The sequence below is a fragment of the Varibaculum cambriense genome (genome assembly GCF_022133705.1).
Taxonomy (GTDB): domain Bacteria; phylum Actinomycetota; class Actinomycetes; order Actinomycetales; family Actinomycetaceae; genus Varibaculum; species Varibaculum cambriense_A.
This window is the reverse complement of sequence record NZ_JAKNHJ010000011.1, coordinates 1-57,671: the sequence shown is the minus strand read 5'-3', so window position 1 is coordinate 57,671 and position 57,671 is coordinate 1. Positions and strand designations below refer to the sequence as shown.

51 protein-coding genes and 1 tRNA gene (1 of these 52 running past the window's edge) are annotated in these 57,671 nt (G+C 53.7%); 12 read left to right on the top strand and 40 right to left on the bottom strand.

Going from position 1 to position 57,671, the window contains the following annotated elements; translation table 11 throughout:
* Positions 1 to 872 carry the 3' portion of an NAD(P)H-dependent glycerol-3-phosphate dehydrogenase gene (locus L0M99_RS06500; RefSeq protein ID WP_238128130.1) on the top strand. 175 nt of this gene lie to the left of the window's left edge, so the window shows 872 of its 1,047 coding nt (coding positions 176-1,047); the start codon falls outside the window, past its left edge; it ends in the stop codon at positions 870 to 872.
* Positions 865 to 1,644, top strand: a complete 780-nt coding sequence (locus L0M99_RS06495) for a DeoR/GlpR family DNA-binding transcription regulator (RefSeq protein ID WP_238128129.1) — start codon at positions 865 to 867, stop codon at positions 1,642 to 1,644. The genes L0M99_RS06500 and L0M99_RS06495 overlap by 8 nt, the downstream gene beginning before the upstream one ends.
* 96 nt (positions 1,645 to 1,740) lie before the next feature.
* On the opposite strand, the gene ileS is transcribed toward L0M99_RS06495, so the two are convergent.
* Positions 1,741 to 5,010, bottom strand: coding sequence for an isoleucine--tRNA ligase (gene ileS / locus L0M99_RS06490; RefSeq protein ID WP_337954208.1), 3,270 nt, complete (start codon positions 5,008 to 5,010; stop codon positions 1,741 to 1,743).
* Positions 5,011 to 5,288: 278 nt separating this feature from the next.
* On the opposite strand from ileS, the gene proC reads away from it, so the two are divergent.
* The 3 genes from proC (at position 5,289) to L0M99_RS06475 (ending at position 7,602) form a co-directional block, all read left to right on the top strand.
* A complete protein-coding gene (gene proC / locus L0M99_RS06485; protein WP_024058901.1) occupies positions 5,289 to 6,104 on the top strand; it encodes a pyrroline-5-carboxylate reductase in 816 nt (271 codons plus the stop codon).
* Between the two features lie 94 nt (positions 6,105 to 6,198).
* Complete coding sequence (locus tag L0M99_RS06480) at positions 6,199 to 6,525, top strand: YciI family protein (RefSeq protein WP_238128127.1); 327 nt, start codon at positions 6,199 to 6,201, stop codon at positions 6,523 to 6,525.
* 108 nt (positions 6,526 to 6,633) lie between these two features.
* Positions 6,634 to 7,602 carry a bile acid:sodium symporter family protein gene (locus L0M99_RS06475; protein WP_238128126.1) on the top strand — a complete coding sequence of 323 codons (969 nt, stop codon included), beginning with the start codon at positions 6,634 to 6,636 and terminating at the stop codon, positions 7,600 to 7,602.
* Between the two features lie 88 nt (positions 7,603 to 7,690).
* On the opposite strand, the gene aspS is transcribed toward L0M99_RS06475, so the two are convergent.
* Positions 7,691 to 9,475, bottom strand: a complete 1,785-nt coding sequence (gene aspS / locus L0M99_RS06470) for an aspartate--tRNA ligase (protein ID WP_024058904.1) — start codon at positions 9,473 to 9,475, stop codon at positions 7,691 to 7,693.
* Between the two features lie 165 nt (positions 9,476 to 9,640).
* On the opposite strand from aspS, the gene L0M99_RS06465 reads away from it, so the two are divergent.
* A complete protein-coding gene (locus tag L0M99_RS06465; protein WP_024058905.1) occupies positions 9,641 to 11,518 on the top strand; it encodes a DEAD/DEAH box helicase in 1,878 nt (625 codons plus the stop codon).
* 123 nt (positions 11,519 to 11,641) lie between these two features.
* Here the strand turns inward: L0M99_RS06465 and L0M99_RS06460 are convergent, their stop codons facing one another.
* On the bottom strand, positions 11,642 to 13,021 hold the full coding sequence (locus tag L0M99_RS06460; RefSeq protein WP_238128125.1) for a UTP--glucose-1-phosphate uridylyltransferase: 1,380 nt from the start codon (positions 13,019 to 13,021) through the stop codon (positions 11,642 to 11,644).
* 28 nt (positions 13,022 to 13,049) lie between these two features.
* Complete coding sequence (locus tag L0M99_RS06455; protein WP_238128124.1) at positions 13,050 to 14,390, bottom strand: DUF349 domain-containing protein; 1,341 nt, start codon at positions 14,388 to 14,390, stop codon at positions 13,050 to 13,052.
* A 131-nt stretch (positions 14,391 to 14,521) separates the two neighbouring features.
* On the opposite strand from L0M99_RS06455, the gene L0M99_RS06450 reads away from it, so the two are divergent.
* Entirely contained in the window at positions 14,522 to 15,277 is a 756-nt protein-coding gene (locus tag L0M99_RS06450) for an MBL fold metallo-hydrolase (protein WP_238128123.1), read from the top strand.
* 48 nt (positions 15,278 to 15,325) lie between these two features.
* Entirely contained in the window at positions 15,326 to 15,958 is a 633-nt protein-coding gene (locus L0M99_RS06445; protein WP_238128122.1) for a hypothetical protein, read from the top strand.
* Here L0M99_RS06445 and L0M99_RS06440 read toward each other — a convergent pair.
* From L0M99_RS06440 to thrS, 16 genes are all read right to left on the bottom strand, one after another.
* Positions 15,902 to 18,229 (bottom strand): RelA/SpoT family protein, encoded by a 2,328-nt coding sequence (locus tag L0M99_RS06440; RefSeq protein WP_238128121.1) that lies wholly within the window; start codon positions 18,227 to 18,229, stop codon positions 15,902 to 15,904. The two genes, L0M99_RS06445 and L0M99_RS06440, sit on opposite strands and share 57 nt — an antisense overlap.
* A gap of 83 nt (positions 18,230 to 18,312) precedes the next feature.
* Positions 18,313 to 18,852 (bottom strand): adenine phosphoribosyltransferase, encoded by a 540-nt coding sequence (locus tag L0M99_RS06435; RefSeq protein ID WP_024058911.1) that lies wholly within the window; start codon positions 18,850 to 18,852, stop codon positions 18,313 to 18,315.
* On the bottom strand, positions 18,849 to 19,937 hold the full coding sequence (gene secF, locus L0M99_RS06430; protein WP_238128120.1) for a protein translocase subunit SecF: 1,089 nt from the start codon (positions 19,935 to 19,937) through the stop codon (positions 18,849 to 18,851). The genes L0M99_RS06435 and secF overlap by 4 nt, the downstream gene beginning before the upstream one ends.
* Complete coding sequence (gene secD, locus L0M99_RS06425) at positions 19,934 to 21,817, bottom strand: protein translocase subunit SecD (protein ID WP_238128119.1); 1,884 nt, start codon at positions 21,815 to 21,817, stop codon at positions 19,934 to 19,936. Before secD ends, secF begins: the two co-directional genes overlap by 4 nt.
* Before the next feature lie 41 nt (positions 21,818 to 21,858).
* A complete protein-coding gene (locus L0M99_RS06420) occupies positions 21,859 to 22,290 on the bottom strand; it encodes a preprotein translocase subunit YajC (protein WP_238128118.1) in 432 nt (143 codons plus the stop codon).
* 47 nt (positions 22,291 to 22,337) lie between these two features.
* Positions 22,338 to 23,462, bottom strand: coding sequence for a Holliday junction branch migration DNA helicase RuvB (ruvB, locus tag L0M99_RS06415; RefSeq protein ID WP_238128117.1), 1,125 nt, complete (start codon positions 23,460 to 23,462; stop codon positions 22,338 to 22,340).
* Positions 23,463 to 23,471: 9 nt separating this feature from the next.
* Positions 23,472 to 24,071, bottom strand: coding sequence for a Holliday junction branch migration protein RuvA (gene ruvA, locus L0M99_RS06410; RefSeq protein WP_024058916.1), 600 nt, complete (start codon positions 24,069 to 24,071; stop codon positions 23,472 to 23,474).
* A 39-nt stretch (positions 24,072 to 24,110) separates the two neighbouring features.
* The gene (ruvC, locus tag L0M99_RS06405) at positions 24,111 to 24,749 is read right to left on the bottom strand and encodes a crossover junction endodeoxyribonuclease RuvC (RefSeq protein ID WP_238128116.1); all 639 of its coding nucleotides are present in this window, start codon (positions 24,747 to 24,749) and stop codon (positions 24,111 to 24,113) included.
* A gap of 9 nt (positions 24,750 to 24,758) precedes the next feature.
* Entirely contained in the window at positions 24,759 to 25,520 is a 762-nt protein-coding gene (locus L0M99_RS06400) for a YebC/PmpR family DNA-binding transcriptional regulator (protein WP_024058919.1), read from the bottom strand.
* 89 nt (positions 25,521 to 25,609) lie between these two features.
* Positions 25,610 to 26,197, bottom strand: coding sequence for an NUDIX hydrolase (locus L0M99_RS06395; protein ID WP_238128115.1), 588 nt, complete (start codon positions 26,195 to 26,197; stop codon positions 25,610 to 25,612).
* A 1-nt stretch (position 26,198) separates the two neighbouring features.
* Entirely contained in the window at positions 26,199 to 27,539 is a 1,341-nt protein-coding gene (locus L0M99_RS06390; RefSeq protein ID WP_238128114.1) for a PrsW family intramembrane metalloprotease, read from the bottom strand.
* Between the two features lie 77 nt (positions 27,540 to 27,616).
* On the bottom strand, positions 27,617 to 28,747 hold the full coding sequence (locus tag L0M99_RS06385) for a glycosyltransferase family 4 protein (RefSeq protein ID WP_238128113.1): 1,131 nt from the start codon (positions 28,745 to 28,747) through the stop codon (positions 27,617 to 27,619).
* On the bottom strand, positions 28,744 to 29,694 hold the full coding sequence (locus L0M99_RS06380) for a phosphatidylinositol mannoside acyltransferase (protein WP_238128112.1): 951 nt from the start codon (positions 29,692 to 29,694) through the stop codon (positions 28,744 to 28,746). The genes L0M99_RS06385 and L0M99_RS06380 overlap by 4 nt, the downstream gene beginning before the upstream one ends.
* Positions 29,695 to 30,309: a phosphatidylinositol phosphate synthase gene (gene pgsA / locus L0M99_RS06375; protein WP_238128111.1), complete on the bottom strand. Its 615-nt coding sequence runs from the start codon at positions 30,307 to 30,309 to the stop codon at positions 29,695 to 29,697.
* A 13-nt stretch (positions 30,310 to 30,322) separates the two neighbouring features.
* Complete coding sequence (locus L0M99_RS06370) at positions 30,323 to 30,886, bottom strand: HIT family protein (protein ID WP_238128110.1); 564 nt, start codon at positions 30,884 to 30,886, stop codon at positions 30,323 to 30,325.
* 3 nt (positions 30,887 to 30,889) lie between these two features.
* Positions 30,890 to 32,899, bottom strand: a complete 2,010-nt coding sequence (gene thrS / locus L0M99_RS06365) for a threonine--tRNA ligase (protein ID WP_238128109.1) — start codon at positions 32,897 to 32,899, stop codon at positions 30,890 to 30,892.
* Positions 32,900 to 32,976: 77 nt separating this feature from the next.
* Here thrS and gluQRS point away from each other — a divergent pair, with 77 nt between their 5' ends.
* Positions 32,977 to 33,930: a tRNA glutamyl-Q(34) synthetase GluQRS gene (gene gluQRS, locus L0M99_RS06360; protein WP_238128108.1), complete on the top strand. Its 954-nt coding sequence runs from the start codon at positions 32,977 to 32,979 to the stop codon at positions 33,928 to 33,930.
* A gap of 35 nt (positions 33,931 to 33,965) precedes the next feature.
* Here gluQRS and tgt read toward each other — a convergent pair whose 3' ends face one another.
* The 8 genes from tgt to L0M99_RS06320 form a co-directional block, all read right to left on the bottom strand.
* A complete protein-coding gene (tgt, locus tag L0M99_RS06355) occupies positions 33,966 to 35,219 on the bottom strand; it encodes a tRNA guanosine(34) transglycosylase Tgt (protein ID WP_238128107.1) in 1,254 nt (417 codons plus the stop codon).
* Entirely contained in the window at positions 35,191 to 35,808 is a 618-nt protein-coding gene (locus L0M99_RS06350) for a queuosine precursor transporter (protein ID WP_238128142.1), read from the bottom strand. Before L0M99_RS06350 ends, tgt begins: the two co-directional genes overlap by 29 nt.
* 449 nt (positions 35,809 to 36,257) lie before the next feature.
* Positions 36,258 to 36,923, bottom strand: coding sequence for a dephospho-CoA kinase (gene coaE, locus L0M99_RS06345; RefSeq protein WP_238128106.1), 666 nt, complete (start codon positions 36,921 to 36,923; stop codon positions 36,258 to 36,260).
* 111 nt (positions 36,924 to 37,034) lie between these two features.
* On the bottom strand, positions 37,035 to 38,591 hold the full coding sequence (locus L0M99_RS06340) for a hypothetical protein (protein ID WP_238128105.1): 1,557 nt from the start codon (positions 38,589 to 38,591) through the stop codon (positions 37,035 to 37,037).
* A gap of 28 nt (positions 38,592 to 38,619) precedes the next feature.
* Entirely contained in the window at positions 38,620 to 39,111 is a 492-nt protein-coding gene (locus L0M99_RS06335) for a hypothetical protein (protein WP_238128104.1), read from the bottom strand.
* 177 nt (positions 39,112 to 39,288) lie between these two features.
* On the bottom strand, positions 39,289 to 40,746 hold the full coding sequence (gene rpsA, locus L0M99_RS06330) for a 30S ribosomal protein S1 (protein ID WP_022865380.1): 1,458 nt from the start codon (positions 40,744 to 40,746) through the stop codon (positions 39,289 to 39,291).
* A gap of 224 nt (positions 40,747 to 40,970) precedes the next feature.
* Entirely contained in the window at positions 40,971 to 43,634 is a 2,664-nt protein-coding gene (gene polA / locus L0M99_RS06325) for a DNA polymerase I (RefSeq protein WP_238128103.1), read from the bottom strand.
* 78 nt (positions 43,635 to 43,712) lie between these two features.
* On the bottom strand, positions 43,713 to 44,321 hold the full coding sequence (locus L0M99_RS06320) for an ANTAR domain-containing response regulator (RefSeq protein ID WP_238128102.1): 609 nt from the start codon (positions 44,319 to 44,321) through the stop codon (positions 43,713 to 43,715).
* A gap of 49 nt (positions 44,322 to 44,370) precedes the next feature.
* Here L0M99_RS06320 and L0M99_RS06315 point away from each other — a divergent pair.
* Positions 44,371 to 44,456: transfer RNA gene (locus L0M99_RS06315), tRNA-Leu, on the top strand.
* Between the two features lie 235 nt (positions 44,457 to 44,691).
* Here L0M99_RS06315 and der read toward each other — a convergent pair.
* From der to xerD, 8 genes are all read right to left on the bottom strand, one after another.
* A complete protein-coding gene (gene der, locus L0M99_RS06310; protein WP_238128101.1) occupies positions 44,692 to 46,131 on the bottom strand; it encodes a ribosome biogenesis GTPase Der in 1,440 nt (479 codons plus the stop codon).
* A 41-nt stretch (positions 46,132 to 46,172) separates the two neighbouring features.
* Positions 46,173 to 46,883 carry a (d)CMP kinase gene (gene cmk, locus L0M99_RS06305; protein ID WP_238128100.1) on the bottom strand — a complete coding sequence of 237 codons (711 nt, stop codon included), beginning with the start codon at positions 46,881 to 46,883 and terminating at the stop codon, positions 46,173 to 46,175.
* 121 nt (positions 46,884 to 47,004) lie between these two features.
* Positions 47,005 to 48,135 carry a prephenate dehydrogenase gene (locus L0M99_RS06300; protein ID WP_024058938.1) on the bottom strand — a complete coding sequence of 377 codons (1,131 nt, stop codon included), beginning with the start codon at positions 48,133 to 48,135 and terminating at the stop codon, positions 47,005 to 47,007.
* Positions 48,136 to 48,144: 9 nt separating this feature from the next.
* Complete coding sequence (locus L0M99_RS06295) at positions 48,145 to 48,924, bottom strand: pseudouridine synthase (protein ID WP_399337266.1); 780 nt, start codon at positions 48,922 to 48,924, stop codon at positions 48,145 to 48,147.
* 143 nt (positions 48,925 to 49,067) lie between these two features.
* Positions 49,068 to 49,640, bottom strand: a complete 573-nt coding sequence (scpB, locus tag L0M99_RS06290) for an SMC-Scp complex subunit ScpB (protein ID WP_238128098.1) — start codon at positions 49,638 to 49,640, stop codon at positions 49,068 to 49,070.
* Positions 49,633 to 50,517, bottom strand: a complete 885-nt coding sequence (locus tag L0M99_RS06285; protein WP_238128097.1) for a segregation and condensation protein A — start codon at positions 50,515 to 50,517, stop codon at positions 49,633 to 49,635. Before L0M99_RS06285 ends, scpB begins: the two co-directional genes overlap by 8 nt.
* Positions 50,501 to 51,337, bottom strand: a complete 837-nt coding sequence (locus L0M99_RS06280) for a ParA family protein (RefSeq protein ID WP_238128141.1) — start codon at positions 51,335 to 51,337, stop codon at positions 50,501 to 50,503. The genes L0M99_RS06285 and L0M99_RS06280 overlap by 17 nt, the downstream gene beginning before the upstream one ends.
* A gap of 532 nt (positions 51,338 to 51,869) precedes the next feature.
* Entirely contained in the window at positions 51,870 to 52,823 is a 954-nt protein-coding gene (gene xerD / locus L0M99_RS06275; protein WP_024058943.1) for a site-specific tyrosine recombinase XerD, read from the bottom strand.
* Between the two features lie 124 nt (positions 52,824 to 52,947).
* On the opposite strand from xerD, the gene L0M99_RS06270 reads away from it, so the two are divergent.
* On the top strand, positions 52,948 to 53,235 hold the full coding sequence (locus L0M99_RS06270; RefSeq protein ID WP_024058944.1) for a YciI family protein: 288 nt from the start codon (positions 52,948 to 52,950) through the stop codon (positions 53,233 to 53,235).
* Between the two features lie 142 nt (positions 53,236 to 53,377).
* Here L0M99_RS06270 and L0M99_RS06265 read toward each other — a convergent pair whose 3' ends face one another.
* Both L0M99_RS06265 and L0M99_RS06260 read right to left on the bottom strand, forming a co-directional pair.
* On the bottom strand, positions 53,378 to 54,661 hold the full coding sequence (locus L0M99_RS06265) for an ATP-binding protein (protein WP_024058945.1): 1,284 nt from the start codon (positions 54,659 to 54,661) through the stop codon (positions 53,378 to 53,380).
* Between the two features lie 293 nt (positions 54,662 to 54,954).
* Positions 54,955 to 55,257, bottom strand: coding sequence for a HigA family addiction module antitoxin (locus L0M99_RS06260; protein WP_024058946.1), 303 nt, complete (start codon positions 55,255 to 55,257; stop codon positions 54,955 to 54,957).
* Between the two features lie 287 nt (positions 55,258 to 55,544).
* Here L0M99_RS06260 and L0M99_RS06255 point away from each other — a divergent pair, with 287 nt between their 5' ends.
* Positions 55,545 to 56,015, top strand: coding sequence for a type IIL restriction-modification enzyme MmeI (locus L0M99_RS06255; RefSeq protein ID WP_425304311.1), 471 nt, complete (start codon positions 55,545 to 55,547; stop codon positions 56,013 to 56,015).
* A 70-nt stretch (positions 56,016 to 56,085) separates the two neighbouring features.
* Here the strand turns inward: L0M99_RS06255 and erm are convergent, their stop codons facing one another.
* Together erm and L0M99_RS06245 are read right to left on the bottom strand one after the other, a co-directional pair.
* Positions 56,086 to 56,940: a 23S ribosomal RNA methyltransferase Erm gene (erm, locus tag L0M99_RS06250; protein ID WP_016456425.1), complete on the bottom strand. Its 855-nt coding sequence runs from the start codon at positions 56,938 to 56,940 to the stop codon at positions 56,086 to 56,088.
* A 530-nt stretch (positions 56,941 to 57,470) separates the two neighbouring features.
* On the bottom strand, positions 57,471 to 57,671 hold a 201-nt coding region (locus L0M99_RS06245; protein ID WP_238128096.1), incomplete at its 5' end, for a hypothetical protein.

The window sequence follows — 57,671 nt, the reverse complement described above, 5'->3', positions numbered from 1 at the left end:
TCAAAACCTATCGTAGCGACCAGCTCGCAGAAGCCCTGGAAGGCGCGAACGTGGTAGTCATGTCAGTGGCCTCCGTCGGAGTCCCCAAGATTACCGAAATGGCACTGGAGGGAATGTCCAAGGCCGATGCCATCTGGTTGACTTCTAAAGGGTTCTGCCCCGATGAAAATGGGATTATCGAACAGCTACCGACTGCTATTCGCCGGATAGGGAAAGAAAATGGCTACGAAAACTTGCCCCCGATCGTAGCGATTGCCGGGCCGGTTAAAGCCAATGAATGTGCCGGACGCAAGCCCACTGCCACTATCTTTGGTTGTAAGGATCTGGCGGTAGCCAAGAAATATGCCACCGAAGCCTGCACCGAAAACTACGCTATCGAATACAGTGATGATGAAGTCGGAGTCGAGATTTGCGCGCCGATGAAGAACGTGTATGCGATCGCCCTGGGGATAGCCGACGGTCTAGAAGAAGCTACCGGTATCCCCCACCACAACCTGAAAGCCGCCACTTTCACCCAGGCCGTCAAAGAAATGTCGCTGCTGGGACAATCGCAAGGCGCCAAGATGGAAACCGCTTTCGGTTTGCCCGGAGTCGGCGACCTGGAAGTTACCGGCCTGTCGGGGCGTAACAAAGTCTACGGTGTGCGACTAGGACGAGGCGAAAACCCGAAAGAGGCACTCGCGGAAATGGATCGCCTGGAGCAAACCGTCGAAGGGGTACCGGCTGCCGCTTTGGCCGCCAAGTTCGTGGAGCAACACGCTAGAGAAATCAAAGATCAACTGCCGCTACTGGCAGCGGTTAACCAGATTTTGGAATCGGAAGATCTGGCGGTTAAGGACGTAGTAGCTAAAGCGGTGCTACCTCGTGTCTGAGAGTACTAAAGCCACTCCCGCCTCGCGTCAGCAGCTGATTTTACAGCAGGTGGCGCGAGGTGGTTCGGTGCGGGTAGAAGAGCTGGCCGCCAAGCTGGGCGTGTCGGAAATGACGGTCTACCGCGATATTGCAGAGCTAGAAAAAAGCGATTTAGTGCAGCTAAACCGTAAAGAAATAACTGCCGCCGAATCTTCGCTTATCGAGGCCTCGGCACGTCTAAGAATCGCAACCAACGCGGCTACCAAGAACGAGATTTCCCGCTTATCTAGACAGTTTTTGCGCAGCGGGATGTCGGTGGCGCTAGATGATTCCTCAACCAATCTTCCGCTAGTAGAGAATCTGGAGTCCCTAGCTCCGCTGACTGTGATTACTAATGCCGAGTTCCTGGCGCAACGGGTGCGACAGCAAAAGGGGGTACGCCTAATCTTGCTGGGAGGCACCTATGAGGCGTGGGCGGATTCTTATTTCGGGGATTTAACTGAGCTCGCCGTCAGCCAGTTAAACATTGATCTGTGCATCATGTCAGCCACCGCGATTAATCATGGCTATTGTTTCCACCCCGATCAACAGGTAACCAAATTTAAACGCACCCTCCTGGCCGCTTCGCGGCGGAAAATTCTGGTGGCAGATGCTTCAAAGTTCCGCCGGTCTGCCCTATTTAAAGTAGGTCCCCTCAGTGACTTCGATGCTGCGATTGTCGACAGAGATACCCCGGATTGGGCGCACACCGAACTTAAAGATAGCGGACTAGAGGTGTTAGTCGCAGAATAATCCGCATTGCCTATCGAAAAGTTTCCGCCGGCAACTGGTAGTTGCCGGCGGAAACCGATCTAATAAACAAACTCTTTATTTAAGGTTCATATCCATTTATTCCGTTACCGGATGCACCGCGGTGATGTTAATCTTCACCGCATCATCCGCGCCGGCCTGAACCTTAAGCTCCGTGGCCAAGACTTCATGGGCGATCATCTGCACATGAGCCTGGGCGCTTTGGACTTGGTCTGCGGGAACTTCCAGTACTAACTCGATACGGTCAGAAACATGTAAATCCTGAGATTTACGCTCATCTTGAATCGAGCGAACCAAGTCGCGAGCATAGCCTTCGGCTTCCAACTCGGGGGTAATCTCGGTATCGAGTACCACCACTGCCCCATCACCTAGCACCGTAGCCACCTGGCCATCTTCTACCTCTACCGTGGTAGACAGCGAAAACTGGTCTCCGCTTAAGACAACCGACTCACCATCAACTAGCACCTCGGGGAAAACTACTGTTTCTCCCTCTTCGCGCCACTGGCCAGTTTTTTGCGCCTTAAATAGTTGGGAAGTGGCTTTGCGAATCTCGGGGGCGAAGGCTTTCGGATTCAGTTTCAACTGCCGTTGCAATTGCAAACCCGATTCACTAGAAACCTGCAACACCACCTGCTTCACGTTGACTTCCCCGGCGATCAAATCGGAAAAGTCCGCCAGTTGTTGGCTACCATCATCCACAACCGTTAGGGACTGCAACGGTTGACGTACCCGCAAACCATGGGTTTTACGTAGCGAATGCGCCGCCGAAACCACTTCGCGTACCATATCCATAGCCGATACCAAAGCCGCATCATCCACTGTATCCGGGATTACCGGATAGTCGCACAGATGTACCGATTCTCCCCCGGTCAGTCCCCGCCAGATTTCTTCACTCACTAGCGGAGCCAGCGGTGCCATCACTCGCATCAAGACTTCTAGGCAGGTGTAAAGCGTATCGTAAGCGGCGGCCTCCTCATTCCAGAAACGATCACGAGAGGTACGCACATACCAGTTAGTCATCAAATCCAGATGCTCACTAACTGCCTCGCAAGCCCCCGGAATATCGTAGCTGTCCAGCAGCTCTTTAACATTTTGCGCCAGGTTACGGGTACGTGCCAAGAGGTAGCGATCCATTACTCCTAGCTGCTCTAGGGTCTTTTCATCCGTTAGATCCAGCGCTTTCGCCTGGTAACCGGCACCTTTATTACAAGAACCAGCATAGAGGGCGAAGAAATAATAGATATTCCAGAGCGGCAAAATCACGTGGCGAACGGTGTCGCGAATCCCCTCGCTCTTTACCACCAGGTTTCCGCCCCGCACCACCGGGGAGGACATTAGGAACCAACGCATCGCATCCGAACCGTAAGTGTCGAACACTTCGTTCACGTCCGGGTAGTTACGCAGCGACTTCGACATTTTACGGCCATCATCGCCCAGCACAATCCCGTGAGAAACACAGGAAGTGAAAGCCGGACGATCAAACAGCGCCGTGGCCAGCACGTGCAGCAGATAGAACCAGCCGCGGGTCTGCCCGATATATTCCACGATGAAATCACCGGGATAGTGATCCTCGAACCATTGCTGATTCTCGAAGGGGTAATGCACCTGCGCATAGGGCATAGATCCGGAATCAAACCAACAGTCCAACACGTCCGGGATCCGCCGCATCATAGATTTACCGGTGGGATCATCCGGGTTAGGACGCACCAAAGTATCAATGAATGGCCGGTGCAGATCTTTAACTTCTACCCCGAAATCTGCTTCTAGTTCCGCGAGCGAACCATAAACATCTACGCGCGGATAGGTAGGGTCATCAGATTTCCATACCGGAATGGGGCTACCCCAGAAACGGTTACGCGAAATCGACCAGTCGCGGGCGCCCTCGAGCCATTTACCGAACTGCCCATCCTTGATATGTTCAGGTACCCAGTCGATCTGCTGGTTTAGTTCCACCATCCGGTCACGAAAGTCAGTAACTTTTACGAACCACGAGGAAACCGGCTTATAGATTAGGGGTTTGCGGCAACGCCAACAGTGCGGATAAGAGTGGACAAAGGACTGTTGGCGCACCAGCACTGCCCGTTTTTCTTTCGGGGTACGCGCCAAGGGGCCTTGGTCATCCTCGTTACCGAGCCGGAAGTCGCGGATAATCTGTTTATTGGCGTCAAAAATCTGCATGCCCTGATAGTCGCGAACCTCCGCAGTGAACAGCCCGGCGTCATCTACCGGGGTCACGGCGTTAATCCCATTAGCGGTTAGCAGGATCATATCGTCCTCGCCGTAGGGAGCCTGGTGCACCAGACCGGTGCCGTCAGTAGTGGTTACAAAGTCTGCCGCCAGCACGTGATAGGCCTTAGCTCCGGGGGTTTCCCCCTCGCCCAGCTGGTCTTTAAAGTAATCAAAAATCGGTTCATAGGAGCGTCCCACCAGCTCAGATCCGGGGTATTCAGCCACGATTTGGGGATCTTCGCCCAGTTCTTTGACGTAGGCAGGAAGCAGGTCACGCGCGATAATAACTTGTTCTCCGGCAACCGGCGACTCTAAATCTGGGTCTACTTGCACGGTTACATAGGTAATCTCGGGACCGACTGCGATTGCCAAGTTAGAGGGCAGCGTCCAAGGGGTAGTGGTCCAAACCAGCGCCAGCTCTCCGGTTTCTACGCGCAACCCCACAGTCACGGTATTGTCTTGACGATCCTGATAAATATCGTCATCCATTTTGAGTTCGTGGTTCGACAGTGGAGTCTGGTCGTTCCAGCAGTAGGGCAATACCCGGAAACCCTCGTAAGCCAAGCCCTTATCGTAGAGCTGCTTGAACGCCCAGATCACCGACTCCATATAGTTAACATCAAGAGTCTTGTAGTCGTTATCGAAATCTACCCAGCGTGCCTGGCGGGTAACGTATTCTTCCCACTCTTTGGTGTAACGCAGCACCGATTCGCGGCAAGTCTGGTTAAACTTTTCAATCCCGATACCGGCAGGGCCTTCGATCTCAGATTTGTCTTCAATCTCCAAGATGCGTTCTGCTTCTAACTCGGCCGGCAACCCATGAGTGTCCCAACCAAAACGCCGCTCCACCCGGTGCCCTTGCATAGTCTGGTAGCGTCCCACCACGTCTTTTACGTATCCAGTCAGCAAATGCCCATAGTGGGGCAAGCCATTAGCAAAAGGCGGGCCGTCATAGAACACGAACTCGTTAGCTCCCGCGTCTCCGGCCTCTCTTTGGGCAATTGACTTGCGGAAAATGTCGTTCTGCTTCCAATATTTCAGAGTCTGTTCCTCTAGCTGGGGGAAAGACGGATTGGCGGAAACATCGCCATCTTTATGCCGCGGATAGTAGCCCACGATAAACCTCACCTATTTCGAGCCGTTACTGCCAGTGCCGGGACGAAGGCTTTCCAGCCCCGCGGTACCACCCCGCTTCACCCAAAAGTCTGGGCCTCATTAACTGCTATTACGGGCTTACCCGTCTGGTTCTACTGCCTGCACCCAGGGTTCTTCCAGAGGCTCCTCGGTGATAGCCGGATCAACGCCACTTCCCACAGCATAACCCGTTTAGGTATTTCTTTAAATTTTGTCCGCGCTAGGATAAGAACAGTTATTAAAAATCACTTTTTGGAGGACGCATGGCGAAGTTAGGGGTTATCGGGGTTGGCGCTATGGGAGGCGCGATCGTGCGCGGACTGCTCTCCTCCGGGAAGATGCAGGCAGCAGAGATTTTAGCTTTCAACCGTACCCGAGAACGCCTGCGCTCCCTCGAGGAAGAATTTTCCCTCCCCATAGCCCCGGATGCCGCTACCGTAGCTAGGCAGGCAAAATACCTACTGTTGGGGGTAAAGCCCTATATGATCGCCCCTCTGCTTGATGACTTAGGCGACGCCCTCGCGGCAAAACCGGTAGTGATCTCGGTGGCTGCCGGGAAACCGCTAGCTGCCATCGAAGCGCATCTACCGGCACAAACCCCGCTTGTGCGGATAATGCCAAATGTGAATGCCCAAATCAACCAGTCCATGTCTGGGATTGCTGCCAACCAGTACGTTAGCGACGAAGCCCTAGCGGAAGTCCGCGCCATGTTTGATGCTATTGGTAAAACTGCGTTGGTACCGGAAGATCATTTTGCTGCCTTTGCCGCCCTTGCCGGGTGTTCGCCTGCCTGGATCTACCGTTTCATTGATGCCCTCGCACAGGCTGGGGTCGCCCACGGTTTTAAGAAAGAGGAAGCCACCCGGATAGTGGCACAAGCAGTAGCTGGTTCAGCACAAAACGTCCTCGAAAATCTGCCCCAAGGTTTAAACCCCCAGGCGTTAGTGGATCAGGTGTGCTCCCCGGCGGGCACCACCGTAGCTGGCCTATTAGCCATGGAAGATGCCGGTTTTTCGGCAGCTGCCCGAACCGCGGTAAATGCGGCGGTAGCCCGGGATCAAGAACTATCGGCGTCCTAACAATCCGCACTTTCAGGTATAACCTGGGGTAAAATAGAAGCAGTGGGTATTTAAAGGCTACTTTCAGATACCATGGCGCAATAGGGAGGTAACGATGACCACTCCAGGACATGAAGATAATCAGGGAATGAGTCTTTACATAGTCCTCTACGACTATGACCCCAAGCTTGTGGGACTTAAAAACGAGGTTCGCGCCGATCATCGCGCCTTTATGCACCGACTAAATAGCCTGGGTATGGTACTTTCTACCGGCAGAACCACCAGCTCACAGGATCAGGGATCGCTGACCATTATGCTAGCTCGCGACGCAGAAGAAGCTAAACAGATTTTAGAAGACGACCCTTATGTGCAGGCAGGGATGGTACGAAACATCACGGTGCGGGACTGGTTCCCAGCAGTCGGCACTTTCGCCGATTGCTAGCCCCATTCAAGACCGACTGCTCTTGACATTATTGTCTGACTATCAGGCGAAACCCTCAACCTTTGAGGTAGGTTAGACCACCAGCGCTCTCCCCGGTATCTTGGTTTTGTGAGCGCAAGGCAACGGTTCAGCAGGTTCCTAGATCCCTTTATCCTTTCCATCCTGGTTATTTTGGTGCTCGGGATTCTGATTCCCGTACCTGCGGTGGTGGTTAGCGGCCTGGGATATTTGGGAAACGTCTTAATCGTTTTGCTGTTTTTTCTCTACGGAGCGCGCCTTTCTACTAAAGAAATCTGGGAAGGATTAAAGAACTGGCGCCTGCAAGGCGCAGTTGCGATTTCCACCTTCATGCTTTTTCCCTTGCTGGGGATGGTAATGCACCCGCTGGATCTAAAACTCTTGGGACCAGTTTTCGCCCTAGGAACCCTCTACTTAACTCTGCTCCCCTCCACGGTGCAGTCCTCGGTAACCTTTACCTCTATTGCCGGCGGAAATATCGCAGGCGCTATTTGTTCTGCCACCATTTCTAATATCGCCGGCATTATTCTCACCCCCGCCCTAGTGTTCATGGTGATGGGTAGATCCAGTGGAATCGAGGCCGCCCGGGTAGTAAATGTGCTGTTGCAACTATTACTGCCTTTTGTTTTAGGGCAGCTAGTGCACCGCTATATCGGTAAGTGGCTAAATCAGCATCGCGCGCTTACCAAAGCCACGGATAACGGCACCATTTTGGCGATCGTAGCCTCCTCTGTTTGCGGAGCCACTGCCGCCGGCCTTTGGCAAAAAATCTCGGCTCTCCAAGTGGGATTATTGCTAGCGCAATGCCTGGTGGTGCTGACGATTATGCTCACCCTCACCTGGAACCTGGGACGCTGGCTGTCCTTAGAGCGTCGCGACCAGATCGTGCTACTAATGTGCGGATCCAAGAAATCCCTGGCTACCGGCCTGCCCATGGCCGCCATCATTTTCCCGCCCGCTACCGTAGCGGCAGTGACTATCCCGGTGATTGTATTTCACCAATTCCAGTTACTGGTGTGCGCAGTTTTGGCGCGTCGCCTAGCTGCTAAACCCGCCTAATCTAAGCTGCAAGTCCGGGAAGATATAAACTAAACCGTCCCTACCAGGTCGAAACCAGGTAGGGACGGCAATACAATTTTAATCGCGTTTAGTCCTCTTCGTCCTCCGGAACGAAGTCAACCCCACTCTCTTTACGCTGTTCGGGCGTAATTGGTGCCGGAGCATCGGTTAGCGGATCGTAGCCACCCCCGGACTTGGGGAAGGCAATCACGTCGCGAATCGAATCCGCGTGGGTCATCAAAGCGACGATCCGATCCCAACCGAAAGCGATTCCGCCGTGGGGAGGAGCGCCATATTTGAAGGCGTTCAGCAAGAACCCAAACTTTTCTTGGGCGGCCTCCGGCGACAACCCCATCACCTTGAAAATACGTTCCTGTACGTCGCGGCGATGGATACGGATAGAACCGCCCCCGATTTCGTTACCGTTAAGCACAATATCGTACGCGTAGGCCAGGGCGTTCCCTGGGTCTTCCTCGAAGTGGTCAAGCCATTCCGGTTTAGGAGAAGTAAAAGCGTGGTGCACTGCTGTCCAGGCAGAAGCGCCCAGTGCCACGTCTCCTTCCGCTTTTGCGGCCGCGGAAGGCTTGAACAGTGGAGCGTCAACCACCCAAACGAACTTCCATTCATTCGGGTCTAAGAGGTTGCAGCGGGCACCGATTTCTAGGCGCGCTGCCCCCAGCAGGGCGCGGGCTTCATCAATCTTGCCGGCACCAAAGAAAATACAGTCCCCCGGTTTAGCCCCGGTTGCCTCAGCTAGTCCTTCCCGTTCCGTGTCAGTCAGGTTCTTGGCTACCGGTCCCGAAAGGGTGCCATCTTCTTCTACCTTTACGTAGGCCAGTCCTTTACCGCCGCGCGAACGCGCCCAATCTTGCCATTTATCGAAAGTCCGCCGCGGTTGGGAGGCACCACCCGGCATCACCACTGCGCCCACATATTCGGCATTGGCAAACACCCTAAAGGGGGTGTCTTTGAAGTATTCGGTCAAGTCAGTAAGTTCCAGACCAAAACGCAAATCCGGTTTATCAGTACCGAACCGCGCCATCGCATCAGCGTAGGTCATATGGGGAATCGGGGTTTCGATATTGACATCAATCAGTTTGAAGATGTTGGTCAGTACCTGTTCAGCGACTTCGATAACGTCCTCTTGCTTAACAAAGCTCATTTCCACGTCCAGCTGGGTAAACTCTGGCTGGCGATCAGCGCGGAAGTCTTCGTCGCGGTAGCAGCGGGCAATCTGATAGTAGCGTTCCATTCCCGCCACCATCAAAAGCTGCTTAAACAGCTGGGGAGACTGCGGCAAGGCATACCATGAGCCCGGGGCGAGGCGAGCTGGAACCAAAAAGTCCCGCGCGCCCTCGGGAGTAGAGCGAGTCAAAGTCGGGGTTTCAATTTCTACGAAACCTAGAGAATCTAAAGTATCGCGAGTGACTTTAGAAACCTGCGAGCGCAGACGCAAACGCTTTTGCATCTCGGGGCGACGCAAATCCAGGTAGCGGTATTTCAGGCGGGCGTCCTCACCAACTTTCCCAGAATCCTCCGCATGTACTGAAACCTGGAAAGGTAGCGCCGCCGCCGGGTTCAATACCTCAACTTCATCGGCGTAAACCTCGATTTCGCCAGTGGGCAGCTCCGGATTCTCGTTACCCTCCGGGCGGGGATGTACCTCGCCTTTAATCCGCAGAACATATTCGCTGCGCAGCTCATGAGCGATTTTCTCGTCATGAATAACTACCTGCGCCACCCCGGAAGCGTCCCGTAAATCAATGAAGCAGACTCCCCCATGATCACGGCGGCGATCCAGCCAACCCGCAAGTTCTACTGTTTGTCCCACCAGGTCGCGGTTTAGACTTCCCGCGTCATGCGTTCTGAGCAATGCTATTCCTTTCCTCATCTAACTGTTAATAGTTTAGCCTCCCGAGCCAGTGGGAGGGATTTCCCGCCGGGGTTGGTGTCGCGTTTCACTGGCTGGGATTTGTTCACTTGCCTGCTACCTCCGGTAACGTTGAAGCGAATAACATTTAAGCAGACAGGCATAAAAATGAGCGAAATAGCCGCAGGGGTAAGTGCGTCCTCTTTTGAATCCCAAACCGATCTGGAAACTGGGGAACTAGACCTAGAAGGTAGCAACGAAAGTATGCAGACAGATCCCGCCGATGAACAGGCGTCTTCCAAAGACGCCTCCTTCTTTTCCGACTTAGGGTTGCCGGAAATTATTTTAGGCACCTTAGCAGATATGGGATTTACCGAGCCCACCCCGATACAGCGGCAAGGCATTCCCCCCTTGATGGCCGGGCGAGACGTAGTCGGGATTGCGCAAACTGGAACCGGGAAAACTGCCGCGTTCGGCCTGCCGATTTTGACGGCCTGCGATAAAACCCCGCAGGTACAGGCCTTAATTCTGGCTCCTACCAGGGAGCTGGCAGCCCAGTCCGCTAACGCTCTCACTGACTTTGCGCGCGGGTTAAAACTGAAAATAGTGCCGGTTTATGGGGGCGCCTCCTACGGCCCACAGATTTCGGCTTTGCGTGACGGGGCACAAATCGTAGTCGGCACTCCGGGGCGGATTATAGATTTAATGGAGCGCGGGGAACTAGACTTATCGGCGCTCAAATTCTTCGTCCTAGATGAAGCAGACGAGATGCTGCGCATGGGATTTTCCGAGGACGTGGACCAAATCGCTAGCGGCGCTAACCGGGATGCCATTCGCGCCCTCTTTTCTGCCACTATGCCTCCCGCCATCAAACGGATCGCGGAGCGTCACCTATCCGATCCGGTAGAAATTTCGATCGCGCCGCAATCGTCCACCGTAGAAACGGTAAATCAGACCTATGCGGTAGTGCCTTTCAAATTCAAATCCGAGGCTTTATGCCGCGTTTTAGCCCTCAGTGAGGCCGAGGCTTCCATCGTGTTTGTGCGTACCAGGATCGACGCCGAACAGGTGGGGACAGAACTGCAAAACGCCGGATTCTTAGCGGCCGCTATCAGCGGAGATGTAGCCCAAGCAGAACGCGAACGGATTGTATCGCGCCTGCGCGAAGGCACCTTAGATGTATTGGTGGCCACCGATGTAGCTGCGCGCGGCCTGGATGTGGAACGCATCGGATTAGTAGTCAACTATGACGTACCGCGCGAAGCCGAAGCCTATGTGCATCGCATTGGCCGCACCGGAAGAGCTGGACGGGAAGGTACCTCCCTCACCTTCTTTACCCCGCGGGAGCGCCCACGCAAACGCGTAATTGAAAAACTGACCGGCGAAAAAATGACCGAAGTATTTATTCCTTCTCCCGACCAAGTAGCGCAGGCCCGAGCGAATCGGATGACTGAACAGATTAGCCGGCGCCTTCAAAAAGGGGAAATGGAAGTCTACTACGACGCTATCCAAGATCTAGTAGTGGCAAAAGGTATGGATATTGGGGATGCCGCGGCCGCCCTCCTGGCCTTAGCGAGCGGAGATTTTGGACCAAAGAAACGCAAACTAGAATTCCGGGTTCGCCGGGAAGAAAAGGTAGACGAATTAGGGCGCTTCATCTCCGCCAGTTTCGAAGAAGGCCGCGAAAAAGAAGCAGGCAATAGCGCCCGCGGAAAGGGAGCTGCCCGCCGCCACTTCTCCTCTAGTTCTTCTCGGCGCTATCGAGTGGAGGTAGGGCGCCGAGATCGGGTAAAACCCGGAGCTATTGTGGGGGCAATCACCGGAGAAGGTGGCCTAAAAGGCGGTGACGTGGGGCATATCGATATTTTGCAGAGTTTCTCGCTAGTAGAGATGGCGCGTCCCCTCTCCCCCGAAACTATCCGTAAGATTGCCAAAGCCCGAGTCTCGGGGCGCACCCTCCGGATGCGTGAGGACGAAGGCCCGGGTAAACATAACGGTAAAAAGCACGGGAAAAAACGCGACTTTAAGCGGAAGCGTCGCGGTTAGACCCTGCCGGTTTTAAAAGCATAGTCCTGGTTAAGCCGCGCTACCGGCTCGGTACTCTCGAGGACGCAGCAGGTTTCGGCTCGCCGATCCTAAAAGACTGGACTATACCTGGAGACTTTAGGCTTATCCAGCCAGGCAGCTGCCCGCAGCCACCTGTTCTTCTTCCTGGGTTTCCAGGTTAACCTGTCCCTTGACTTTTACGTCTTTACCAAAAGTAAAGGGGCCGGTTACCTTAAAACCGGTAGCCTGCCGCAGGGAGGGCACCCCCTCCGGGAAGCGCGCCTCGAAATCAGAGATCTTCTTAAAGTAGTGGGAATCCAAATCCACTGCTACTTCTTGTTCATTAACTTTGCGCAGGTGATAGTCTTCGCCAAGATCGTAAATATCAGAACGCAACAAAGTTAGTTCATTAGTGGTTTTAACTGGGAGGAAGCGGCTGCGCGGTACCAAAATGGCGGTTGCGCCCTTAAAGGAAGCGATCGCCGCCCCCATCGCGGTTTCCATTTGAATGACCGCTGGACTGTCCGGATCGGAAGGATCAACCGTCTTGTGGTTGGCGATCAGGGGCAGCCCCAATACCGCGTTTCTTTCTACCAGGGCATCGCGTAGTTTCACTAGGTCAAACCACAGATTATTGGTATGGAAGAACGGATGGCGATGCTCATCGGTAAAGTAATCCATTTGCTCGGGCGGAGTCTGGGCGGTATCCCGCAAAATCAATTGTCCATCTACCTTACGGATCGCTAAATGTCCACCTTTGCGATCATTAATAGTACGCACGCAAAGCTCTGCTGCATAGGGGGCGCCACTGGCCGCGAACCAGCCCGCGATTTCCGCATTCGGGGTAGCCCCCAAATTGTCGGAGTTAGAAGTCATCGCATAGCGGTAACCCGCATCAATGAGTTTATCTAGCAATCCGGAGCCATACAGGGCAGTGTAGATATCTCCGTGACCAGGCGGACACCACTCTAAGGACGGATCTTTTTCCCAAGAAACCGGGGTCAAATCATCGGCTCGCAGTTTCGGTTCTTGATTTTGCAAAAAGTCCAGCGGTAAACCAGCAACTTCAATGTCCGGGTAGCGTTGCAAAGCTGCCAAAGTATCCGCTTGAGTGCGGAAAGAATTCATGAAAATCAGCGGCAGGCTTACCCCGTATTCCTTCCGTGCAGACATTACCTGTTGGCAGATGATATCTAGAAAAGTGAGCCCCTCGCGCACCGGTAACAAAGACTTAGCTTTATCCATTCCCATGGAGGTACCCAATCCCCCATTGAGTTTGATCATCACGGTTTTAGCTAAAGCTTCCTGTGCTTGCTGCGGGGTGACCTGATTATCTTCCAGACGATCAACGCTGGTCAGCGGAGAAATCGTTTCCTCGGGAATAAAACCGGTATGTTCACCCTCTAACACCTGGTAGTAGTGAGAAAAAACCGAGATTGCGGCCGGACTAACCCCGGCTTTCTCCATTTTTTGTTTCGCCTGAGATAATCCTGCCTTGCTCATCTAAAACCTCTTTATTTTCGTTTTACCTTTAAAAGGACTCCACTTGCTTTAGCCAAGCCTCCCGAGCTTTCAGGGATTCTTGTAGCTCTGCCGCTTTTTTAGTATCCCCGTCAGCTTCTGCCTGGGCAATCTCTGTCTTAATCTGGTCGATAAGATCTTTAAGCTGTCCCGCCATGCCTGCGGCGCGCGCCTTGGTTTCTGGGTTGGATTTACGCCAGATTTCCTCTTCCAAGTCGCGCAGGTGATCCTCTACGGCTCGCATTCGCCGTTCCACGCGATCGATATCGGCGCGCGGCACATGGCCGATCTCGTCCCACTGCTCTTGTAAGGGACGCAGGCGAGATTTGATCTCTTCTACGTCGGTGAGCTCTTTGAGGGCCTCCGCCTTTACCAATAGAGCTTCTTTCTTCGCCAGGTTCTCCCCTTCTAGAGCATTGACAGCTTCGCTTTGGGCGTTACGAGCGTCAAAGAACTTTTGCTGCGCCCGGTGGAACCGTTGCCAAAGGGCATCATCATCGCGGCGGGAAGCTCGTCCCGCGCTCTTCCAACGCTGCATCAAATCCCGGTAGGCGCGAGCTGTCTCCCCCCAGTTAGTAGAATCCGAGAGCGCTTCGGCCTCTGCGATTAGTTTTTCTTTCGCGGCCTTGGCCTGCGCCTGGGTGGCATCTAACTCGGTGAAGAAGGCGCGCCGCTTTTTATCAAAGGTGGATCGGGCGCTAGCAAAGCGTTTCCAGAGTTCATCTTCTATGCCCCGATCAATCCGCGGGCCAGCATGCTGCAAGCGTTTCCACTCGTCCAGCAGATCACGGAGCTCTTTACCGGAATTTTTCCACTGAGTGCGAGCAGAATCTTGCGCGGCGATTTCCTCGGCTCGCGTTACTACTTTTTCGCGGTTTTTACGGGATTCTTCTTTCGCCTCAGCCCGCTGCGCGGCGGCCTCTTCCTTACGTTTATCGGCTTGTTCTTGCAGCTGCGCAACTTTTTCTCGCAGTGCCGGCAGATCACCCACGGCAGCCGGTTCGCTGACCTGTTCGCGCAGTGACTTCATGGTCTGGTCGATCTCGCGTTCAGCTAGTCGGGGAAGCCGTTCGGCAAACAGCGATACTTGAGCGGCTATATCCAGGTAACGGCGCACATAGATATTAAGAGGATTATCGGGAACCTCTGCCGGGAACTGGCCTATCTGGCGTTCTGCTTCACCGTCTTTAACCCAGACACGTCCTTCGTCATCAACGCGCCCAAAAGGCAAGGCAGCAGAAAAATCAGGGGTTTTTACCGGCTTTACCGGCAGGTTCTCCTTCGCTAAGCGAATCTTCCCCGGGGTGGGTACGGGTTTGGGCTTCGGAGCGGTATCGGGCTGTTCAGTCACTAATTTTTCCTTAAATCAGTTATTTTAACGGCTAGGATTAGCCGCCTGCGCGCGGAGCTTATTGCTCCTTAACCATATTATGCCCTAGAGCAACTAAACCACCAAGGACGCACATCCTTTAAGATAAACCTATGCGGATCGAAAAGTTTTATGCACCCTTCTATGGCGAAAACCCCTATTTACTCTTAGCTCCCGGCAGTCGCGAAGCCTTGGTTATAGACCCTGGATCAGGCGCCTTGGACCAGCTGCAAGCCTCGCTGCAGCGCCTAGAGGTAACCGTGGCGGCGGTACTGTGTACTCATGGACACGCTGACCATATTTGGGATGCCCACGCTATTGCGGGCAAGGCTCCGGTCTATATTCCAGCTCCCGATGAGTACCGTTTCCACCCAGAAGAACTGGATCCTCGCGAACGTACCGAACACGAACTATCGCTCCCCCCTTGGAAAGAACCCGAAAACTTGCAGGTATTGCCAGGGATCGCCACCAGCGAAGGGGCAGAACTAGCGCCGGGAATTTTTATGCGGGCAGTTCCAGCGCCCGGGCATACGGAAGGATCTACGCTATTTCTTTTCGAAGCCGACACCTTATCCGGCAATGCAAAGCAGGAAATGCAAGCTATTTACGATCAGTGGCTGAGCGAATCGGGACAGGAAAACCAGGCTCCTCGCCAGCTGGCTTTATCAGGAGACGTAATCTTTGCTGGCTCGGTAGGTCGCACCGATCTGCCCGGCGGTGATTCCCAGCAGATGCTCCATACTTTGCGCACCCTACAAAATGTGATTCATCCGGATACCCTGCTACTTCCCGGACACGGATCGGCAACGGTATTTGGGTTGGAAAAAGCCCACAACCCCTTCTTGGCACAAGCTAGATACCAGGGATAACAGTTTTCCACAGCCGTCATAGGTTTTCGTTTTCCTTACCAGACACTGGTGGCTTTGTTTCAGGTTGCTGATGTCCTTCAGGCTGAGTCCATGGAAGCAATCCTGGTTGATGCCTTGGGAAACCAGTCGCTGCAAGGGGCTGCGCGATCCTCGCTGCTGCGCGGCAGTCGGTTTACTCGCACCTCTTGCGGAGCAGTTGATTTACTGGCTGAGCCGGTTACTTTAGCTTCCATCTATGGGCGTGCCCTATTTTTGGCTCCCCTACTTCCTCGCGGCTGTTTCCTGTCGGCCCACTCCGCCGCCTGGGTCTGGGCAGGAAACTCCCATCCGCCACAGACGATTTATATCGCGAGTTTTCGCCGTCCTCGGCGCGCAGCTGATTGTCGCTACTGGATCCAACTAGATGCGTCCTCGCACCAGCGCCTGCAGCAACAGGGAATCTACGCAATCGGGTGCAACAGAGAAGGCGGCGGCGTAAAGAGCCAAGCAGCTAGGGCGAGCCGGGACTCCCCTAATGATTTTGTGCGCCTAGGGAAAGTTAATCTGCTTAGCCCGCCAGCTGCGCTGCGCTACTGTGACCAACACCCCCACCTGGCCGGTAAGGATAGTTGGAACCGCGCCCTCCTATTGGCTTTGGCTAACAGGTTGTTTCCGCAAAGTACCGGTGGTTCGTTTTGCTAAAAACACCCCCGGGATCTTTTGGATATCATTCAAAATCGCGTGCAAATAACGAGAATCTGCCACTTCAAAGGTGTACCGGGAAGTAGCTACCCGATCCGAAGAAGTATTCATTGCAGCCGCCAAAATATTAGCGCGATAATCCGCCAATACCTGGGTAACATCATTAATTAGCCCCTCGCGATCAAGCGCCTGGATCTCAATCTCTACCTGGAACTTGGCGGTTGGGTGCTCCGCCCAAGAAACTGGCACCACCCGCTCGGGATGCGCCATCAAGTTTTGAGCGTTGGAGCATTCCTCCCGATGGATGGAAACCCCGTGTCCCCGAGTCACAAACCCTACGATTTTATCGCCTGGCAGGGGGTTACAGCAGCGGGCAATCTTCGTCCAGATTTCTCCCTGTTTCATCCCTTCTACTTGGATCCCGGTGCCTTCGTTACCGCCGCTGGGGCGCGCCTCGACTAGTTCGGGAAGCACGGCCTCGGACAGGGTCTCTTCCGCGCCGTCTTCTCCCCCGGCACTTTCCATCAGTTTTTCAACTACATGCGCTGGCGAAACATGGTGGCTACCCACAGCCGCATAGAGGGCAGAAATATCGGAATAACCCATCCCGGAGGCAAGGGCGGTCATAGTATCGTGACTCATCAGGCGCTGCAAGGGCAGGTTTTGCTTGCGCATATAGGAGGAAATAAGACCTTGACCGGCTTCGATAGCCTCTTCGCGACGTTCTTTCGAGAACCAAGCCTTAATTTTGTTGCGCGCGCGCGGACTGGCCACAAACTTTAACCAATCCCGGGACGGCCCGGAGTTAGGAGAGCGGGAAGTTAGTACCTCGACGCTATCCCCATTTTCCAATTTGGTATCTAGTGGCACTAGTTTGCCGCCAACTTTCGCCCCCACGGTGCGATTGCCGACCTCGGTATGTACCGCGTATGCAAAATCTACCGGTGTCGCCCCAGCGGGTAGCTCTTTAACTTCCCCGGCCGGGGTGAACACATACACCCGGGAACCGGACATTTCATAGCGCAGCGAATCTAAAAATTCACCCGGGTCTTGGGTTTCCTTTTGCCAATCCACCAATTGGCGCAGCCACCCCATTTCCCCGCTATCAGCCAATACCCCTTTGGAATCACCGGCAGATTTAGCGTTAGGATTTTCTTTATAGCGCCAATGAGCCGCGATTCCGTATTCTGCGCGCCGATGCATCTCCCAGGTACGAATCTGGATTTCTACCGGTTTGCCGCCCGGGCCTACCACCGTAGTGTGCAGCGACTGATAAAGATTGAATTTGGGCATCGCAATATAGTCTTTGAAACGCCCTGGGATCGGGTTCCACCGGGCGTGCATTTCCCCAAGAACCGCATAGCAATCCCGCACCGTATCTACCAGTACTCGCACCCCGACTAGGTCATAAATATCGTCAAAGTCGCGTCCGCGCACAATCATCTTTTGATAGATGGAATAGTGATGTTTGGGGCGGCCAGTTACTTGTCCTGCAATCTTATTTACCCGTAAGTCTTCTTTGATCTTGTCGATTACTTCGCTCAGGTACTTTTCGCGTTCCGGGGCGCGTTCATGCACCAGGTTATCGATTTCTTCATACAGATCGGGGTAGAGGGTTTTGAAGGCTAGATCTTCCAACTCCCATTTGATGGTGTTCATCCCCAGGCGATGCGCGAGGGGGGCAAAAATCTCTAGGGTTTCCCGCGCCTTGTTTTGCGCCGATTTAGGGGAAACATATTTCCAGGTGCGGGCATTGTGCAGGCGGTCACCCAGTTTTATCACCAGTACCCGAATATCACGGGACATGGAGATAATCATTTTGCGTACGGTTTCGGACTGCGCCGCCTGCCCGTAGGTAACTTTGTCGAGTTTGGTTACCCCATCAACCAGGAGGGCGATTTCTTCCCCAAAATCGGCAGTCAGCTGCTCCAGGGTATAGTCGGTGTCCTCTACCGTGTCATGCAGGAGTGCCGCCGCCAAGGTGGTGCTGGTCATCCCGATTTCTGCCAGGATAGTAGCCACCGCTACCGGATGGGTGATGTATGGCTCCCCCGATTTACGGAACTGTCCTTCATGGCAGCGCGAGGCCGTCTGGTAGGCGCGTTCAATCAGGGAAATATCGGCTTTGGGATGATTGGCGCGTAGCGCCCGCACCAAGGCTTGAATATGGGGATCAATGTTCTTTGAACGCCCAGTTAACCAGGCCAAAGAAGCACGCACCCGTGAGGACGGAACCGCGCTGGCGCCCTCATCGGGAGTGATAGAACTCATGTACCTAGTTTAGTGACCCACCAGTCATTTCCCCAATTTGCCAGTTAGATATGCCAATGAAAAGGGAAAGAGAGGTAAATACGCTAGATCAGAGTGAGGGCTTCGCATTCTAGGTCGCCGATATGCGCGCGACCATCTAGTTCTTCCAGCTCCATCAAAACGCACACCGATTCTACGATTCCACCCGCACGTTTGATCAATGCCGCCGAAGCATTTACGGTGCCACCAGTAGCCAAAACGTCATCGAGCACCAAAACCCGCGCGCCCTCTTTAATAGAATCCGGCTGCAGTTCCATCCGGGATTTGCCATATTCGAGGCCGTAGTCGATCCCGATTACCGGGCCGGGAAGTTTCCCGGCTTTGCGAATCATTAAGGTACCTAGCCCTAGTTCGACCGCGACTGGAGCCGCAATCAAGAATCCGCGAGACTCCAGGCCGGCAACTAAATCGACCCGACCTCGATAAAAGTCGGCTAGCCCTTTCACCAGCTGGGAAAACGCTTCCCCGTTAGCCAGCAGCGGGGAAATATCCCGAAAGAGTACCCCGGTTTGCGGAAAGTCCGGTACATCGCGCAGGTTATCGCGAATAATTTTTCCTAAGGGAGCGAGTTTGGGGTTTATCATCGTTTGCTCCTGGGAGTACGTTTGGGTTGCGCCTGTTGTCCCTGGTGATGTCCAGCTTTCAGCGGCTGCGCCACCCGGGAAAGCTCTGTCTCCTTGCCCTCAACTTGGTCGCTGCCGCCAGCCCGTTTCTCCAGCACCTTTTGGGTGTGGGTGGAAATCTTTTCGGTGCGCGAACGCAGCACCATCAGCATAGAGGGCGCGATCAGAATCGAAGACAAGGTACCGGCGATCATCCCCACGAACAGCGCTAGCGAAATATCACGTAGGGTGCCGCCGCCCAGAGTTATCCAGGAAATCAACAGGATCGAGGTGACCGGCAGCAGCGCTACTACCGAGGTGTTAATCGAACGCACCAGCGTCTGGTTAATAGCCAGGTTGACAAGCTCACCATAGGTAGAGCGAGTTTGCTGCTCGAAATCAACCGAAAGTTCACGAACTTTATCAAAGACCACCACGGTGTCATAGAGGGAGTAACCCAAAATAGTGAGCACCCCGATGATAGTGGCCGGAGAAATCTCTACCCGAGTCAGTGCCAAAACCAGACCGGTGATTAACACGTCATGACACAGCGCGAACAACGCCGAGAATGCCATCGTCCAGGTTCTAAAGTATGCCCACAGCATCAGGGCTACCAGAACAAAGAAAATCACCAAAGATTGCAGCGCTTTATAGGTCACGTCCGCGCCCCAAGACGGCCCAATCGTAGTCGCTGCTACCTTAGCCTCTGGCACGTTATAGGCTTTAGCTAGATCCGAAACCACCTGGCGTTTATCAGTGACATCTAGCGAAACAGATTGCACCCGAATCGAAGAGGCACCCACCGAGTTAACCGAAGACCCCTTCAATTTAGGATTCGTATTTACTACTTTTTGCGCCGGAGCCTGATCTCGACCGGCTACTGAAGAAACCGTAAACTCGGTTCCGCCCTTAAAATCAATGGAACGTTCCAACCCCAGTACCGACATGGTCAGTACCGAAATCAGCATTAGCGCCGCCCCCGCAATCAGCAGGTATTTACGGTTATCAATAAACCGGTAAGATTTGCGACCAGAATAGAGGGCGTTACCCCAACTTGCGAAACTCACTTCTCTTCCTCCTGGTCCGTCGCGGATACTTTCGCTAACTCATCTGTGGCAGCATCATCCTCGTTCGAATCCGCTTTTTCCGCGACTGGCTCCTCAGCTTTGTCATTATCTGACTTTTCGGCGTCCTCTTCCGGCTTAGATTTGTAGACAGAGCGAATCTTCCGTACTTGCCCCGCGCCTACATACCGGTAGGTTCCGCGCTGCGCCCCTAAGTGTTCCGGATCAAGACCAGAGAGTTTATGACCCTCACCGAAGAACTTAAAGCGCAGCAACCACACCATCATCGGGTGAGTGAAGATAAAGATTAACGCCAAGTCGATCAAGGTGGTGACGCCCAAGGTGAAAGCGAAGCCTTGCACGCCGCCCACCGCCAGGAAGTAGAGTACGCAAGCCGCTAGCACGTTCACCAAGTCGGAGGTAACGATCGTGCGTTTCGCTCGATCCCAACCAACACTGACCGCGCTGGATAGTGCTTTGCCATCGCGAACCTCGTCGCGGATCCTCTCGAAGTAAATGATGAAGGAGTCCGCGGTAGTCCCGATCGAGACGATCACGCCGGCAATACCGGCTAGGGAGAGGCGGTACCCCATCCCCCAGGACAATAAAGTCAAGGTCAAGTAGAGGAGCACGCCGGCGCTCACCAGAGAGCCCACCGCGACTACTGCGAGGCCGCGGTATTGCCAGATCAGGTAGAACACCACCAGAATCAAACCAATAATCCCCGCGATAACCCCATAACGCAGCTGGTCAGAACCTAAAGTAGCTGATACTTGCTGTTCGGATTGCACATCGAAGTTAAGTGGCAACGAACCGAATTTTAGCTGGTTAGCCAAGGCGGTCGAAGACGAGCGGGTGAAAGATCCCGAAATTTCAGCTTTACCGTTAGTAATCGCGTTGTTTACTCCGGGAGCTGAAACCACCAGTCCATCCAGCACGATTGCAAACCGGTTCTTGTCATTGGTTTGCCCTGCCGGTAAACCGTTTTCTCCCGGAACCGGTTGCTGACGGTACTTCATCATCCGGGTGGTAATATCCGCAAACTGGGAGGCGCCCTGTTTATCGAAAGATAGGCTAACTATCCACTGTCCGGTGGACTGTCCTGAAGCACCGGTTCCCATACCCGATTCTGCAGAGGAAATCCGAGCCCCTGAAACCTCTGCCGGCGACAGAATATATTTTTCTTGTCCTTCGCTAGAGCAGGCTACCAGCGGTTTCTTAATATCTCCGGAAGAGCCGCCCTCTAAAGAGCTCTTTTGCTGACAATCTTTGGCATAGAATTCTTCCAAAACTTTTTCGGTAATCCAGGCATCATCAGAATTGTCTTTCGGCTGGCTGGTAGACTTATCGCTGATCTTGCCGTCATGGTTTAGATCTGCCAATTGTTTAGCGAAAGCTTCCGGATCGATGTTGGCCGGCTTCGCCTGCTTCTTGCCGGCTTGTTGCTGCTGTGCCTGCTGAGCGATCACCGATTGGGGAACCCCCGGAGCCGAACGAAGTACCGCCCGGAAATACAACTCGGCAGATTGGCGCACCAAATCCAAGGTTTCTTTCGAAGGGTTACCGGGCAGGGAGACCAAAATATTGGAGTTACCCTGCGAGGTAATCTCCGCTTCCGAAACTCCGGAAGCATCGACACGCTGCCGGATAACCTCAATCGCTTGCGTAATATCCTCAGCCGTAACCGCGCGTTTGGCCCCGGAAGCAGCGTTAGCTTTCGGGGTGAGGATCAGCTGCGTACCCCCCTCTAAATCTAGAGCTAGGGAGGGAGTCGGTTTAGCCTTGTTAGTGAGTACCCCCACCAGCAAAGTTCCCGTCAAAGCCAGCACAAGTACCAGGAAAAACGCCAGTGTGCGTCCGGCGTGATATTTTTTCTTCGCCAATGTTGTTCTTTCCGTTATCTACGGTGATTATTCTTCGCTATTTAGATATTTTCGTTTGAGTCGCTATCAGAGGGAGCAGCCTCGTCTTTTTCCTCGTCAACTGGATTCTCTTCTGTCGGAGAATCTTCCTGCAGTTCCTTAGCCTCTTCATCGTTATCTGCTTTATCTGCGCTGGCGTCCTCGGTGTTAGTATCCGCAGCATCGGGGGCGAACGGCGGGTTTCCTACGCTGACAATCGCCCGGGATGTCCACAGGGTTTCGGTTCCATCCGAGGTTTCGAGCACGATTACGTCCCCATCGGTTTCTACGTAACGGCCATAAAAACCTGAGGTGGTCATCACCCAGGCGCCGGGCACCATATCGTTAGCCAGTTTGTCGCGCTGCTCTGCCTGCTTCTTCTTGGCATTGCGTGAAGAAAAAATCATCATCAATAAGAACGCGCCGATGACGGCTAGAAGTACTCCGCTTCCCATTGTCAACCTTCCAGTCTAAAAATCTTTAACCTTAATGATTCTAAGCGTTAAAGGACGTCTGTTTCATCTTTCGTAGCCGGTTTTGGGCGGTTTTGTGACCAGTTGCCCCCTGATTCACTTCCCGGCAAGTCAAAAAGTGAGGCGTCCGCCCCTCGATTTGGGGCAGTGATCCCCAGGTGAAGAAACGCGCTATCGGTAGCTACTCTGCCGCGAGGAGTCCGCGCAATGAAGCCCTCCCGAACCAGGTAAGGCTCCGAAACAGTTTCTACGGTTTCCGGTTCCTCCCCGACGGAGACGGCCAAAGTGGTCAGTCCCACCGGTCCGCCGGCAAAGCGTTTACATAAAGCCTCTAAGACCGAGCGATCCAGACGATCTAAACCGGCCGGGTCTACCTCGAACAGGTCGAGGGCGGCTTTAGCGGCTTCCAAAGAGAGGGTACCGTCTCCATGCACCTGGGCATAGTCGATTACTCGTCGCAGCAAACGGTTAGCAATTCGGGGGGTTCCGCGCGACCGAGCCGCCATTTCTGAGGCTGCCTGCGGATCCAGTTCCGCTTCCATAAGCCTGGCCGACCTGGTCAATACTTGTTCTAATTCGGCGGTGCTGTAATAGTCCAAATGGGCAGTAAAACCAAAACGATCCCGCAAAGGTGCAGGTAGCAGCCCAGATCGAGTAGTAGCGCCCACGACTGTAAACGGCGGCAGCGTCAGGGGAATCGAGGTCGCACCTGGCCCTTTACCTACCACCACATCGACGCGAAAATCTTCCATCGCCAGGTAGAGCATTTCTTCGGCGGTGCGCGCTAAACGGTGAATCTCGTCAATAAACAGCACGTCGCCCTCTTGCAGGGCAGAAAGAATCGCAGCTAAATCTCCCGCGTGTTGAATCGCCGGCCCGGAGGTCAGCCGCAGGGAAGTCCCGGTTTCGTGGGCAATAATCATCGCCAAGGTAGTTTTTCCTAAACCAGGCGGCCCCGCTAAAAGCACATGGTCAGGGGTAGCTCCCCGCCCGATGGCCGCTTTGAGTACCAAATTTAACTGCCGGCGGATTTTTTCTTGCCCTACGAAAGAGTCCAGATCTTTCGGACGCAGCGCTGCCTCGGCGGCTCGTTCGACCTCATCCGCTCCCGGCCCTACCGGAGAGCTAATCGCCCATTCGTTTGTTTCTTCCACCTTGCTCCCCTATGCGTGATGCTTACCCAGCAATTGTAAGGCGGCACGTAAAAGCTCTGGCACTGGCGCTTGCGGATTAGCTTCGGCCGCTTCTTTAACTGCTTTTTGTGCCAGCGGGGTTCGCCAGCCGAGCTGTTCGAGGGCGTGGCAGACTTCTTCGCGTTCGGCGCTGCCAATACCGGCGGTAGATCCGGTCTCTCCCGCGGCAGGTTCGCCCAGTTTATCCCCAATTTCTACCAGGATTCTTTGCGCCGATTTCTTACCTACCCCCGGAATCTGGGTGAGCGCCGCCAAGTCACCGCTAGAAACCGCTGCCCGCAATTCATCGGGACTAAAGACCGCCAGAGCCGCCAATGCCAACTTCGGGCCGATCCCCGAAACCGTGATTAGCGTAGAGAAAATATCGCGCTCATCGCTTCCCGCGAAACCGAAAAGTAACCAGGCATCTTCCCTCACCACCAAGTGGGTTAAAATTTTAGCCTCTTGGCCTGCAGTCAAGGTAGACAAAGTGGCGGGGGTGGCAAAGAAACTATAGCCCACACCGGACACGTCAATAACGGCTTTATCTAGCCTTACTTCCTCAATGGTTCCTGATAAATGCGTAATCATATAGAATCTCCGCTAGCTGGCTACGTAATAAACGCTATCCTACTTGCTCTTATTTCGTCTAAGCCGCGGATCAACCGCCCCGGTACGACGGCTTGCCGCTTGCGCCTGTGCCCACAGTTTTTGGGCGGGGGTAAGAGCTCCGCGGGCAGAAATCTTGCCCGATAAGGAAACGTTAACCGTGCCATCCCGACTCGCTCCCTGTAGGCCGTCTCGGCGCCAACCATGACAAATCGCGATCGCTAAAGCATCGGCAGCATCGGCAGGCCGTACCACTTTTTCCATCCGCAAAATCCGTTGCACCATATGTTGCACTTGCGCTTTATCAGCTACCCCCGAGCCGGTAACTGCGGCTTTGACTTCCGAGGGGGTGTGGATCGCTAGCGGCAGTTTGTGGGCGGCGGCTTCGCTCATAGCTATCCCCATCACCCACATGGTGGAGGTAACTGATTGCACGTTGTCCTGCGCAAATACCCGCTCAATCGACATGACTTCCGGATGGTGCTGCTCAATAGCTGCCGCAATCCGGCGGCGAATCTTATCTAGGCGGAAATGGGAAGCCATGTTTTGCGGAGACCGGGCGACCTCGACATGCACCAGTTGGGCGCGTCGCTGCGAATCCATATCAATGATCCCGATCCCGCAGCGAGTAAGACCGGGGTCAATCCCGATAATCCGCAAAGATGCTGCCTATTCTTCTTCCTCGTATTGGGCTTGTACCTCGGGGCTTACCGAGAGATTAGTGAATACGTCCTGTACGTCATCGCTGTCTTCTAGGGCATCGATAAGCCGCATTACTTGGCGATATTTCGCCAGATCCAGCTCTGCTTGCGTAGTGGCTTTCCACTGGGTTTCTGCCGAGTCGTAGTCAATACCCGCCTCTTGCAGACCCTTACGCACCTCAACCAGATTTGTGGGATCACAAACGATCGTGAAAGCTTCCGCGCCTTCCTCGACCTCTTCGGCGCCGGCATCTAGAACCGCCATCAAAATGGTGTCCTCATCCACGCCCTCGGCTTTGGCGACTTCAATAGCACCAATCCGGTTAAATAGGTAGGAAACTGAGCCCGGATCAGCCAAGCTACCGCCGTTCTTACTGAAGGCAGTACGCACATCGGCGGCAGCGCGGTTCTTATTGTCGGTAAGGCACTCTACCAGCATTGCTACCCCGCCAGGTCCATAACCTTCATAGGAGATGGTTTGCCAGTCCGCTCCGCCTGCTTCTGCCCCAGAGCCGCGGTTAACTGCCCGTTTGATGTTATCGGCCGGTACCGAGTTCTTTTTCGCCTTTTGGATCGCATCAAATAAGGTGGGGTTTCCCGCCGGATCTCCGCCGCCAGTACGGGCTGCTACCTCGATATTCTTAATCAACCGGGCAAATAGTTTGCCCCGTTTAGCGTCGATTGCCGCTTTCTTATGCTTGGTGGTAGCCCACTTTGAGTGACCCGACATTCGCTCTCCTTAAGTTCCTCTCGCGCAATTGAATTTCGAAATACCAAGCCTGATTTTAGCGCTTTTGCACCCTAACCGTCTAAATAGGCTTAATCATAGACGGTCTCTAGGTGGCCATCCCACCCGCTTAGCCAGCGCTGCGCCAAGTCAGGCAGACAATTGGGGTAGATAGTTTCTCGCTGCGCCAAGTGCGTCAGTTCATCCAGCCGAATCCAGCGAACCGCCTCTAAAAGCTGTTTTTCCGAGGACGTCCAATCCGCGGTAACGATCTGGGGACCTTCCTCGTTCAAACGCACTAAGTAAAAATGTTCTGCCTGGATAGCCCATAGTTTGCGAAATTTTAATAGGGATTCGCGATAGAGAACCGGCCCTTGCAGTTGCTCAGGCACCAGCTCTAACCCGGTTTCCTCTTTGAGTTCTCGCAGGGCAGCCTGTGCGCGGGTTTCTCCGTCCTCAATGCCACCTCCGGGGGTGAACCACCAGCGATGGGTGGGATCAGAAAAATCGTGGCCACTGATTAAGAGGAGGCGCTCTAACGAGTCAATAACCACTACCCGGGCAGCGTGGCGACCTGGGTAACCATCGGCATCGACCAGCCAGTCTGAGCCGAGTGGATTTTCTCCGTTAAGCGGGAAAGGATTCGGGAGGGGACGCGGCAGATGAAAACCGGAGTTCACTCTAGGCTCGCCCCATCCGGTAGGCTCCGACCGCGGTACAGGCAGCAGCAAAATGCCGGCGAGACGCCAGTAACTTCTTCACGGTTTCCTCATTCTCTTTTTTGATTCCCTCAGACAGGCCGCGGTGAGAGGCGGCTACATAGTTCAAGGCCAAGACGGTAGCCGCCTGTTGGAATTCGGACAATGCGCGGCGAGCAGCAGGCGAGATAGTACGCGCTGACCTGCGAGCCCGGCGCCTGCCAGAAAGTGAACAGAGCATTTGGGTTTCACGAACATCGATCCAACCAGCAGCAATATATGCCTGGAGACCATTTTCGATGGCATTACGTTGGCGCACCGACACCACCAAGTTAATTATTAGCCAAGTGATGAACATCGGCCCCCAGAAAAACACATAGGAAACCACAAACAGCAGCGCCGAATAGGTAGCTAATCCGTTCCAGGCAGCGTGCAGGCAGATAGCAGAAACCAGACCAGAAGCAGGCAGAATGAAACGCATTTTTGGCGAGGCAATTCGGGTAAGCGCCATTCCCACAGCCAGACCAAAAATCGAAGTGTAAACGGTGTGACCAAAAGGTCCCAGCATTGCCCGCATAAAGAAAACTACCGGGAGTTGTTCGTAAAACCGCGCAAAGTAAAGCACATTTTCGGTGAAAGCAAAGCCAGCGGCCAGAATCCCGGCAATCACCACCCCATCGAGAGGACTTTTCACTGAGCGCCGCCTGGCCAACATAATGATTATTACCCCGAGACCTTTTAGTGACTCTTCAACTATGGGAGCCACAATCGTGGCCAGCAGTCCAAAAGATTGAAAAGGAGTAGGACCAACATCTACTGATTGCAGGGCTTTCCCAGACAAAGTGTTAAGCCCCAACGCACATACGGAGGCGATCCCTGCCCCCCAAAGGAATGCGATTACTAGTAACCACCACGGTTTTGGCGCCCAGCGATCTAGCCACACCATCACAATTACCACGATCGCCATCGGCAACAAGGCGGCAAATACCGCCCCAATAGTGGTGGTTATGGATTCTTCCGAAGAAATAAAAAGTGCCAGATAGGTAAGTCCGCCCCCGGCAGCCAGCAAACACAGCAATTCTAGCCAGGGAAAAGAGCGCAGGCGCGAACGTCTGTTGGCTTTTTCCGCTCCGGGATCAACCAGTAGGGGCTGAGCAGATACCCGCTGAGAAACAGCAGGATGAGGAATCAGCGGATCCGCAGGCAAACTGAGAGCATCAAAACTGTAACTGGCAACGAGCTGTTCGGTTACCGGAGGATAGTTGGTGCCCATTTCCGCTATAACGGGGGAATCCGGCAGATATTCGGGATTCGATTGGCTCACCTGTTCCTCCTTTCTGGGGCTAACCCTAGTCTAACCTGGCAGATTAGTTTTTCTCTTCTTAGTACTGACAAAATTTACTAGCGGGCGCGCTCGCGGTCTTCATGCTTATCCTCCCGGCAGCGTTCATAGACCGCTAAAACTTGGTCAGTTACGATTGACCAGTCATAACGGCGCGCCCCTTGATGTCCACAACTTGCTAGCCGGGCGGCTGCTTGCCGATTTTCACACACTGCTAGCAACTTTTCAGCCAGCGAATTTGGGTCCTCGGAAGTAAAAATCTCACCAAGTCTGCCCTGCTGTAGTACCGCAGAAAAAGCGGGAATCGAGGAAGCAACAACCAGACAATTAGCTGCCATCGCTTCTACCAGTACAATCCCGAAGGATTCTCCCCCGGTTTGCGGAGCAATATAGGCGGTAGCAGATTTAAACAGGGACTTTTTTTCTTCCTCACTAAGCGCACCCAAAAATTCCACGCTGTTCCCAAAAGGCTCGAGGGCAGCACGTGCCCGACTAGCCGTGCCGGGACCGGCAATTAAAAAGCGGGCAGCAGGGTATTTCTCTAGCACCTTCGGAATTGCATCTACCAGGATCGACAGCCCTTTTCGGGGTTCATCCAGGCGCCCTAAGAAACAAAATACTGGTGATTCTTCGCTTTGTTGCCACTTGGGGCTGGGACTTGCCCCAGCGAACGCCTGGAAATCTACCCCATTGGGAATCACCGTGGCATCCCCATCTTGATAGCGTTGCAAAGTACGCCTTGCTTCCTCCGACACCGCGATTTGCGCACTGAGCTTCTCTTTTACCGATTGCACCACCGGTTTACCCAGGGTATAGAGCAGTGATCTTTCCAGGGCAGCATGGAAGGTACCCACTATCGGGCAGCGCGCATGTTGCAGCGCAATTAGAGATACCGAGGGCGTGGCTGGTTCGTGCACATGCAAAATATCAAAATAGTTGCTGGTCACCCATTGACGCGTGCGAGCCGCCACCCGTGGCCCAAACGCCAGGCGGGCAATAGAACCGTTATAGGGAATCGCGAAAGTTTTTCCGGCGTTTACGAACCCGTCCTCGCTATAATCGGTTTCTACCGGGGCAAATACCGAAACTTCATGTCCGCGTTTGCGCAACTCCTGCGCCTGGTCGCGCACATGAAACTGTACTCCCCCCGGCACGTCATAAGCATAGGGACAAACGATTCCTATTTTCATAGCTGCGTCTCCTGCTTTGCGCGTTCGCGAGCTCGCGCTAAACGCTCCGGATCGAGATCAGGTACAAACAATTTTTGTAGCATGAACCAAGACTCGGGGGATTCCCTAATCATTTCCCCAACCCGGCTAGCCCAAACCTTAGTCATATTTTCTACTCTATCTGGCTTTATTGGCCCGGAAATGTTTATCACTATTCCCCAGCGGGAACCGGCTGCACCTCTGCGGGCGCGCCCTAACTTTTCCAAAGCGATATGTCCACAGTAAAGCGGGGCGTTAATCTTGGTGGCGAGAGCTGCTGGACCCGCTGCGACCAGAGCTTTGGTTTTCCCGATAGTAACTTCGATGCCGCGACCGGTAATATCGCGGTCAGCGAGCAGCGGAATCAGGTAGTTTTTTTCGCCGGCAGCCGCCACTAGCCTCGGGAACGGCTTCTCGCCCTTTTCCACCGCAATTATCCGCATATTAGCCTGCTGGCGTACTCGGGTAAAGGCCTGAAATAGTGCTTCCGGTTTTACTTTCTCTGCCACCGTCAGTACCGGGATTACTTCTTTACTTGCAAAGTAACCTGCTAAATCCCAGTTTCCCGAATGGGTAAGCGCTAAGCAAACACTGCCGCGGGCGCAGTCTTCCAGTAATGCTTCCCGGTCCCCGCCGATCCGCACGCGCGCCAGCACCTGGGAGTTAGAAAAACCCCCCAATAAAGCGGTTTCAGAAAATAGCCGCATATAGCCTTTTAGCCCCTGGCGCACAGTTTCTTCGATTTTCTTGTCGGCGATCCCCAAATGCACCAAATTTTTCCGATATTGCTGAGCGCCCGAAGTATTTATCCGGTAGAGCACTTCCCCGACAAAATTCCCAATCCCCTGGGCGAGAGGCAGCGGCACCTGCGACAGCAGTTTTAAGCCTGAACGCGCAAGTAGCTCACTAGAAAAAATACCAGTTTTCACTTACTTAAGGTGCTTTCTGACGTAAAAGATTCTTTGCCCCACGGTTATGAAACTAGCTATAGCTACCCAGGAAAGAGCAACCGGAAAACAGACCAAGGGAGCCCCCAGATCAGTGATACCTGCCCCTACAAGGGCGACCACCAGGCGATCCGTGCGCTCCCCGATCCCCACTTTGGCGACCACCCCGACAGATTCGCCGCGAGCCCGCACATAGGGCACCGTTCCTGCACCCACCAGGGCGCAAATCCCGGCGATTATAGTGCCGGTGCGGATTCCTCCCGGAGCCATTCCGCTAATCGCCCAATAAAGCAGGGAACCAAAAATAGCACCGTCAGCTAGGCGATCTAAAGAGGAATCAAGGAACGCCCCAAACTCACTGGTTTGCTTGGTGAGGCGCGCGAGCACCCCATCAAGGGAATCCGCAAAAGCGGTTATCCCAATCAAGATTCCCCCTAGGGCTAAATAACCACGTGCCAGCAGCCCTATTGCTAAGCCCATATTGATTACGGTACCGACCACAGTCACCATATTGGGGGTTACCCCCACTTTGGCTAAGAGCTTCGCGGGGGAAGTAAAAATAGCGCGGGCGAGACCTCTTCCATGGTTTCCAAGCATTAAAACCCCTTGTCTACTCCTGCCAGCCCTTGGCTAATTGCTCGCGTGCCTGTCCCAACAGCTGGGGCACTGCTTTAGTACGAGCAATCAGAGGGAAGAAATTAGCGTCCCCTGCCCAGCGAGGAACAATATGTTGATGCAGGTGTCCGGCGATTCCGGCTCCGGCAACTTCGCCTTGATTCATCCCCAGGTTAAATCCCGCCGGGTTCGCCACCTTGTTCAAGGTTCTAATCGCCCTCGCAGTTACTTCCCCAAATTCGGCGCGCTCATCCTGATCAAGCTCGATATATTCCGAGATATGCCGGTAGGGACAGATCAACATATGTCCCGAGTTATAGGGGAACAGGTTCATGAGGGCAAAAACCTTTTCGCCTCGGTACACGATGAGGGCGTCCTCGTCACTGCGTGCAGGGGCGGCGCAAAACGGGCAGTCTTCGCTCTTCTTAGTCTGCGGGCGCTCTTCACCCGAAATATATACCTGACGGTGGGGAGTCCACAGGCGTTGGAAAGCATCGGGAACACCCCCGAAAGCGCGCGAATCTTCAGATGGCAGCGAAGTCGAATCCGGTGACGTCATCTGCTATTTCCGTTCTGCGATCGCAGAAACAATCTTGGCAATAGCCTGCTGGATCGGCACCGCATTTTCCTGACTGCCATCCCGGTAACGGAAAGAAACCGCCCCGGCCTCGGCGTCCTCGCCCCCCGCAATCAAAGTAAAGGGGATTTTATCTTTAGAGGCGTTACGGATTTTCTTACCAAAACGGTCATCGGAGGTATCAACCTCTACCCGAACTCCCTGTTTGCGCAGCTGGTCAGCAACCTCAAATAGGTACTCATTAAAGGCTTCGGCTACCGGTACGCAGCGTACCTGTACCGGAGAGAGCCAAGCCGGGAAAGCGCCTGCATAGTGTTCTAGCAGCACCCCGAAGAAACGTTCGATGGAGCCAAACAGGGCGCGGTGAATCATAACGGGACGCTGGCGAGAACCATCGGCAGCCGTGTAAGTAAGGTCGAAACGTTCCGGCAGGTTAAAGTCCAATTGGATAGTTGACATTTGCCAGGTACGCCCGATCGCGTCTTTGGCCTGTACCGAGATTTTTGGCCCGTAGAAGGCAGCCCCACCCGGATCGGGCACCAGTTTCAGTCCCGAAGCGGTCGCTACCTCTTCCAAGGTGCGGGTAGCTTCTTCCCAAGTATCATCGTCGCCTACAAACTTAGCGGGATTCTTGGTGGACAGTTCTAGATAGAAATCCTCTAGTCCGAAATCTTTCAGCAAATCAAGAACGAAAGTCAGCAGACTGGCCAGCTCGTCACGCATCTGCTCGCGAGTGCAGTAAATGTGGGAATCATCTTGCGTGAATCCGCGCGCGCGGGTTAATCCATGCACTACCCCAGATTTTTCGTAGCGGTACACGGTACCGAACTCGAAAAGACGCAGCGGCAGTTCGCGGTAAGAACGCCCCTTAGAAGCAAAGATCAGGTTATGCATGGGACAGTTCATGGGTTTGAGGTAGTAGTCTTGCCCCTGTTTGGTGATGTTCCCTGCCTGGTCGCGTTCTTCGTCCAGGTGCATCGGCGGATACATACCATCGGCGTACCAATCTAGGTGACCAGAGGTTTTGAACAGGTCAGCCTTGGTGATGTGGGGACTGTATACAAAGGAATATCCGGATTCGATATGCCGCTTGCGGGAGTATTCTTCCATTTCATTGCGGATAATCGCGCCTTTGGGGTGGAATACCGGCAGGCCGGAACCAATCTCGTCCGGGAAGGAGAATAGGTCAAGTTCACGTCCCAGTTTGCGGTGGTCGCGCCGCTCGGCTTCCTCTAGACGAGTTTTATAGGCGACGAGATCCTCTTTGCTAGCCCAGGCGGTACCGTAAATGCGCTGCAGGTGATCATTGGCTTGATCGCCTTTCCAATAGGCAGCGGAGGATTTCATCAGCGCGAAGCCGTTACCGATATAGCGGGTATTGGGCACATGCGGGCCGCGGCACAGATCTTTCCAGGCGCACTGGCCGGAGCGGTCAACATTGTCATAAATGGTTAGGGTTCCAGCTCCTACCTCTACACTGGCACCTTCCGCTTGGTCAGGCCCGTGACCTTTGGATTCGATCAGTTCCAATTTGTAGGGTTGATCTGCGAGTTCCTGGCGAGCCTCATCGTCGCTTACTTCCCGCCGCACAAAACGCTGCCCGCTTTTAACGATTTTCTTCATCCGTTTTTCCAGGTCTTTTAGCAGCTCGGGGGTTACCGGATCGATATTGCCGAAATCGTAGTAAAAACCGTCAGTGATGTAGGGGCCTACTCCCAGGTTGGCATCGGGGTAAATCTGTTGCACTGCTTGGGCGAGGACGTGGGTGGCCGAGTGGCGAATAATTTCCAGTCCCGCTTCACTATCAGCGGTAATCGGTTCTACCTGGGCGTCCTCGGGGAGAGTACGCGCCAGATCCCAGGGCTGCCCATTTACGTTCATGGCCACGATAGTGCGGTCTTTGCCCCACAGATCTAGGCCGGTGCAAGTGGCAGCTACCTCTTGGTTTTCTCCTGCAATCTGGACGTTGATTAGTCCTGCTGCCTGTGCTGCCACGTTCGATCCTCCTAGTTACGGATAAGTAATTACCTGGCTATTCTACCTATGAGCCCATTGCGATTAAAATGTAGTGGTTGCTACTTACCCTACTAGCGGAGGGCAGTTTCACGCTCGTTGGACGTTATGCGCCTAGCCCGACTGGCGCTTTGCATTTGGGGAATCTACGTACCGCCCTGATCGGGTGGGCGCTCGCTCGGCAAAGCGGCGGACGTTTCGTGCTACGTTTTGAGGATTTAGATGCCCGCTCCCGGGAGCCTTTCCGCGACCTGCAAATGGCAGATTTAGCGGCTCTCGGGATTAATTGGGACGGGGATCCTTTAGTGCAGTCTAACTGCCGCAGCCGTTACGAGGAGGCGTTTGCGCGGTTAGAAGCAGCAGGGCTGGTTTATGAGTGTTATTGTTCGCGCCGGGAGTTATCGCAAATTGCTTCTGCTCCGCATACTCCTCCCGGAGCGTACCCAGGGTATTGTCGCGACCTCACCCCCACCGAGCGGGCGAAAAAACGAGAAGAACTGGCGGGAAAAGGACGCGGCCCAGCTTTTCGCCTGCGTACTAGTAAGCAATCTTTAACCTTTACGGACACAGTTTATGGGCAGCAAACCGGGCTAGTAGATGATTTTGTGCTGCGCCGCTCGGATGGAGTGTTTTCTTATAACTTTGTTTGCGTGGTTGATGACGCCTTTCAAGAGGTAACCCAGGTGTGCCGCGGCAGGGACCTACTCTCCTCAGTTGCCCGGCAAAACTACCTACACCAGCTATTAGGATCCACTCCGCCCACTTGGGTGCACGTCCCCTTAGTACTGAATCAAACGGGGCAACGCTTGGCTAAACGCGATGGAGCCGTCACTTTGGAACAGCTGCGTGAGTGCGGGATAGAAAGCGCACAGGTGATCTCGATGTTCGCGACTTCCCTGGGTCTCCCGCCGGCAAAAACTGCCGAGGAATTTCTTGCCCAATTCGACTTGGGCAAAATGAGTCACGAGGATTGGCGTTTTACCCCGCCTGTCCCGCTGAGTGCACAACCTTAGCTACGCAAAATAACAGACAGTTATTACCCTGCCTACTATCCCCAATGGGACCGCAGCGGCTGACCTCCATAAAAGTCACCGAGGACGCGCTGTTTATACGCGGGATACTCGCCCTCAATAATGGATTGCCTAATCCCCCGCACCAGCTGCACGGTGAAGTATTCGTTGTGAATCGTCGCCAGGGTAAAGCCCAACATTTCTTTGGCTTTAAACAGGTGATGTAGGTACGCAATGGAATAATTCTGGCAGGTGTAACAGTTACAACCCGCCACTGGAGCCTGAAAATCACGTTTAAATTCGGAGCGGGTCAGATTAAAGCGTCCATAGCGTCCGTAAAGACCACCGTTACGTCCTATCCGGGAGGGATTTACACAATCAAAGGTGTCTGCCCCGGCCTCTACCCCGGCAAAAATATCGTCCGGTTCACTCAGTCCTAGCAGGTGACGGGGTTTTTCTTCCGGCAGTTCTTCGCAAACCCAATCCACTATGGTGGCCAGATTTTCTTTCTCTAAGGCTCCGCCGATTCCAAAACCATCGAAGCTGCGTCCTGCCACTTCCATTGCCGACAAGTCACGGGCAGCTTTGCGGCGCAAATCTTCATATTGCGCCCCTTGGATAACCCCGTAAAGCATCTGGTAAGGCTTATCGGCACGCTCCTGAGTGAGCCGCTCATGTTCGGCTAGGCAGCGCTCGGCCCAGCGCCGGGTGCGCTCCAGGGATTCCACCTGGTATTCGCGAGAATTCAGCAAAGTGGTCAGCTCATCGAAGGCCATCATAATATCGGCGCCCAGATGGTGCTGGATCTGCATAGAGACTTCGGGTGTAAACCGATGCCGAGAACCATCTAGATGCGACCGGAAGGTTACCCCTTCCTCATCTACATGCGCGTGGCGCTCTTTCTTTTCTGCCACCGTGTGGTCAGCCCTCCCTGAACCGGTGAACTCTCCAGAGAGCACTTTCTTATATCCCGACCCTAGCGAGAGTACCTGGAATCCGCCCGAGTCGGTAAAAGTAGGCCCTCCCCAGTTCATAAAGCGGGCAAGCCCGCCCGCCTGGTCAATAACTTCCGGCCCGGGTTGCAAATAGAGGTGATAGGCGTTCGCCAATATCGCGGCAGCCCCTAGCTCTTTCATGGTTTCGGGCAGCACGGTTTTTACCGTGGCTTTGGTGCCCACCGGGATAAAGGCAGGGGTGGGAATATCACCGTGCGGGGTGTGAATAATGCCGGCTCGTCCCCGCCTGCCAGGTAGCTCTGCTACTTTAGTGAAGGTCAAGGCCGTATCCCTCATGCTTCTTTACCCGGGAAATAACCAGGTAAGTGAAAGGTAGGCACAGGATTTCTACCGCGCATTTATAGAGGTAGCCGCCGAGGAAAATATAGATCAGCAACTGGGAGAAACTCATGATTCCCCCAAACGCGATGGTGCAAAAAACTATGGAATCGACCAGTTCGCCTGCCAAGGTGGAGGTCACTAGCCGCACCCACATATTGTTCTCGCCCCACCGCTCTTTGATTTTCACCAGCACATAAGCATTAAGCCAATTGCCCAGCACGTATCCCGCCATGGAGGCGATTACGATGCGGGGTACGAACCCGAGCACGCTCTGGAAGGCCTCGTTATTTTGGTAGGAGGCTTCGGGTGGAAGCATCCCCACTACCCAAAAGGTCAGAGACGCCATTACGGAAATCACGAAGCCCATCAGGATAGCGCGTTTTGCGGCACGCAGTCCCCAGACTTCGCTGATTACGTCCCCGAGGACGTAGGTGAGGGGGAAAGTAATGGCTCCCCCGTCAAAAACAATCGGCCCTAGTTGAATCGCTTTAGTGGCACAAATATTGGCGATTAGCAGGAACGCCACAAAGAAAATAACACAAATATCGAAAAGGCCGCGCGGGCTGCGGGCAAAAGTTGCGGCGCCGCGGACTAGCGAAGAGGTTTCTTGGTCGAGGGCTGGGGACTTTGAAGGAACAGATTTTTCAGATTTTTCTAAAGTTGTCACCCGCCTAATCTAGCAGCCTCCCCGGGGTACTCGTCCAGTTAGCCGGAGAGTATTATCTGTTACTTTTTCGGCGGCGCGGTTACTTATTCCGGCGTGGGCAACGGTTTTTCCGCCTGCCCATACCTAGTACCAAGGGAACCAAAGACTATTTGCCACCTTGCGCAGATACCAAGAGGCGCGGGCAGAGGTTTTATCCGAGTCGGCTAGGCAGGCGTAAAACTCGAAAAAATGCCGTGGCTTTTTCCGAGTTTTTGGGCAAGAGGAAAAACCTCTGCCCGCGCCAACACCAGATGCCTCAGAAATCTTCCGGCTTTTATAGAGGGATTCTACGCGCTGTCGCCATTGGCCAGGCGCCGCAGCTCGGGCCAGAGCTCGGAGGCGATAGTGCGTCGCAAATCTTCGCGGGTAGTGTCATTTACCAGCTCAAAGTTGGCAATGGCGCGGCGTTGTTCCTCACTAGCTTGGGCGGCTATCCGGGCGTCTACCTGTGCCGGCTCCATACCGGAGCGGTCTTGCAGTCGCTGATAACGCTGCTTAAGGGGCGCAGTCACTGCCACGATCACGTCAAAAGCGCGCGCATTAGGATTCTCGGCTAGCAAAGGAATGTCATAAATGCCGATATCTCCCGGAGTTAGGGATGCGAAGAAACGATCGGAAAGAAACGCAATATAGGGGTGAGTTATTGATTCCAGGAGGCGGCGGGCATCGGGATTATTAAACACGATCGCGGCGAGGGCGCTGCGGTCAACGCCAGTTTCCCACTCGGGATGATCAAAAGCGCGGGCAATATCAGGCGCTAAATCTACTAGAGCCTCCCCTGCCAGTTCATCGGCGCTGCAAGTTTTAGCCCCTAGAGCCTTTAAGGTGTGTACCGCCGTGGATTTACCGGATCCGATCCCGCCGGTTACCGCTACCGAAAGAGCGTTTGTAGGCGAAGCGGCCGTCCAACGTGCTCCCCGATCCGGGTTACGGTAAATCAATAGTTCACTCACCCTGCCAGCCTACCGAGCAGGCCGGCTTCCTCCCAAGTGGAAACCATCTGTCCGCAAGCGGGCAATGCCTATTGAAAGACATTAGCGCCTAGTTCGAGGCGGTAAGCTGTGTTATTTTGACCAGCCGAGTACGTAGTTTTCTTTGGATTCATCAAGCGCATACCACAAGATATTTCCTTGAGGATCTTTCCATACTGGGAACCAGTAAATGACGTTCTTAAACTTTTTCGGAGAAACCGCCAGGGAGGCATCAGCTCCGCGGAAGGGCAATATATCCGGGACGTTGTTCACCTCTTCGTCTTCCTCCATGATCTCAATGCAGGCTTCAGACGGTACCACTGCGGTAGCGGTGCCCTCTACCACTCGCACCAAATTGTCTTTAACCACCCGATATTCTGTTTCTTCAGTGCGAGAAGCTTGGGTTAACTGTTCCATGCTTTTGCCTCCGCCAACAGCATCAAACCAGCCGGTGTCACTGTATAGATACTTAACTCTTATTCCCAGACCTTCCGCCGCAGATAGATCCACTGCGAATGGGATTTCTGAATCGTATCCGGCACCGCAATAGGGTCCAATAGTCGGAGAAATTAGTGGAGAATCCATGAACTTAGGCTTCTGGCTTTCAGGATCCCAAATCCACACCAATATCCGTTCGACTCGTCCTTGGAAAGTACGTTCTCCCTCATCTCGTTCTGGTATCTCTCCTCCAACAGTTTGTAGATAGAGAACCTGGGCGAAATCTAGGTAGCCATCACCATTGATATCGGCGTATACCTTGTCGTTCTGTCTGATGCCTACGGCGAGGCCTATATCCCGACCTGGGTCTGGCGACTCCTTGAACCTTCCATCCGTGAGTTTGCGTGGCTCACCAGTAGCGTTAGTTATATCAATGTTATTGAAATCAACTTTCTTAATCGCATCCCAGCCGGTAGCTTTTTCCCTGCCCGGATCTGGCGCGCCGGGTACGTCAAATCTTTGGTAACTGATCTTGCCCTGCTTATCGGCTATTCGGGTTGCCCAAATGGATTGACTATTGGCGGCTAGCGCCGTCCCATCTTTGAGCGCAGTTTTCCAGATAGTCTTCCCTTTTTGCAGATAACTAACCGTTTTGGCGCCTTTAGCGGTCGGCTCAGCGCAGACCATAACCTGCGTGTCTTGGTAGATTACTTCCCCCGCGCACTCACCAGTTTTCGCTCCAGCAGCCGAGGCCGGGTTCTCCTTCTCTCCCAGGGCACCTTTGCAAACTATCTGTCCCCCGAATGCCTCATATGGTTGTGCGAGACCGTTATCGCAGGCGGGCAAACTAAATGGTTCCCCTCTCGCTTTCCCATCTCGAGATAGCGGCTGTGCACTAGCCCCTTCGCTAGTAATAAAAATTAGCCAGATATCCAGGCTGTCTTTAACCATCACAGCCGGACTGGATTCAGTAGCTACATAGGGCGGGAAAGAGTCACTTTTGATCTGCTTATGTACTTCAATCACCGTGGAAACAGTGGGTGCTTTTTCTTTGGCTGCTCCCGCACCTAGCTTACCGCTGCTATTGGAAAGAACAAACACGTAGACAGTCAACGCCAAATCTACCAGTACCAAGGTAACTAGCACCGCCAGGAGACGCAGCACTAAGCTACCTTTATTACGAGCGCTAGTGGAAGCTGGGGAAGCTAACATCGTTATCTACCTACCTTGAACTCGATACTCACCACAGCCCTATGAGGCTGGCGTCAAGCAGTTGACCCGCGTCCGTGATGGGGAAAACCGGCAGTGAAGCCACCGCAGGCGACGCCAAAATCTCCGGTTTTAACAGTACCAACAGCAAGAACCCCAAGTAGGCACTCGCGATAACAATCCCGATGATTAACAGCGCAACCGGTAATCTCTTCGCGGCCGAATCACTGCCTGCCGGCAAGTGGGCGTCAACAGAGACCGCCGGATTAGGGACATATCCCGCTACCTGGGGCTGATACCCCACAGGAAATGCTGCCGGTACTGGCGCAGGAGGGGCTGCCGACTGCGGATAGGACGCACCCCCGCCCGGGTAGGGCTGGGAATAAGGATAGGGAGCAGACGCTGGCGGCTGCCCGGCAGGAAGTATCGTGCCGGGAGAGCCATAAGGGGTGGGTTGCTGGGCACCTGACTGAAAGGAGCTAGTTGCATTGTCTGTATTATCACTGCCCGGCATTTGCTTCATAGCTTCACGCTACCAGGCATTAGCCCCCGGAAAACGCCAGATAGAATAATCAAAGGACTTATCCACGTTTCAAGGCTCTGCCTTTAAAAATAAAACAGGGTGGGCAGAAGCATTTCTGCTTCTGCCCACCCTGAAAGTTAAGCGTCACAGTTCTTCAGGAGAACTGCGATTAACTGTTTATTCGCCAGTTAGCTTCTCGCGGAGAGCTGCTAGGGCTTCATCGGAAGCCAAAGTACCGGCCGAGTCTTCACTCTCGGTGGAGTAGCTAGCGTTCTCTGCGGGATCCGGACGGGTAGCGGCGGCCTCGGTGTCGGCTTCCAGAGCCTTAGCCACCTGTTCCTTGTGCGCCTTCCAACGGGCTTCTGCCTGAGCATATTCTTCTTCCCAAGCTTCCCGCTGTGCCTCGTAGCCTTCCATCCATTCATTGGTTTCCGGATCGAAGCCTTCGGGGTACTTGTAGTTGCCCTCTTCGTCGTATTCGGCGGTCATGCCATACAGCGAAGGATCAAACTCGGTAGTGTTGGGGTCAACGCCCTCGTTCGCCTGCTTAAGCGAAAGCGAAATCCGGCGACGATCCAAATCAATATCGATAACTTTAACGAATACTTCTTCGCCAACTTTAACTACCTGCTCCGGCACCTCTACGTGACGCTGCGCCAGTTCAGAGATATGCACCAAGCCTTCGATTCCGTCCTCGACCCGAACGAACGCGCCGAAGGGAACCAGTTTGGTTACCTTGCCCGGCACCACTTGGCCGATAGCGTGGGTACGAGCGAAGGTCTGCCAAGGATCTTCCTGGGTGGCCTTCAAGGACAGCGAAACCCGTTCGCGATCCATATCCACATCCAGTACCTCGACCGAAACTTCCTGGCCAACTTCGACAACCTCGGAGGGGTGATCGATATGCTTCCAGGACAGTTCGGATACGTGCACCAGGCCGTCCACTCCGCCCAGGTCCACGAAGGCACCAAAGTTGACGATGGAGGAAACCACGCCGGAACGGATTTGTCCCTTTTGTAAGGTATCCAGGAACTGGGTGCGTACCTCCGCCTGGGTTTGCTCCAACCAGGCACGACGGGAAAGCACCACGTTATTGCGGTTCTCATCCAGTTCAATAATCTTGGCTTCGAGCTCCCGACCGATATAGGGAGCGAGGTCACGTACCCGGCGCATCTCTACCAGAGAAGCAGGCAAGAAACCACGCAGACCGATATCCAAAATCAGACCGCCCTTGACCACCTCGATCACGGTACCGGTGACTACGCCATCGGCTTCCTTGACCTTCTGGACGTCGCCCCAGGCACGCTCGTATTGGGCACGCTTCTTCGAAAGTAGTAAGCGCCCCTCCTTGTCTTCCTTTTGCAATACCAGGGCTTCGATTTCGTCGCCCACCTGGACAACGTCTTCGGGACTCACATCATGTTTGATGGATAGCTCGCGGGAGAGGATAACGCCCTCGGTTTTATAACCAATATCGAGGAGGACTTCATCGCGGTCGACCCGCACGACAGTACCGGTAACGATGTCGCCATCGCCAAAGTACTTAATAGTTTTATCGATTGCAGCAAGTAGTTCTTCTTGTGAACCGATATCGTTTACGGCAACTTGATCCAGCTGCTCAGTAGAGGTGGTCATAGAGATAATTTCTCCAAAACGGACTTAATAGACAATATGGACAATTTGGTTCCCCGTAAGAGAAACCTTGTCGAGCCTATCAGCAAAAACCCGTCCAGCTCCAGCCGAAAGACCGCTTACGAAGGCTATTTTGGCAAAATGTAGGCGATAACACAGTGTCACCAGGCCGCGAGCAAGGTGAAAGCTTGCGGGTTTTGTTCACCGCTGCCGCTGAAAAGATCTAGTTAATGGGCGGCGCTCCGCCAGTTTTTGCCTACCCCGATGCCGACTACCAGAGGTACGGACAGCTCCGCAGCATGCCCCATCGCTTCTTCCACGAGGGCGCGCAGCTCCGTCTCCTCCCCTGGCGCAACTTCCAGGATTAATTCGTCGTGAATCTGCAGTAACACCCGCGAGGAGAGTTTTTGGGCTTTCAGTTCCTGATCTACCCGGATCATGGCCTGCTTCATCAAATCTGCAGCCGTTCCCTGGATAGGAGCGTTGAGGGCAGCCCGCTCCGCCATGCGTCGCAAAGTGTGATTGGAGCTTCTAAGATCGGGCAGTTGCCGGCGCCGTCCCTGCATAGTTTCGGTATAGCCGCGTTTGCGTGCCTCCTCCACGATCTGCCGCAAATAGCTGCGTACTTTTCCAAAACGGGCGAAGTAACGCTCCATCAGTTTCTCTGCTTCCTTCTGGCCAATTCGCAGCTGATTGGCCAGACCATAAGCCGACAAGCCGTAAGCCAAACCATAGGAAGTGGCTTTTACCTTCGAACGCATCTGGTCATCGACTTGCTCGGACGGAATCCCAAAAATCATAGCGGCCATAGTGCGGTGTAAATCTTCACCGGTATTAATGGCGGCGATCAGATCTTGATCCCCCGACATATGCGCCATTACCCGCATCTCAATCTGGGAATAATCCACGCTCATCAAGTTTTCAAATCCGGATCCGCAAACGAAGGCTTCCCGGATACGTTGCCCAGTTTCCGAACGCACCGGGATGTTTTGCAAGTTCGGATCGGCAGAGGAAAGCCGGCCGGTAGCAGTCACAGTTTGCTTAAAGGTGGTGTGGATCCGCCCATCATCATGCACTGCCTTTTGCAGTCCTTCCACGGTCTGCAAAAGTTTTATCGAGTCCCGGTGCGCCAGCAAATACTGCAAGAACGGATGCTGGGTTTTACTAAACAGCCACTCCAGGGCGTCCGCATTCGTGGTATATCCGGTGCGAGTTTTTTTCGTTTTCGGCATCCCCAGCTGGTCAAATAAAACTTCTTGTAACTGTTTGGGGCTAGATAGATTCAGCTCCGGCCGATCTACTTCGCTTCTAGCCGCCTGCTTAGCGTCCTCGGTTTGCCGTCTTAAATCGGCCTCGAGATCCCCTAAAACCTGATCTGAGACTGCGATCCCGGTATCTTCCATCTGGGCAAGAATCTTAGCGACCGGCCGTTCCATCTCTAGCCACAAATGTTCGGCGCCTCCAGTAGCTAAGCGCCCTTGCTCGGCGCTGGAAATCTCGGGCAACGCCGCCGCAATCTGCGCCGTCTTCGTGTTAGAAACACCCGAAAAATCCAGTGCGGTCTGTCCGCTGGCTTCCTTTTCTTCCACCACCAAAGCCCGTCCCAAGAGCTTGCCGCTTAAAACCTCAATATCATAAGAGCGGGCAGAAGGATCCAGCAGGTAACCGGCAATTTCAGTGTCCCAGCTAGGTAAACCGAGCGCGATTCCAGCTCCTTTGAGGGCGTGCCAGGCGCTCTTCCAGTTATGGAAAACACTGCCTTGCGGATTTTGCAGCCACTGGCGCAGCGCCGCTACGGTTTCTACGTGTCCCTCGATCAAGCTAATACTGGCAGCTTCATTTTTGCTGGCCAAAGTAACCTGGGTGGCCTCCCCGCTGCCGGGAGTGGTCACTCCCTCAACTACCACCCCTACCGAACCGGTCAGCTCCGTTATCCAGCCGGCCACTTTGTCCGGGGCAATAAGTTCAACTTCGGGGCGTTTTTCCGCAAGCTTTTCTCCGAGGGCGAATGCGGGAATACTAGCTAAAGCCTGACGAGTACCCTCCCCAATCTCCAATTTATCGAGCAGTTTTTCTAGCTTTGCCGCATCAGCTTTCCCAAAGGTGAGTTCTGAAACCTCAACCCCTAAATCCAGATCAGTCAGCAGCGCATTCAGTTTCCGGTTGCGTTTAACATCCTCTAGGTGAGCGCGCAGGTCTTCCCCGCGTTTTCCCCCAATATCGGCGGCGTGGGCGATTACTCCCGCTAAACCGTCATATTTATTAATCCAGGAGGCAGCGGTCTTCTCCCCCACTCCCGGAACCCCTGGAAGGTTATCGGCTTTTTCTCCCACCAAGGCGGCAATCTCGGGATAGCGGTGTGGTGGCACTCCATATTTTTCTGCAATCGCCTGAGGGGTCATCCGTTTGAGGTCGGTTATCGAGCGAGAAGGATAGAGCACTGTAACCTGCTCGTTTGATAACTGGAAGGTGTCGCGATCCCCGCTAGCGACCAGTACTCGAATCCCGGCGGCGCTGCCGCGGCTAGCTAGGGTAGCTAAAATATCGTCGGCCTCGATATTTTCTTGTTCTAAAGTGGTGACCCCCAGGTGAGCGAGCGCCTCTTTAATCAGGTCAACTTGTCCAGCAAACTCGGGCGGGGTGGGTTTCCGTCCGGCTTTGTATTCCGGGTATTGATCGGTGCGGAAAGAATGGCGAGAAACATCGAACGCTACTGCCAAATAGTCGGGTTGCTCGTCCTGCAGCATTTTTACTAGCATCCGCAAGAACCCGAACACTGCATTAGTGTATTGCCCCTCTTGGGTACGGAAATTTGCGGGATCGAGGGCGTAGAACGCGCGAAAAGCTGCGGAATGCCCGTCAACTACTAGCAGGGTTTTCTTGTCAGCCATGTTTTCCTCCTATTAGCTATCCTAGAGGAAAGGCCTTATCCTCACAGCAGCCGACTATCGCTACTGTTCAAGCCGGTTCTACCCGATCTGTTCTACAACTGCCTCCGCAACTTCTCGCATAGTCAGGCGCCGATTCATGGAAGTAGTCTGGATCCACCGGAAAGCATCCGGTTCACTCATTTCCATGTTTTCCATCAGTAGACCTTTAGCCCGATCTACCACTTTGCGAGTCTCGAAACGATCCTGCAAGTCAGCTACTTCACCTTCCAAAGATTGAATCTCTGCATGCCGCGAAAGCGCGATTTCTATCGCAGGCAAAAGTTCGGCGGGAGTGAAAGGTTTAACGACATAGGCCATGGCACCAGCATCTCGCGCCCGTTCCACCAACTCTTTTTGCGAAAATGCGGTGAGCATCACTACTGCGCAAGAGATTTCCTTCATGATTTTTTCCGCAGCTGTGATTCCGTCCATTTTAGGCATCTTCACATCCATTACGCACAGGTCAGGATGATTTTCCAAAGCTGCCTGATAGGCGGCCTCTCCATCTCCGGCTTCGGCCACTACTTCGTAGCCGGCATCAGTGAGAGTTTCCACAATATCCAGGCGGATCAGGGTTTCATCCTCCGCTACCAGCACTTTAGGGGAGACAGTCTGATTATTCTTAGTATTAGATTTCGAAGTTGCCACGAGTCTATATTAGACTGAAACCCGTCGCGCTTAACAGCGTTACGAAAAAGCCTCGATGGCGGAATTGGTAGACGCAGCGGATTCAAAATCCGCCGTCCTTCACCGGACATGTGGGTTCGAGTCCCACTCGAGGTACTGATCAGGCCTTAAACCCAAGGTATCAGCGTTTTGACCGGGCGTTATTTACGCTGTTGCATTCCCGATTAGGCCGGGGTTGTTTAGCATTCTGCGGCGGATCCGCCCTAAAAATACCCGTTATGAAAATGCTCACTAAGACACAATCAACCCGGATAATAACTATTTTTCTAGGCAGACATCGGCGCGGAAGCACACTTGCCCCTGCTGCCTGGCGCCGACCGAACGCACGGGGTTAGTTACGCTTGCGGCGTTCGCGCACCCGGACCGAGATCTGGATAGGGCTGCCGACAAAACCGTACTCTTCGCGCAGACGATTCTCGATAAAACGCCAATATGCCGGCTCTAAGAACCCGGTAGTAAAGAACACGAATCGGGGCGGAGCCGCAGAAACCTGAGTAGCGAACATGATCCGTGGTTGTTTTCCTCCTCTAACCGGGTGGGGATGTTCGGCAACTAAACGTCCCAGGAAAGTATTTAGTTCACTGGTAGTAATCCGGGTGTTCCAACCGGCAAGGGCCTGTGCCAAAGCGCCCTGGATCCGGTTAGTATGCCAGGCGGTTTTCGCAGAAAGGTTAATCCGCGGAGCCCAATCCACGTGAGACAGTTGCAATTCCCATTCACGTTCCAAGTCGTGACGGCGTTCCTCGTCCAGCAAGTCCCACTTATTATTTACCAAAACCAGAGCCCGACCTGCAGAGATGACTTCCTCAATTATCCTGATATCGGCGCTGGCCAAAGACTGGGAGGCATCGAGCAACACCATGGCCACATCGGCCTCCTCAATCGCGCTTTGGGTACGCAAAGAAGCATAAAAGTCAGCACCCCGGCTCTTGAGCATCCGGCGGCGAATCCCCGCGGTGTCTACGAAAGTCCAAGGAACCCCAGCGATCTCGATTACTTCATCGACCGGATCACGGGTAGTACCGGCCAGTTCGTTGACCACCACTCGCTGCTGCCCGGCGAGGGCGTTCAGTAGCGAAGATTTGCCCACATTCGGGCGCCCAATCAAAGCAACTCGTCCCGGACTGCCCTCCGGAAGCGCCCGCGAATACTGGGATTCTTCCGGCAGCATCGCAATAGCTTTATCCAACAAGTCACCACTGCCCCGCCCATGCAGGGCAGACAGTGGGAAGGGTTCGCCTAAACCCAGGGACCACAGCGCCGCCGCATCGGCCTCTATCCGCTCGGAATCAACCTTATTGGCTACTAAAATCACCGGTTTATTGCAGCGCTGCAAAATCCGAGCAATCTGCATATCGGTTTCAGTCGCACCCACCCCAGCATCGGTCACAAATAGCACCGCATCGGCAAGTTGGATAGAGGCTTCGGCTTGCGTCGCCACCATCTGATCCAAACCTTTGACGCCCAATTCCCAACCGCCAGTATCTAACAATTGGAAATCTTTGCCGGCCCACTGCGCCTGGTAACGTACCCGGTCACGGGTTACTCCCGGTTGGTCTTGTACTACCGCTGCGCGTCGCCCCAAAATTCGGTTAACCAGGGTGGATTTACCGACATTTGGGCGCCCGATAACCGCTAGTACCGGTAGTGCGCGAGTATCCGGCGTTCGCGGGGCGGCAGCTTCGCCCTCAAGTAGCTCCAGGTCGTCTTCCTGTAGCTCAATTTCATTGAGCAGATTAGCAGAATCCGCAGGTTTTAGGTCTTCACTCACGCCTTTCAGTTTAGGCGAGTGCAGGGGGCTTTGGCGAAACCTCAGCCTTGACGAGCCCGGAAAGTCCGCCCAACGATTTCCACTACTGCTTCCATAGTTTCTTGCTCATCCAGGTCAGAGGAATCCAGCAGCTCAACTCCGGGAGCGGGAGTAGTGAAGTTATTTACCTGGGAGTCGGCTAGGTCACGAGCGGCTACCGCATCGCTGCCTGCGCCTGACTGCCTGGCGCGGCGTTGCTCGCGCACCTCGGGGGAGGCGGTGAGCAAAATTTTAACGTCCGCATTTGGGGCAACCACGGTAGTAATATCGCGCCCTTCGGCTACGATCCCGCGCCCAGATGCTTGGGCAGCCTGAATAATTTGCCGCTGGCGGGCAATCATTTGTTCACGCACCCCGGGCACCGCGCTAACTTGGCTGACCGCGCTGTTTACTTCCTGAGAGTGCAGGAAACGAGTCACATCGCGACCCTCGATTAATACCCGCGGGGCATGGGCAACCGCTTCTACCTGCATCGGAATTGAAGAGGCCAGCATAGCCAGCGCCGAGGGATCATTTAAATCTGTTCCTTGCTGCAGGGCGTACCAGGTCAGGGCGCGATACATGGCGCCAGTGTTTAAAAAGTTAGTGCCCAGCTCCGCTGCCGATAGGCGCGCGATGGTCGATTTTCCTGCCCCGCTGGGGCCATCAATAGCGATTACCAAGCCGGCTCCAAGAATCTGCTGGCTAACGTATTGCGAACCGTCACCTGACATAGCGTTATAACCCTTCCGAAAGCATCAATACTGGAACGCGCGAATGCGTCCCTCCCCTTAGATACTATGCTATTTATCGCCATTTAGGATAGCTTCCTAGCGAAGAACTGCGGGGAATAAATTAAGAGGCTACGATTTCCCAGCCTTTTATCTCCAGTTTTTCGGCTAGCAAGGCCGCGGAGTTAGGCTCAATGGCCAAACGGGCTATCCCGAAGGCAGCCCCTGGGGAATGTTCTAGCTCTAAATCCTCAATATTGATACCGGTATCGCCTACCGCTTGGAAAAGCTGTCCTAAAGTTCCGGGTTCATCGGGAACCTTTACCATTACTTCCTGGTAACGCCGGGGTGCGCCTCCGTGTTTGCCGGGGATGCGTGCCACCCCCAAGTTACCTTGCCGCATAGCTAAAGTTACTGCTCCCACCAAGCTGGGGGAAGGAATCACAGCTCCGGGATGTTCGAGGGCGTGCAAAACTTGCTGCATATCATCACTAAATCCCCGTAGCACTTTCGCTACATGTTCGGCGTTACCCGCAATGATTGCTGCCCACAGAGCCGGATCGGAAGAAGCAATCCGGGTAGTGTCGCGCAGTCCTTGCCCTGCTAGTCCTAAAGATTGTGGCATCGCTTTCGCCAGTTGCGCGGCCAACAGCGAAGATACCAATTGGGGAACATGTGAAACCAGAGCCACAGATTGGTCGTGAGTCTCCGCATCTAATTGCAGCGGCAGGGAACCTACATCTAAAGCGAGACTACGCATTGCTAAAACTGCTCCCGGGGAGGTTTTCTCATTGGGAACTATTACCCACGGGCGAGATTCAAACAGGTCTTCGCGGGCAAACGCCGTGCCGGAACGTTCCCTGCCCGCCATCGGGTGCGAGCCTACATAGCGGGTTAGATCTGCCCCCGCCTGCGAAACTTCCTCTAAAATCACGCTTTTAACCGAGGCCACATCAGTAACGAGGGCATCCGGGAACTCTTTTAACGCGGCGATCACCTGATCAGCAGCGACATCTGGCGGGGTGGCTACCACTACTAGCGCAGGTTCAGGGGAGTTTTCCTCCCAGGTATTACCGGCACCCATATCGCAGGCCAGGGCGCTAACTACCGGATAAATATCCCGTAAAAAAACCGGGAGTCCCAGTTTGCTCAGTCGCATCCCCAGGGACGCACCTAGTAGGCCGGCTCCAATAATCAATACTGGGCCAGTGGTACCCACTTGGTTTCCAGAAAGTGGCGAGTGCGTGTTTGCCATAGTTCCACCCTAAAGACCGACGCTCTGCATTAGTACACTCAGCTCAGGCTTTGAGAGGCGGCGGGTGGCTCCCAGGGGCAACGTCCCCAGTTTCACGGTGCCGTGCGCGATCCGGGATAATTCCATCACCGGGGCACCTACCTCTTCTAACATTCGGCGCACAATCCGGTTTCTACCCAGATGTAACTCTATTTCCACTAAGGTAAGCCCGCCATGAGTACCTTTTATTGATACCCGGTCAGCTTGCGCAAACCCGTCCTCCAACATAATTCCGGAGCGCAGTTCTTGGGCAGTTTTACCGGTAAATTTGCCTTTAACGGTGGCTAGATAGGTTTTTGGTACCTCCCAGGAGGGGTGGGTAAGCCGGTTCGCGAGTTCCCCATCATTAGTAAGCAGTAACAGCCCGGAAGTATCCACGTCTAGCCTGCCCACATGGAACAGTCTTTCCCGGTAGTCGGTCAAAAACTGGGTAAGGTCGTGGGGGTCTCCGCGCAGAGACGATTCCACCCCGGTGGGCTTATTCAGCGCGATAGTGACCCGGGAATCATCCATTATCACTAGCTGCCCATCTACATGCAGCATCACCTGATTGGGATCAACTTTAGTGCCTAACTCGCGCACTACTTTCCCGTTGACTTTCACCCGCCCAGAAACGATCAGTTTTTCACAGGCACGCCGGGATGCTACCCCGGCGGCCGCCAAGACCTTTTGTAGTCGCTCTTCTTTGCCGCTTTCGGTAGCTGCTTGCGGTTTTGCCACCACCTGCGGGTTTTTACGCCGCGGCGGCATCGGCGCTAAGGGAATCTTATCTGCTGGTCGCCCCTGCCGGTCGGTACCCTCATCGCTTTCCTGATAGGAACTAAGATCAGTCAACTTGGCTTCTCCTATTGGATTCTATTTCTTAACTGCCTTCATCCTATCGCGGAGGCAAATTATTGTTTGAGCCGGGCTTCTAGCTCGTCTAGCTCTTCATTGGCCGGCAAATGCGGCGCCAGCGGCGGGAGCTCCTCCAGGCTGGCCAGTCCCATCCGTTCTAAGAAACTGGTGGTGGTGCCGTACAGAATCGCTCCAGACTCGGTTCGCTCAACTTCTTCAATCAGATCATGCGCCAACAGGGTGCGCACTACCCCATCTACGCTCACTCCCCTAATACCGGCGATTACCGAGCGGGAAACCGGTTGTCGATAAGCGATCACGGCCAAGGTTTCTAAAGCCGGATTTGATAAATGGGAGGTTCCCCCTTGGGTGAGGAAGTTGGCAACGATTTCTTCTTGTTCGGGGGCAGAATAGATCCGCCACCCCCCGGCCACGTTGCGTAACACGAATCCGTGAGGTCGAGTGGTTTCGCCCGCATATTCGGCCCGTAGTTGCTCTAAAGCCGCCTTGACCTGCTGGGGGCTGCTTTGTAGACGCGGCGCAAGTTCCTCGGGGCTGAGTGGCTCGCTGGCTACAATCAATATTGCCTCCAAGGCGGCCAGTAGCTGTTTATCGGCGGAGTTAGTCATCGGTGGCTCCATATTCATCGAAAATAAAGTTATTGAAGTCGGGAATTTCCTTGGTATCTAAGGTCACATATAGTTCTTCCAGCGCGCTTTCTTGGGTAAATTCCACGCAGCGGTGCCGGTAAAGCTCCAGTAAAGCTAGGAAGCGGGTGACTCTTTCAGTGGCGTTTTTGGCGGAACGACTTAGCTCACTAAAGCTAGCTTTGCCATTTCTTTTTAACTCGGCCACCACGATTTGGGCTTGCTCTGCCAGGGAGGCTTGCGGCAGGTGCAGATGGGACAGGGATACTTGAGGAGGGCGGCGGGTAAAGGCATCGGCGGCGGCGCGGGCTAAATCTTCGGGGGTGAAATCCACTCGCAACGGCGGCAAAAGGCGAGCGAACTTGGCGGGCAGGGGAACTTCCCGCGGATAGTAGGCCTGCCCTTCCCCAATGCGCCCTCGTAAATATTCTGCAACTTCCTTATAGGCACGGTATTGCAAGAGCCGAGAAAACAGCAGGTCACGCGCCTCTAAATATTCGGGATCCAGTTCCTCAATTTCTTCTCCGGGTAGCAATTGACTGGCCTTGATATTCAACAAAGTTGCCGCAATTTCTAGGAACTGGGAGGCTTGCGATAGATCCGGAAACGCCTGCATATAGGCGATAAAATCATCGGTTACCTCAGCTAATGCCACTTCGGTAATATCCAGCTTGTTTTTGATTATCAGGGTGAGGAGCAGATCTAGCGGCCCGGAGAATACCTCTAGTTCCAGTTCAAAAGGAGGCGCTTTTTCGGGATCCGTCTTTTCCGCTAGCTGGGAGGGGAAAAGCGCTTCCTCCTCCCTGTTTACCTCTTGGTGGTTACTGGGAGCTGCCGGAGAGTTAGGCGGTGTCACCACGAGCAATAACCTCGCGCGCCAATTGCCGGTAGGCCTCGGCTCCCGGATGAGAGGGCGCAAAAGTAGTGATCGGTTCGGTCGCCACCGAAGCGTCTGGGAACTTTACAGTCCGGCGAATCACGGTCTGGTAGACCCGATCCCCGAAAGCTTCTTGTAGACGCTCCATTACTTCTCGCGAATGCAAAGTGCGGGTATCGACCATAGTCGCTAAGATCCCGTCAATTTTGAGTTTCGGGTTCAGGCGATCACGGACTTTTTCAATGGTTTCTACCAGCAGGGCTACCCCGCGTAGAGCAAAAAACTCGGTTTCCATCGGGATCATTACCCCGTGAGCCGCAGTCAGGGCGTTAACGGTGAGCAATCCCAGGGAGGGTTGACAGTCAATCAAGATCACGTCATATTTGTCGCTCACCGGATGGAGGGCGCGGGAGAGCGCCATTTCTCGGGCGACCTCGTTAACCATTTGAATCTCGGCAGCCGAAAGATCGATATTCGCGGGCACCAGATCCATGCCTGCAATCGCGGTGGGATGAATAACCTGCTCCGCGTTAACGTTGCGATCAAGGAGCACATTGTAGATAGTCGCGTCCAAGTCGTTGCCGTTTACTCCCAAACCGGCAGTGGCGGCGCCTTGGGGATCAAAATCTACAATCAGCACCTTGCGCCCATACTCTGCCAAAGAAGCAGCCAAGTTAATGGTGGTGGTAGTTTTGCCGACCCCGCCTTTTTGGTTGCACATAGCAATAATTCGCGCGGGCCCATGGGACTGTAGGGGCGCCGGGGCGGGAAACTCCGCATCCTTCGGGGTTGGCGGGGGCATCAAACCGGGTTGAATCTCACTCACTCTTCTAACGATATGACAACCAGAGAAAAAATGTTACCAAGCGGCGCGCAACGTGCTTTTTATCCCCCGCTCGGTACCGTGAAATCGGTATCCCGCTACTGGCATATAAAAAACACAGGCGACAGTAACCACCTAGATAGAGATTTGAAAGTAGTCATGAATCCCCAGGTACCTAAACTAACTTGCGGAAATGGGGAATAAAGCCCTCATTCGAGCAGTAACACACGATGAGGAGATTATATTTTTCAGGCCAGCTGCGATGCTTTAGTACGGAGACTAGATTTTTTCGAGTAGGCACGAACCAGAAAAAATGGGGCTCAGATTATATCCGAGTAGGTGCGGTGACCCCCTGTGCGGGGAAAATATTTTATCCGAGTAGGCGCGGTGGGCATAAAGTCTGAGAAAATACGTCTGTATTTTCCAGACTTTGGGCAGGAGGAAAAATATTTTCCCCGCACTACCCAGCACCACCAATTACCACCACGCACAACTCGCATACCCGTGTCTGCTACCGAGCACGCGGATGGGTTTCTTGATACACCTCACGCAACAAAGTGGCGGTGACCTTGGTATAGATCTGGGTGGTAGTTACGTTCACGTGACCGAGCAGCTCTTGCACTACCCGAACGTCCGCCCCGCCCTCTAACATATGGGTGGCAAAAGAATGCCGCAGGCTGTGGGGGGAAACCGCCGTTTTAATGCCCGCTTTTTCTGCGGCCTCGCGAATAATATTCCAGGCACTTTGTCGCGATAGTCGCCCTCCCCGCAGATTCAAGAACAGTGCCGAACTACCCCGGCCTTTTTGGGCTAGCTGTGGACGCGCCCTCACCAGATACGCTTCTAGGGCATTAACCGCGTATTCTCCTAGCGGCACCAGGCGCTGCTTATTGCCTTTACCGGTTACGGTCACCAGGGTAATCGGGTTCTCCCCTGTCTTTTCCGCCTCACTACCAGCTAGAATCCCTAAATCATCCACATCGAGGGAGCACACTTCACTCACTCTAGCTCCCGAAGCATATAGGGTTTCTAGCAGCGCCCGCGAGCGCAAAGAAGCCGGATCTTCTCCGCTAAAGGCTTCAAGTAAAGCGCGGGTTTGCGTGATAGTTAGTGCTTTGGGGAGCGGCCGCGCTAAGCGGGGATTTTCTAGGTTTTCGGTAGGATCAACGCTGCTGAGGCGCTCACTTAACGTAAAACCATGGAATCCGCGCAGGCAGGCCATTAGCCGGGCGATAGAAGAGGCCGCCAACGATTTTTTCCCATCTTCTCCAGCTGCGGCTGCCTGCAAAAACGTCCGCAAAGTTTCCGGGGTGATTTCGCCTAAGATATGAATACCGGCACCTGCTAAATAGTCGTGGTAACGCGCCAGGTCACGCCGATAGGAGCCGACAGTGTTGTTTGATAATCCGCGTTCAATCGCCAGGTGATCTAAATATGCCCCGCTCGCCTGCTCGATTTCGTCCATATTCTTATTTTAGAGGGCGCAGCCATTTTTACTTGAGCGCCACCTGGGACAAAAGTTGTTTTCCGGCGTCAGTTCGCTGCCGGGGTAATAATAGAAGCAGAGTTGATTTTAGGAGTGATCTTTTATGGCGTTATTCGCGATTGAATATTTTTATGACCCGGCAGCTGCCTCCAAAATGGATGAGGTGCGCCCTAACCACCGTGCACATCTGCGCGGCCTGCATTCTCAAGGCATAGTAAAACTGGTGGGTTCTTGGGTTAATGACCCGCATCCGGGCGCGCTAATCGCGGTAGAAGCCGAATCTGGCGAGGACGCCCTGGCCGCTTTAGCTGAAGATCCTTTCTTCTTGGCGGGTTTCATCACCGATCGCAAAGTACACCAGTGGAACGTGATTATCGGGCAAATCGCCTAGCCAGAGCCCTGTTAGCGGAGCCTGGATTTAACTGCGGCACAGAGCACTAGCATACGCCATCTAACTGCTGTCCCCCGCGCGAGCTGAAGGATTTTAGCCCCTGCCACCTCTGTGCATTAACTGTTGCTCGGATGCAGAACCGTTAAGGTTTGAGGGAGGTGGCCGGAATTATGTAGATTCCGGTTTCTTTATCCTGCATTACTGCTTGCAGGTGTCCAACGATAACTCCCATTACTTTTGGTTTCTTTTTCGCGTAACGGTAGAAGCGGGTAAGACTGGTTATCGCGTCATTGATGCTGCCATCGCTTAATTTAATTTCAAAGGCCGCATAGTCACCATTCTTAAATTCGAGGATGGCATCTACTTCATCTCCAGAAGTGTTATCACGGAAATGGAAAAGATGCCCGCCATGATAATCGGCATAAATTCGTAAATCCCGCTCTACAAGTGCCTCAAACAGTAGTCCAAAAGTTTCATGGTCATACAGCAGTTTTTCAGCACTCAATCCTAGGGTTGCGCAGCAAAGGGAAGGATCCACCAGATGTTTTTTCGCGGCTTTCCCAATTCTTGCCGAGGAGCGGTAATTGAGACTAAAGGCTTCTTGATTCGCGGTCAGATATAAACTGTCGAGGACCCCGAGGTAATCTGCGATGGTTGCGCGGCTTTCGATTAGTTCATCTTGGTTTTCATATTCTTCGATATCTTTAACCAGGGTTTTGTTTCCTACTAGAGTTGATTCATTCCTGGAAAGCGAACGTAAAAGCATACGCATCTTGTGCGGGTTACGTTTCTTTCCTGCCCCTTCATGCATATCTTTAGTTACCAAAGAATCAATATAACTTTCGGGAATAACTCCGCAATCTTCCTCCGCCGTATCGATATTTTCTGGCCATCCCCCTCTAACGATGAGGCGGGCAAGTTTTTCCAGATCCACTTCGCCCACGTATCCCGTTTCAACAGTTCCTTTAAGTAGGCTAGATAGAGATACTTCTCCGGTGGAATCACCTGATTCATACAGGCTCATCGGATGCATGCGCAGGGTTACTATTCGTCCTACCCCGGAGTGGAATACTTCGTGCTCACCTTCATTGACTTTCAAAGCGGTTGAACCAGTCAGGAGAAATTTCCCTTTTTCCCGATCCGTGTCACACTCATGCCGTACTGCATCCCAAATCTCGGGAACAATCTGCCATTCATCAAGCAATTGCGGACTTTGATGAGTAAAAATATATTTGGGATCAATCATTGCCAGGTCACGCTGACTTCGATCAGTTAGATAACTGACGCTATTTGCGTGTACCAAGCTTGTCCAGGTCTTGCCGCACCACTTCGGCCCCTCAATACAGACAGCTCCGAAGATGCCTAAATATCTTGCAATCTTTTCGTCAATAAGTCTTGATCGATATCCTGGTTTTATTAAGCTCATTACCCACCTCTAAAAGAACTCTACCTGGGTATTGAGCACTTTTCAAGCAATTCATTGTGCACTTTTCAGAGAATTTACTGAGCACTTTTCAAGCAATTCATTGTGCACTTTTCAAAGAATTGTTCTTATGAACTATTAATTCACATGGTGATTTACTCACCCGAAAAGTCTTACAGCCGGGAAAACAATCTGGCGCGACTTGAGTAAAGCTAACCAGTAGTGACGCGCCTGACAAAAATCGTCCGGCAATTCCTGGATACAACCAAGGCAGAGGGGACACTCCCTCATTACTCCTACGCCACTTGCCGGGGTTTTATCCGTTCAAGTTCAGCTCTTGAGCGGTCACTGGCAAGATCAAGCTCATAGCGGGTTTGGAGATTCAGCCAAAACTCGGCAGAAGTTCCAAAATAGCGCGAAAGACGCAAGGCAGTGTCCGCGCTTATCCCTCTTTTGCCGTGCACAATTTCATTGATGCGCCGGGGCGGCACCCCAATTGAGACAGCTAGTTTATTCTGGCTAAGATCCATTTCGGCAAGAAAGTCTTCGCTGAGGACTTCACCGGGGTGAATAGGGCTTAGCTTTTCAGTGGTAGTCAACGATCTTCACCTCCCCGCTAACGCATTACGTTATTATGGCTAGACGTTAAATTTGAATTCGACGGAGTGTCGTCGATAAATGACTATTCGATGCGCAAAGTACAACGAAATACCGCTAGAAACAGACAACATATGGGGGTGCACAGAAACACATATAGGTTCTGCGGAAAACCTATAGGGTGCGTCGCTAAAAACCGCTGTGCGCGAAAAACATAAAGGGTTTACGGACCCGGTCCCAGACCCCTCAATACTCTGAGCCGGAAGAATGGAAAGTGGAAGGTTGATGTATCCCCACTATTTATTTTTTCCGTTTTTCGGAGTACATCGGGAGCTACAACTGCGGACCAGCTCTGTGTGAACTAGATGAGAAGGCGCAGCAGCGAATCATCGACGCTGGACAGTTGGTGCTGCGGGCACGCGAGCGGCACCCCCAGCGGTCACTCGCGGAGCACTACAACCCGTTATCGATGGACCCAATTCTGCTCAAGGCTCACAACAACTTGGACCGGGAAGTCGATAAGGCTTTCGATGTGGCACGCAAACTCACCAACGAGCGCCAGCGCCAGGAGCTACTGTTCGCCAGCTACGGGGAGTTGGCGAGGGGCTATGTCTCCTCGCTTTCATCAAAATCGAAACCACCAGCAGGGTCGTTCCCCGTGCGGGTGATTTTGATCGGTCCCGCTGCTGGGTGTAGAACCCTGTCGCTGGCAACGCCGGGAACTATGACTGTGCCCGACGAGAACACGTCACTGCCATAACGCGGCTCACGGTAGACGAACATGGGTCGTTCACTACTACTGGTGGATTTCGGTTTTGGTGGTGGGGGGATTACCGCCGCCGGCCTCGATTTTTCCGTTGAGGAGGGCGTTGACTACTTCCCGATTGTGAAATGGGCCGATGGCGCGGTGAAGAGGAACCAGTCACCTGGAAGAGATCGATCCAGTCGCTGGTGTGCAATCTGGGAGGTAGGGTTGCGGGGTCGATTCCTCGCGAGCGCAACCATGATTGTGTCTCTGAACGTGATGAAAACAACCCTGCCCTTCGGAGAATTTCCCCTATCCCGCGTCCCCGGGCGGTGAAAACGGTGTGCACCATCGCCTGAAAGGCTTTGCGTTGCTCTATCGGGATCTTCGGGTCACCCACCCGGCGGATCACTAAGATCCCCCCGTCAACGTTTGGCTGTGGCCGGAAAGCAGACCTTGGTACTCGGGAACCAAGGTGAAACGTGAACCATGGGGACCACTGAGCTGTCATCATCGTGCTTGCACCTACCCCGGCCCGGCGGCGAGCGACTTCCCACTGCATGAGGAGTACAGCGGCAGTCCATGCCGGCGCATGCAACAACTTTCGAAGAATGGCAGTGGTGAGGTGAAAGGGAATGTTTCCCACAATGACGCAGGGAGTGGCGGGTAACGGGAAGTTGAGGAAATCATCATGGACCACTTCGACCGACGCCGAGGCGGTCTTTTTTGTGAGTTTGGCAGCTAGTTTTGCGTCTACCTCAACTGCCGTTATTGCCCTCCCCAAGTGGGATATCGGGTGAGTGAGGGCACCGCTTCCTGGCCCGATCTCAATGATGGGGCCGGAGGTTTGTTTTACAAGATCGACGATGGAGTTGATGATCTTGTGGTCTGTGAGAAAATTTTGGCCATGTTCGTGACGGCCGTATCCGTATGTAGACATCAGGTGTGCTCCGTGGAGTTGAAACGGAGCCGGGCATGGCAAATGGCCGCCCGGCTAAAGGACCGGAGCGGTTTCTAACCTGCGGGAGGGAGAAAACCGCCTTAGCGGCTGGTGAGCGGCCGCATGAAAACGGAACCTGAAATCAACATGGGCCTATCGTATCCAATTAATTTCGCAGGGTCCAATACGGTGAGAAAGAAGACAACCGCACCGCAACAGTGCAAGACCTCTCTGGATTGGAATTTAATTGAACATGGGTTTGGGGTACGACGCGCCCTACTCGGAGTGGCACGGACACTACGGCTGCGCGCCCACACACAACAGTAAAGAGCTCGGCAATGCACAGACACGTAACGAGAGCGCCACAAATGTATGTACGTTTAAGTTACAGCATCGACACTGACGCTCCACATGGAGGGACGGCCGCAGCCCTGCAGCAAGCACACGGCAGGGTGTCTGCTTCGGGCGACGTGAAATTACGCAGAAAAATACGAAACACATCACCGCAGGTCACGGTAGGTATTTGCGGGTCATTTCGTAATCCCGTAAACGAAAAGAACAAAACTACGAAACACAAAAACATACGTTGAGCAGCGTAAATGGTTTTCGTTTCGTAATTTTTCCACTTTTTGAAGAAAATCTAAATAAGAAGAGACACCTTGATTGCGATTGTGTCCCGTGTCACATAGCTGCAACCCCTGCAGCGTGCCCTCAACGAGGACGCTCTGTGT

Excerpts from the sequence above, each read along its gene's own strand:
- proC (WP_024058901.1), top strand. The coding sequence starts at position 5,289 with ATGGCGAAGTTAGGGGTTATCGGGGTTGGCGCTATGGGAGGCGCGATC.
- L0M99_RS06480 (WP_238128127.1), top strand. The coding sequence starts at position 6,199 with ATGACCACTCCAGGACATGAAGATAATCAGGGAATGAGTCTTTACATA.
- L0M99_RS06465 (WP_024058905.1), top strand. The coding sequence starts at position 9,641 with ATGAGCGAAATAGCCGCAGGGGTAAGTGCGTCCTCTTTTGAATCCCAA.
- L0M99_RS06460 (WP_238128125.1), bottom strand. The coding sequence starts at position 13,021 with ATGAGCAAGGCAGGATTATCTCAGGCGAAACAAAAAATGGAGAAAGCC.
- L0M99_RS06450 (WP_238128123.1), top strand. The coding sequence starts at position 14,522 with ATGCGGATCGAAAAGTTTTATGCACCCTTCTATGGCGAAAACCCCTAT.
- L0M99_RS06440 (WP_238128121.1), bottom strand. The coding sequence starts at position 18,229 with ATGAGTTCTATCACTCCCGATGAGGGCGCCAGCGCGGTTCCGTCCTCA.
- L0M99_RS06435 (WP_024058911.1), bottom strand. The coding sequence starts at position 18,852 with ATGATAAACCCCAAACTCGCTCCCTTAGGAAAAATTATTCGCGATAAC.
- L0M99_RS06420 (WP_238128118.1), bottom strand. The coding sequence starts at position 22,290 with ATGGGAAGCGGAGTACTTCTAGCCGTCATCGGCGCGTTCTTATTGATG.
- ruvA (WP_024058916.1), bottom strand. The coding sequence starts at position 24,071 with ATGATTACGCATTTATCAGGAACCATTGAGGAAGTAAGGCTAGATAAA.
- L0M99_RS06400 (WP_024058919.1), bottom strand. The coding sequence starts at position 25,520 with ATGTCGGGTCACTCAAAGTGGGCTACCACCAAGCATAAGAAAGCGGCA.
- L0M99_RS06385 (WP_238128113.1), bottom strand. The coding sequence starts at position 28,747 with ATGAAAATAGGAATCGTTTGTCCCTATGCTTATGACGTGCCGGGGGGA.
- pgsA (WP_238128111.1), bottom strand. The coding sequence starts at position 30,309 with ATGCTTGGAAACCATGGAAGAGGTCTCGCCCGCGCTATTTTTACTTCC.
- L0M99_RS06370 (WP_238128110.1), bottom strand. The coding sequence starts at position 30,886 with ATGACGTCACCGGATTCGACTTCGCTGCCATCTGAAGATTCGCGCGCT.
- tgt (WP_238128107.1), bottom strand. The coding sequence starts at position 35,219 with ATGAGGGATACGGCCTTGACCTTCACTAAAGTAGCAGAGCTACCTGGC.
- L0M99_RS06340 (WP_238128105.1), bottom strand. The coding sequence starts at position 38,591 with ATGTTAGCTTCCCCAGCTTCCACTAGCGCTCGTAATAAAGGTAGCTTA.
- L0M99_RS06335 (WP_238128104.1), bottom strand. The coding sequence starts at position 39,111 with ATGAAGCAAATGCCGGGCAGTGATAATACAGACAATGCAACTAGCTCC.
- rpsA (WP_022865380.1), bottom strand. The coding sequence starts at position 40,746 with ATGACCACCTCTACTGAGCAGCTGGATCAAGTTGCCGTAAACGATATC.
- polA (WP_238128103.1), bottom strand. The coding sequence starts at position 43,634 with ATGGCTGACAAGAAAACCCTGCTAGTAGTTGACGGGCATTCCGCAGCT.
- cmk (WP_238128100.1), bottom strand. The coding sequence starts at position 46,883 with ATGTCAGGTGACGGTTCGCAATACGTTAGCCAGCAGATTCTTGGAGCC.
- L0M99_RS06300 (WP_024058938.1), bottom strand. The coding sequence starts at position 48,135 with ATGGCAAACACGCACTCGCCACTTTCTGGAAACCAAGTGGGTACCACT.
- L0M99_RS06295 (WP_399337266.1), bottom strand. The coding sequence starts at position 48,924 with ATGCCGCCGCGGCGTAAAAACCCGCAGGTGGTGGCAAAACCGCAAGCA.
- scpB (WP_238128098.1), bottom strand. The coding sequence starts at position 49,640 with ATGACTAACTCCGCCGATAAACAGCTACTGGCCGCCTTGGAGGCAATA.
- L0M99_RS06280 (WP_238128141.1), bottom strand. The coding sequence starts at position 51,337 with ATGCCCCCGCCAACCCCGAAGGATGCGGAGTTTCCCGCCCCGGCGCCC.
- xerD (WP_024058943.1), bottom strand. The coding sequence starts at position 52,823 with ATGGACGAAATCGAGCAGGCGAGCGGGGCATATTTAGATCACCTGGCG.
- L0M99_RS06270 (WP_024058944.1), top strand. The coding sequence starts at position 52,948 with ATGGCGTTATTCGCGATTGAATATTTTTATGACCCGGCAGCTGCCTCC.
- L0M99_RS06265 (WP_024058945.1), bottom strand. The coding sequence starts at position 54,661 with ATGAGCTTAATAAAACCAGGATATCGATCAAGACTTATTGACGAAAAG.
- erm (WP_016456425.1), bottom strand. The coding sequence starts at position 56,940 with ATGTCTACATACGGATACGGCCGTCACGAACATGGCCAAAATTTTCTC.